The organism is Vibrio sp. 1180_3 (assembly GCF_029478545.1).
Lineage (GTDB): Bacteria > Pseudomonadota > Gammaproteobacteria > Enterobacterales > Vibrionaceae > Vibrio > Vibrio aestuarianus.
Genome location: NZ_SJFM01000009.1, coordinates 1 through 57,671, shown reverse-complemented (window position 1 = coordinate 57,671; position 57,671 = coordinate 1). Strand labels below are relative to the sequence as shown.

General features: G+C 42.3%; 50 protein-coding genes, 1 riboswitch and 1 other annotated feature (1 of these 52 running past the window's edge). Of the genes, 24 read left to right on the top strand and 26 right to left on the bottom strand.

The features are described 5' to 3' along the window. Positions 1-1,877, bottom strand: the 5' portion of a protein-coding gene (gene topA, locus EYW48_RS07765; protein WP_171980021.1) for a type I DNA topoisomerase. 751 nt of this gene lie to the left of the window's left edge; the window shows 1,877 of its 2,628 coding nt (coding positions 1-1,877); it begins with the start codon at positions 1,875-1,877; its stop codon lies beyond the left edge, outside the window. A 644-nt stretch (positions 1,878-2,521) separates the two neighbouring features. Here topA and EYW48_RS07760 point away from each other — a divergent pair. Then, positions 2,522-2,770: a YciN family protein gene (locus EYW48_RS07760; RefSeq protein WP_053309984.1), complete on the top strand. Its 249-nt coding sequence runs from the start codon at positions 2,522-2,524 to the stop codon at positions 2,768-2,770. Between the two features lie 56 nt (positions 2,771-2,826). Here the strand turns inward: EYW48_RS07760 and aroA are convergent, their stop codons facing one another. After that, positions 2,827-4,107 carry a 3-phosphoshikimate 1-carboxyvinyltransferase gene (aroA, locus tag EYW48_RS07755; protein WP_277432224.1) on the bottom strand — a complete coding sequence of 427 codons (1,281 nt, stop codon included), beginning with the start codon at positions 4,105-4,107 and terminating at the stop codon, positions 2,827-2,829. Positions 4,108-4,453: 346 nt separating this feature from the next. Between aroA and aat the strand changes: the two genes are divergently transcribed. The 3 genes from aat (at position 4,454) to infA (ending at position 6,171) form a co-directional block, all read left to right on the top strand. After that, a complete protein-coding gene (gene aat / locus EYW48_RS07750; protein WP_171980019.1) occupies positions 4,454-5,170 on the top strand; it encodes a leucyl/phenylalanyl-tRNA--protein transferase in 717 nt (238 codons plus the stop codon). A 2-nt stretch (positions 5,171-5,172) separates the two neighbouring features. Continuing rightward, positions 5,173-5,871, top strand: a complete 699-nt coding sequence (locus EYW48_RS07745) for an arginyltransferase (RefSeq protein WP_171980018.1) — start codon at positions 5,173-5,175, stop codon at positions 5,869-5,871. Positions 5,872-5,952: 81 nt separating this feature from the next. Beyond that, a complete protein-coding gene (gene infA, locus EYW48_RS07740) occupies positions 5,953-6,171 on the top strand; it encodes a translation initiation factor IF-1 (protein ID WP_001040192.1) in 219 nt (72 codons plus the stop codon). A 100-nt stretch (positions 6,172-6,271) separates the two neighbouring features. Here the strand turns inward: infA and clpA are convergent, their stop codons facing one another. Then, positions 6,272-8,545, bottom strand: coding sequence for an ATP-dependent Clp protease ATP-binding subunit ClpA (gene clpA / locus EYW48_RS07735; protein ID WP_171980017.1), 2,274 nt, complete (start codon positions 8,543-8,545; stop codon positions 6,272-6,274). Positions 8,546-8,587: 42 nt separating this feature from the next. Further along, positions 8,588-8,908: an ATP-dependent Clp protease adapter ClpS gene (gene clpS, locus EYW48_RS07730; RefSeq protein WP_053309989.1), complete on the bottom strand. Its 321-nt coding sequence runs from the start codon at positions 8,906-8,908 to the stop codon at positions 8,588-8,590. A gap of 483 nt (positions 8,909-9,391) precedes the next feature. On the opposite strand from clpS, the gene cspD reads away from it, so the two are divergent. Further along, entirely contained in the window at positions 9,392-9,613 is a 222-nt protein-coding gene (cspD, locus tag EYW48_RS07725) for a cold shock domain-containing protein CspD (RefSeq protein WP_053309990.1), read from the top strand. Between the two features lie 69 nt (positions 9,614-9,682). Here cspD and EYW48_RS07720 read toward each other — a convergent pair whose 3' ends face one another. Next, the gene (locus EYW48_RS07720) at positions 9,683-11,908 is read right to left on the bottom strand and encodes an NADP-dependent isocitrate dehydrogenase (protein WP_053309991.1); all 2,226 of its coding nucleotides are present in this window, start codon (positions 11,906-11,908) and stop codon (positions 9,683-9,685) included. Between the two features lie 359 nt (positions 11,909-12,267). On the opposite strand from EYW48_RS07720, the gene EYW48_RS07715 reads away from it, so the two are divergent. Further along, positions 12,268-12,951, top strand: coding sequence for a pseudouridine synthase (locus EYW48_RS07715; RefSeq protein WP_176313200.1), 684 nt, complete (start codon positions 12,268-12,270; stop codon positions 12,949-12,951). Positions 12,952-13,041: 90 nt separating this feature from the next. On the opposite strand, the gene hisIE is transcribed toward EYW48_RS07715, so the two are convergent. The 9 genes from hisIE to EYW48_RS07670 form a co-directional block, all read right to left on the bottom strand. Beyond that, the gene (hisIE, locus tag EYW48_RS07710; protein ID WP_176246670.1) at positions 13,042-13,677 is read right to left on the bottom strand and encodes a bifunctional phosphoribosyl-AMP cyclohydrolase/phosphoribosyl-ATP diphosphatase HisIE; all 636 of its coding nucleotides are present in this window, start codon (positions 13,675-13,677) and stop codon (positions 13,042-13,044) included. Next, the gene (gene hisF, locus EYW48_RS07705; protein WP_053309994.1) at positions 13,674-14,447 is read right to left on the bottom strand and encodes an imidazole glycerol phosphate synthase subunit HisF; all 774 of its coding nucleotides are present in this window, start codon (positions 14,445-14,447) and stop codon (positions 13,674-13,676) included. Before hisF ends, hisIE begins: the two co-directional genes overlap by 4 nt. Continuing rightward, positions 14,429-15,166 (bottom strand): 1-(5-phosphoribosyl)-5-[(5-phosphoribosylamino)methylideneamino]imidazole-4-carboxamide isomerase, encoded by a 738-nt coding sequence (hisA, locus tag EYW48_RS07700; RefSeq protein WP_168780609.1) that lies wholly within the window; start codon positions 15,164-15,166, stop codon positions 14,429-14,431. The genes hisF and hisA overlap by 19 nt, the downstream gene beginning before the upstream one ends. A gap of 12 nt (positions 15,167-15,178) precedes the next feature. Next, a complete protein-coding gene (gene hisH / locus EYW48_RS07695) occupies positions 15,179-15,805 on the bottom strand; it encodes an imidazole glycerol phosphate synthase subunit HisH (RefSeq protein ID WP_171980012.1) in 627 nt (208 codons plus the stop codon). Then, positions 15,805-16,878: a bifunctional histidinol-phosphatase/imidazoleglycerol-phosphate dehydratase HisB gene (gene hisB, locus EYW48_RS07690; protein ID WP_053309997.1), complete on the bottom strand. Its 1,074-nt coding sequence runs from the start codon at positions 16,876-16,878 to the stop codon at positions 15,805-15,807. The genes hisH and hisB overlap by 1 nt, the downstream gene beginning before the upstream one ends. Before the next feature lie 118 nt (positions 16,879-16,996). Further along, positions 16,997-18,037 carry a histidinol-phosphate transaminase gene (gene hisC / locus EYW48_RS07685; protein WP_053309998.1) on the bottom strand — a complete coding sequence of 347 codons (1,041 nt, stop codon included), beginning with the start codon at positions 18,035-18,037 and terminating at the stop codon, positions 16,997-16,999. 2 nt (positions 18,038-18,039) lie between these two features. Then, positions 18,040-19,335: a histidinol dehydrogenase gene (gene hisD / locus EYW48_RS07680; protein ID WP_277432206.1), complete on the bottom strand. Its 1,296-nt coding sequence runs from the start codon at positions 19,333-19,335 to the stop codon at positions 18,040-18,042. A gap of 5 nt (positions 19,336-19,340) precedes the next feature. Next, the gene (gene hisG, locus EYW48_RS07675; RefSeq protein WP_053310000.1) at positions 19,341-20,237 is read right to left on the bottom strand and encodes an ATP phosphoribosyltransferase; all 897 of its coding nucleotides are present in this window, start codon (positions 20,235-20,237) and stop codon (positions 19,341-19,343) included. Positions 20,238-20,293: 56 nt separating this feature from the next. Then, positions 20,294-20,430, bottom strand: a sequence feature (His leader region). A 189-nt stretch (positions 20,431-20,619) separates the two neighbouring features. After that, complete coding sequence (locus EYW48_RS07670) at positions 20,620-22,215, bottom strand: Na+/H+ antiporter NhaC family protein (RefSeq protein WP_176312076.1); 1,596 nt, start codon at positions 22,213-22,215, stop codon at positions 20,620-20,622. Between the two features lie 116 nt (positions 22,216-22,331). Continuing rightward, a riboswitch (Lysine riboswitch) is annotated at positions 22,332-22,515 on the bottom strand. 417 nt (positions 22,516-22,932) lie between these two features. Here EYW48_RS07670 and EYW48_RS07665 point away from each other — a divergent pair. After that, positions 22,933-23,346 (top strand): H-NS family nucleoid-associated regulatory protein, encoded by a 414-nt coding sequence (locus tag EYW48_RS07665; protein ID WP_053310002.1) that lies wholly within the window; start codon positions 22,933-22,935, stop codon positions 23,344-23,346. A 56-nt stretch (positions 23,347-23,402) separates the two neighbouring features. On the opposite strand, the gene EYW48_RS07660 is transcribed toward EYW48_RS07665, so the two are convergent. Both EYW48_RS07660 and EYW48_RS07655 read right to left on the bottom strand, forming a co-directional pair. Beyond that, positions 23,403-24,707 (bottom strand): inosine/guanosine kinase, encoded by a 1,305-nt coding sequence (locus EYW48_RS07660; RefSeq protein WP_053310003.1) that lies wholly within the window; start codon positions 24,705-24,707, stop codon positions 23,403-23,405. Between the two features lie 102 nt (positions 24,708-24,809). After that, positions 24,810-25,079 (bottom strand): hypothetical protein, encoded by a 270-nt coding sequence (locus EYW48_RS07655; RefSeq protein ID WP_168786740.1) that lies wholly within the window; start codon positions 25,077-25,079, stop codon positions 24,810-24,812. A gap of 289 nt (positions 25,080-25,368) precedes the next feature. Here EYW48_RS07655 and mnmA point away from each other — a divergent pair, with 289 nt between their 5' ends. From mnmA to purB, 3 genes are read left to right on the top strand one after another with little or no spacing between them, the layout of a single operon-like run. Then, entirely contained in the window at positions 25,369-26,490 is a 1,122-nt protein-coding gene (mnmA, locus tag EYW48_RS07650; RefSeq protein ID WP_277432205.1) for a tRNA 2-thiouridine(34) synthase MnmA, read from the top strand. 19 nt (positions 26,491-26,509) lie between these two features. Continuing rightward, on the top strand, positions 26,510-27,127 hold the full coding sequence (hflD, locus tag EYW48_RS07645) for a high frequency lysogenization protein HflD (RefSeq protein ID WP_053310006.1): 618 nt from the start codon (positions 26,510-26,512) through the stop codon (positions 27,125-27,127). A 53-nt stretch (positions 27,128-27,180) separates the two neighbouring features. After that, entirely contained in the window at positions 27,181-28,551 is a 1,371-nt protein-coding gene (gene purB, locus EYW48_RS07640; RefSeq protein WP_053310007.1) for an adenylosuccinate lyase, read from the top strand. Between the two features lie 118 nt (positions 28,552-28,669). On the opposite strand, the gene serC is transcribed toward purB, so the two are convergent. Next, positions 28,670-29,767, bottom strand: coding sequence for a 3-phosphoserine/phosphohydroxythreonine transaminase (serC, locus tag EYW48_RS07635; RefSeq protein ID WP_176246472.1), 1,098 nt, complete (start codon positions 29,765-29,767; stop codon positions 28,670-28,672). A 129-nt stretch (positions 29,768-29,896) separates the two neighbouring features. Beyond that, the gene (locus EYW48_RS07630) at positions 29,897-31,156 is read right to left on the bottom strand and encodes a DUF945 family protein (RefSeq protein ID WP_176313202.1); all 1,260 of its coding nucleotides are present in this window, start codon (positions 31,154-31,156) and stop codon (positions 29,897-29,899) included. Positions 31,157-31,327: 171 nt separating this feature from the next. Between EYW48_RS07630 and EYW48_RS07625 the strand changes: the two genes are divergently transcribed. The 3 genes from EYW48_RS07625 (at position 31,328) to EYW48_RS07615 (ending at position 34,506) form a co-directional block, all read left to right on the top strand. Next, positions 31,328-33,259, top strand: a complete 1,932-nt coding sequence (locus tag EYW48_RS07625) for an ATP-binding protein (RefSeq protein WP_277432223.1) — start codon at positions 31,328-31,330, stop codon at positions 33,257-33,259. A 20-nt stretch (positions 33,260-33,279) separates the two neighbouring features. Further along, positions 33,280-33,777 (top strand): response regulator, encoded by a 498-nt coding sequence (locus tag EYW48_RS07620; protein ID WP_261917851.1) that lies wholly within the window; start codon positions 33,280-33,282, stop codon positions 33,775-33,777. Between the two features lie 183 nt (positions 33,778-33,960). After that, the gene (locus EYW48_RS07615; RefSeq protein ID WP_172533471.1) at positions 33,961-34,506 is read left to right on the top strand and encodes a hypothetical protein; all 546 of its coding nucleotides are present in this window, start codon (positions 33,961-33,963) and stop codon (positions 34,504-34,506) included. Between the two features lie 67 nt (positions 34,507-34,573). Here the strand turns inward: EYW48_RS07615 and EYW48_RS07610 are convergent, their stop codons facing one another. After that, positions 34,574-35,161: a TfoX/Sxy family DNA transformation protein gene (locus EYW48_RS07610; protein WP_192074066.1), complete on the bottom strand. Its 588-nt coding sequence runs from the start codon at positions 35,159-35,161 to the stop codon at positions 34,574-34,576. A gap of 370 nt (positions 35,162-35,531) precedes the next feature. On the opposite strand from EYW48_RS07610, the gene EYW48_RS07605 reads away from it, so the two are divergent. From EYW48_RS07605 to EYW48_RS07585, 5 genes are all read left to right on the top strand, one after another. After that, positions 35,532-36,452, top strand: coding sequence for an HDOD domain-containing protein (locus tag EYW48_RS07605; protein WP_274675277.1), 921 nt, complete (start codon positions 35,532-35,534; stop codon positions 36,450-36,452). Between the two features lie 23 nt (positions 36,453-36,475). Further along, a complete protein-coding gene (locus EYW48_RS07600; RefSeq protein ID WP_053310015.1) occupies positions 36,476-37,381 on the top strand; it encodes a lysine exporter LysO family protein in 906 nt (301 codons plus the stop codon). Between the two features lie 87 nt (positions 37,382-37,468). Continuing rightward, positions 37,469-37,981, top strand: a complete 513-nt coding sequence (locus tag EYW48_RS07595; protein ID WP_168522485.1) for a hypothetical protein — start codon at positions 37,469-37,471, stop codon at positions 37,979-37,981. A 101-nt stretch (positions 37,982-38,082) separates the two neighbouring features. Beyond that, a complete protein-coding gene (gene panP / locus EYW48_RS07590; RefSeq protein WP_171980000.1) occupies positions 38,083-39,732 on the top strand; it encodes a pyridoxal-dependent aspartate 1-decarboxylase PanP in 1,650 nt (549 codons plus the stop codon). A 307-nt stretch (positions 39,733-40,039) separates the two neighbouring features. Next, complete coding sequence (locus tag EYW48_RS07585) at positions 40,040-40,894, top strand: MurR/RpiR family transcriptional regulator (RefSeq protein WP_053310018.1); 855 nt, start codon at positions 40,040-40,042, stop codon at positions 40,892-40,894. A 33-nt stretch (positions 40,895-40,927) separates the two neighbouring features. Here EYW48_RS07585 and EYW48_RS07580 read toward each other — a convergent pair whose 3' ends face one another. Further along, a complete protein-coding gene (locus EYW48_RS07580) occupies positions 40,928-42,169 on the bottom strand; it encodes an iron-containing alcohol dehydrogenase (protein ID WP_277432204.1) in 1,242 nt (413 codons plus the stop codon). A gap of 293 nt (positions 42,170-42,462) precedes the next feature. On the opposite strand from EYW48_RS07580, the gene EYW48_RS07575 reads away from it, so the two are divergent. Continuing rightward, on the top strand, positions 42,463-42,729 hold the full coding sequence (locus tag EYW48_RS07575) for a GrxA family glutaredoxin (protein WP_053310020.1): 267 nt from the start codon (positions 42,463-42,465) through the stop codon (positions 42,727-42,729). A gap of 185 nt (positions 42,730-42,914) precedes the next feature. Beyond that, the gene (locus EYW48_RS07570; RefSeq protein ID WP_053310021.1) at positions 42,915-44,597 is read left to right on the top strand and encodes an aspartate:alanine antiporter; all 1,683 of its coding nucleotides are present in this window, start codon (positions 42,915-42,917) and stop codon (positions 44,595-44,597) included. A 103-nt stretch (positions 44,598-44,700) separates the two neighbouring features. Here EYW48_RS07570 and fabV read toward each other — a convergent pair whose 3' ends face one another. From fabV to EYW48_RS07555, 3 genes are all read right to left on the bottom strand, one after another. Further along, a complete protein-coding gene (gene fabV, locus EYW48_RS07565; RefSeq protein ID WP_053310022.1) occupies positions 44,701-45,903 on the bottom strand; it encodes an enoyl-ACP reductase FabV in 1,203 nt (400 codons plus the stop codon). A gap of 165 nt (positions 45,904-46,068) precedes the next feature. After that, the gene (locus tag EYW48_RS07560; protein ID WP_277432203.1) at positions 46,069-48,351 is read right to left on the bottom strand and encodes an acyl-CoA dehydrogenase; all 2,283 of its coding nucleotides are present in this window, start codon (positions 48,349-48,351) and stop codon (positions 46,069-46,071) included. 61 nt (positions 48,352-48,412) lie between these two features. Beyond that, positions 48,413-49,039, bottom strand: coding sequence for a TetR/AcrR family transcriptional regulator (locus EYW48_RS07555; protein WP_053310024.1), 627 nt, complete (start codon positions 49,037-49,039; stop codon positions 48,413-48,415). Positions 49,040-49,519: 480 nt separating this feature from the next. Here EYW48_RS07555 and EYW48_RS07550 point away from each other — a divergent pair, with 480 nt between their 5' ends. The 4 genes from EYW48_RS07550 to EYW48_RS07535 all read left to right on the top strand — a co-directional run bounded on the left by EYW48_RS07550 (position 49,520) and on the right by EYW48_RS07535 (position 52,788). Beyond that, positions 49,520-50,194: a response regulator transcription factor gene (locus EYW48_RS07550; RefSeq protein ID WP_171979995.1), complete on the top strand. Its 675-nt coding sequence runs from the start codon at positions 49,520-49,522 to the stop codon at positions 50,192-50,194. Beyond that, positions 50,194-51,486 (top strand): HAMP domain-containing sensor histidine kinase, encoded by a 1,293-nt coding sequence (locus EYW48_RS07545; RefSeq protein ID WP_176313205.1) that lies wholly within the window; start codon positions 50,194-50,196, stop codon positions 51,484-51,486. Before EYW48_RS07550 ends, EYW48_RS07545 begins: the two co-directional genes overlap by 1 nt. Positions 51,487-51,561: 75 nt before the next feature. Further along, a complete protein-coding gene (locus tag EYW48_RS07540) occupies positions 51,562-52,461 on the top strand; it encodes a 1-aminocyclopropane-1-carboxylate deaminase/D-cysteine desulfhydrase (RefSeq protein WP_277432202.1) in 900 nt (299 codons plus the stop codon). A gap of 24 nt (positions 52,462-52,485) precedes the next feature. Continuing rightward, on the top strand, positions 52,486-52,788 hold the full coding sequence (locus EYW48_RS07535; RefSeq protein WP_176313218.1) for a DUF1496 domain-containing protein: 303 nt from the start codon (positions 52,486-52,488) through the stop codon (positions 52,786-52,788). A gap of 44 nt (positions 52,789-52,832) precedes the next feature. Here EYW48_RS07535 and EYW48_RS07530 read toward each other — a convergent pair whose 3' ends face one another. From EYW48_RS07530 to EYW48_RS07520, 3 genes are all read right to left on the bottom strand, one after another. Next, entirely contained in the window at positions 52,833-54,086 is a 1,254-nt protein-coding gene (locus tag EYW48_RS07530) for a diguanylate cyclase (protein WP_255199710.1), read from the bottom strand. 86 nt (positions 54,087-54,172) lie between these two features. Next, positions 54,173-55,198, bottom strand: coding sequence for an ABC transporter substrate-binding protein (locus EYW48_RS07525; protein ID WP_274675924.1), 1,026 nt, complete (start codon positions 55,196-55,198; stop codon positions 54,173-54,175). Positions 55,199-55,605: 407 nt separating this feature from the next. Then, positions 55,606-56,787 carry a chemotaxis protein gene (locus tag EYW48_RS07520; protein ID WP_274675925.1) on the bottom strand — a complete coding sequence of 394 codons (1,182 nt, stop codon included), beginning with the start codon at positions 56,785-56,787 and terminating at the stop codon, positions 55,606-55,608. Positions 56,788-57,671: the final 884 nt, after the last annotated feature.

The following is a 57,671-nucleotide window of genomic DNA, read 5'->3' as shown; positions in this document are numbered from 1 at the left end:
CCTGAGCAACCCAAGAATACACCTGTCGAAGCGGTACGAATCCCCATTGGTCGTGAACATGTTGGACACTGAATATCCGTCATCACGATATGGTTAGGTCGCATACCACCTTGCTCTTCATCTAACTCTGCAGCTTCTAAGTCAGTGGTGAAATCATTAAAGAAGTTATCAAGTACATCTTTCCAATTTGCTGAACCTACCGCCACTTGGTCAAGTTTTTCTTCCATACGGGCGGTAAAATCATAGTTCATCAAATCATTAAAGCTGTCATCAAGACGGTCGGTGACAATCTCTCCCATCTTCTCTGCATAGAAACGACGCTGTTCTACTTTCACATAGCCACGATCTTGAATTGTTGAAATGATCGATGCATAAGTCGATGGTCGACCAATACCACGTTTCTCAAGTTCTTTAACCAACGCAGCTTCAGTGTAACGTGCCGGTGGTTTGGTGAAATGTTGTTTTGGATCGAGCACTTGCAATGCTAGTGTATCCCCAACCTTCACTGGTGGTAAGATCTGGTCTTCATTCTTACCCATTGGACGTTGAACACGCGTCCAACCATCAAACTTAAGAATACGTCCTTTCGCTTTAAGCGTAAAATCAGCAGCCTTAACACTCACCGTGGTTGAATCATATTGTGCTGGCGTCATCTGACAAGCCACAAACTGATTCCAAATCAAGGCGTATAATTTATGAGCATCCGCTTCCATGCCTTGTAGATCATCAGTTTTGACATCCACACTGGACGGGCGAATCGCTTCGTGCGCCTCTTGAGCGCCTTGTTTGCTTCCGTAAACCAGTGGATTTTCTGGCAGATAAGCTTGTCCAAATTCATTGCCAATATAACTACGCACAGCCTCTACCGCTTCACCACTCAAATTCGTCGAATCGGTACGCATGTAGGTAATATAACCCCCTTCATACAACCGCTGCGCTAGCATCATGGTTTTCTTAACACCATAACCTAAGCGCGTGCTCGCCGCCTGCTGGAGTGTCGAAGTGATAAAGGGAGCTGAAGGTTTACTGCTTGTTGGACGATCTTCACGCTTACAAACCTCGTAAGCCGCTTTTTCTAAGATAGCGACAGCCGCTTTGGTTTCCGCTTCGTTAACAGGTTTGAAAGCAATGCCGTCTTTCTGGGCAACAATTAAGCGAAAATCTGTTTTGTCTTGTGTCTTTGTGTCAGCGTGAATATCCCAAAATTCTTCAGGGATAAAAGCATTAATTTCGCGTTCACGTTCAACCAGTAGTTTTACTGCAACGGACTGAACTCGACCTGCCGACAAGCCGCGAGCGACCTTTTTCCACAACAACGGAGACACCATAAAGCCCACAACGCGGTCCAAAAATCGTCGAGCTTGTTGTGCGTTGACACCATCCATATTCAACTCACCTGGAGTCTCAAATGCTTGCTGGATAGCGTTTTTTGTGATTTCGTTAAACACCACTCGTTTATATCGCTGTTCATCACCACCGATGATCTCACGAAGGTGCCAAGCGATGGCTTCTCCTTCGCGGTCCAAATCGGTTGCGAGATAAACGTAATCAGCATCTTTGGCTAATTTCTGCAGCTCAGAGACAACTTTTTCTTTCCCTGGCAAAATTTGATAATTAGCTTCCCAACCATTGTAGGGATCGATACCCATCTTCTTAATCAGAGAATTACGATCTTTTTCACTTTTTAAACGTGCTTTTTCTTCAGCACTCAAATTCTTAGTAGAGGTAGGTGCTGCTTTCTTTGCGGTACTTTGACCGGCAGTAGGAAGATCACGGACATGTCCAACGCTCGATTTAACAACAAAATCTTTACCAAGATATTTGTTGATCGTCTTAGCCTTAGCTGGCGACTCCACTATAACGAGTGATTTACCCATAATTGACTCAAATGTCCTTAATCACTATGCGATCAGTAAATCGCATGACGTTCTAAAATATTGCTTCTTTTTTTACTATCGAGCCAGTTAACAAGAAGATCAACATGTTTTTGAAAAAATAAAACTCAACTGTTCGACAATTCACCAAAACGCGTTCACCATTTGTGTGCTGGCGTTGCGCTATTACCACCTACTCATCCAAATGCAAAGCCGTGAAACAACCCTAAATAATTCAGGCCTACTTACCATGGCTATTGCATTGTTTATACCCAAACAACTTGAAGTTGCAGGTAGGCGGCAAGTGAGTTCATCCCCATGAGCATAGACAAACTATGTGATTGGGGTGAGCGAATGTAGCCAACACCGCTGCAACTTCAAGTAGGAAGGGTATAGCTAGTTCAAGATTTCATGCTACAGATTGCGCGCACATACTAAAGTGAGTGCTGCAGGTTCGCGAAATTAAACTGACGAAATATGCAATAAATCACAAATTCTCATGTTTTGAGAAAAAACGATTACTACGCGAGCGCTTTAAGCAAGTAGTAATGTCGATATTTTTCCACGATTTTCTATTTAAGATCATTGAAATTAACTCGCTTTTTGCGGCACTATCCCGTTGCAAATCCACTCATAAGGCATTCAACATGAGCGACAAACAATCTATCACCGAATTTGATTTACTACTTATCGCCAATCAGATAATTCAACAACATGATAGTTACATTGAGGGAATGAGAGCTGAAAGTGTAGAAGAGAAAGATGGGGTACTGGTATTTAAAGGTAATTATTTTTTAGATAACAACGGGCTGCCTACTGCCAATACAACGGCAGTGTTTAATATGTTTAAGTACCTAGCGCTGAATCTATCGAAAGAATTTACACTGGCTAAATAAGCTAGACCATAAAAAATAAATACAAAGCCTCAAAAGAGGCTTTGTGGAAAATACATTTAGTGACTTAAACCCGAAAATTTATCAAAGTAATCAGGGAAGGTTTTAGACGTACACTTAGGATCGTTAATCGTCACTGGCGTATCGCTCAGAGCGACCAACGAAAAACACATTGCCATGCGATGGTCATCATAAGTATCAATCGCGGCATGCGTTAACAACGTTGGTGGTGTGATAATGATGTAGTCCTCACCCTCTTCAACTTCTGCACCAACCTTACGTAATTCAGTGGCCATAGCAGCAAGGCGATCCGTCTCTTTAACACGCCAGTTGTACACATTACGAATTGCGGTTGTACCTTGAGCAAAGAGTGCCGTTGTCGCAATAGTCATTGCTGCGTCAGGAATATGGTTAAAATCCAAATCAACGGCGTTTAATTGGCCGCGACGCGCAATTACATAATCGTCCCCCCACTCGATCTCCGCTCCCATTTTTTCTAAGGCATCAGCGAATTGAATATCGCCTTGAATACTGTTTTTACCAATACCCGTCACCTTGATTTCACCGCCTCGAATCGCAGCTGCGGCAAGAAAATAAGAAGCAGAAGAAGCATCACCTTCCACCAAAAATTGCCCTGGAGATTGATACGTTTGTCCGGCAGGAATGACAAACTGTTGGTAGTTATTATTGACAACTTGAACACCAAATTGCGCCATAATGTGCAGTGTAATATCAATATATGGTTTTGATACTAGCTCACCTACGATATTAATAGTGACTTCACCTTCGGCAAGTGGTGCTGACATCAAAAATGCGGTCAAAAACTGGCTAGAAATAGAGCCATCAATGGCCACGCTACCCGCCTTTAAACCAGTAGCGGTGATTTTAAGTGGAGGAAAGTGCTCGTTCTCTAAATACTCTATTTGTGCGCCAGCTTCCCGTAAGGCATCGACTAAATGACCAATTGGACGCTCTTTCATACGCGGCTCGCCCGTTAAAACAAACTCACCTTGTCCTAAGCATAATGCGGCCGCTAAAGGACGCATTGCCGTTCCCGCATTGCCTAAAAATAGTTCGGTTAACTGAGAAACGCTAAATGGCTTACCTAAGCCTTCCACTTCACAGACGGTTTTATCCTCAGATAATCGATAAACCACCCCTAATTTGGTCAAAGCGTTTAGCATATGTCGAATATCATCACTATCGAGCAAATTCGTTAGTGTGGTGGTGCCTTTGGCAAGAGCGGCCAGTAAGAGCGCTCGGTTTGATACACTTTTAGAACCGGGTAAGTTGACTTCCCCATTCATTTTTTTAATTGGTTTTAAGGTAAGGCTTTCCATTAATGTTGTGTTTCCTTGCATCCCCCAAAGTCTTCCTGCGCACTTTGAGACGATGAAAATTCTTCGTACTTGCAGCCTATCTAAAAATAAAAGTGAACTCCAGCATAAATATGCTCTTTTCGACCTTCTGATAAATCACGATAAGTGGACCAATCAAACTCATGAATAAGCTCAATAGCTAAAGCTAACTGCCAATGATTAATTGGCCAAACGGCAATTTGACGTTGAGGCTAAAACCATCACAAAATCTCCCCCCACCGGCAACCATTGGCAAACTATCAAAAAATCAATACTATTCTGACTAAACATCCCCATTTTACTTCCCTTAACAGGTGTCGGATTTAGCATGACCATTTATCTTCCTCAACTGGAACTTGATGACTTCTCGTTTCCCTCACCTTATGAAGCCTTGCAAGAACCAAACGGCCTACTCGCATTTGGTGGTGACTTACAACCACAACGTATATACAGTGCATATCGACAAGGTATTTTCCCTTGGTATGGACCGGGAGAACCCATTCTTTGGTGGAGCCCCTCACCCCGTGCAGTGTTTGACCCAAAATCCTTTACGCCAGCAAGAAGCGTAAAAAAATTCCAGAAAAAACATAACTATAAAATCAGCATCAATCACGCAACGCAAGACGTCATCACCCAATGTGCCAAGTTGAGACCCGCAGATCAAACATGGTTAAATTCAGACATGAGAAAATCGTATCTTGAGCTGTCGAAATTAGGACTCTGTCATTCGGTTGAGGTATGGGATGACTCAGAATTGATCGGCGGTTTGTATGGAATACAAGTGGGGCGACTATTTTGTGGCGAGTCGATGTTTAGTATCAAAACAAACGCATCGAAAATTGCACTTTGGTATTTTTGCCAACATTTTCAGTCACATGGTGGTCAATTGATAGATTGCCAAGTCATGAATCCCCACTTACTTTCTTTGGGGGCTGTCGAATTACAACGCGACGACTTTCTTAAATCCTTGCTATCTTTTAGAGATGAGTCTTTGGACAAATGCTGCTTTATTCCCCAATGGCTTACCTTATCAAGTGAGGGATAACCATGAGTTCGGAACTACACCAAATACGTATTGGTTTAACCAACAACCACCCTTGTAGTTATTTAAAAGATCGACAAGAACGAGTGGCCGTGGCACTCGACCTAAGTATGCAATCTCCAGATAATTATGAAGTTTTATTGGCTAATGGCTTTCGTCGCAGTGGTGATACCATTTATAAGCCTCATTGTGAAAGCTGCAATTCATGTCAGGCATTGCGTGTATCGGTTAATGAATTTAGTGTTTCAAATAGCCAAAAACGCCTGTTGAAAAAAGCGTACTCTTATCGATGGCAACTCAAAACAGAAATGGATGAAGGCTGGTTCAACCTTTATGCTCGTTATATTGAAGCAAGGCATCGTGATGGCAGCATGTTTCCACCTAAAGACGCCGAATTTCAACAGTTTTCGAGTTGTGAGTGGCTCAATACTCAATATCTGCATATCTACCAAGAAAATAAATTAGTAGCTATTGCAGTGACTGATATTCTCAGGCACAGTGCCAGCGCTTTTTATACCTTTTACGACCCAGAGGCGGATATATCCTTAGGTACACTAGGCGTTCTATTTCAACTTCAATATTGTCAATCAACCGGTAAGCAGTGGTTATATCTGGGTTATCAAATTGATGAATGTCCGGCGATGAACTACAAAGTGCGCTTTCAACGCCATCAAAAGCTAGTAAATCAACGTTGGCAAGGGTAGAATACCGCCCAACTTTACATATTTATATTTTAACGGCAGAATGCGTCCGTTAAAAATCGCCAAGTTTCTAAAGAGGATTAAATGGCTAAAGAAGACGTAATTGAGATGCAAGGCACTGTCCTTGATACTCTTCCAAACACAATGTTCCGTGTTGAGCTAGAAAACGGTCACGTAGTTACAGCTCACATCTCTGGTAAAATGCGTAAGAACTACATTCGTATTCTTACTGGTGACAAAGTAACTGTTGAGATGACTCCATACGACCTATCTAAAGGCCGCATCGTCTTCCGTGCTCGTTAATCGCTGATTTTCGAACACAACAAAAAACGGAGCTAATTGCTCCGTTTTTTGTTGTCTATCAATAGGAAAGCATTGCTACTTTCCTAAAGACTATGCCGCATTAGTGCACCGCTTCCTCACGTGAACCAATGTATTTAAACTTGAGCTCATCACCCTCTAAGTCGACTTTAACGGTACCACCTTCAACCAATGAGCCAAACAACAGCTCATTAGCTAGAGGTTTTTTCAATTTATCTTGAATCACACGCCCCATTGGACGAGCACCCATCTCCTTGTCGTAACCCAAGGTTGCTAACCAATGACGAGCATCTTCTGAAACCTCCAAAGAGACGCCTCTCGCATCGAGTTGTGCTTGCAGCTCAACAATAAACTTATCAACCACCTGGTGAATCACACGCTCATCTAAGCTATTAAACCAGATGATGTTATCTAGACGGTTACGGAATTCTGGGGTAAAGACTTTCTTAATTTCAGCCATGGCATCAAAACTGTTGTCTTGCTGAATCAAGCCAATGGATTTTTTCACCGTTTCCGCTACACCAGCGTTGGTCGTCATCACTAAAATAACATTACGAAAATCTGCTTTGCGTCCATTGTTATCTGTCAGCGTGCCATTATCCATTACTTGTAATAACAAGTTAAAGATATCTGGGTGCGCTTTTTCAATCTCATCCAACAACACCACTGAATGAGGATGTTTAATCACCGCATCCGTTAACAGTCCGCCTTGGTCATAGCCAACGTAACCCGGAGGTGCGCCAATCAATCGGCTAACTGAATGGCGTTCACCATATTCAGACATATCAAAACGCAGTAGTTCGATACCCAACAATTTAGACAACTGAACCGTCACTTCTGTTTTACCAACTCCAGTCGGGCCTGCAAACAGAAACGAACCAACCGGTTTGTTCTCGGCTCCAAGACCTGCACGGGATAGCTTGATCGCTTCGCTCAAAACATCAATAGCAGGATCTTGACCAAAAACCAGCATTTTCATTTTTTGATCAAGGTTTTGCAGAGTATCTTTATCAGAAGAGGATACGGATTTCTCTGGAATACGCGCCATTCTCGCCACCATGGCCTCGATGTCTGCGACACCGACCGTTTTCTTACGACGACTTGCAGGAGCCAGTCTGGAACGTGCACCCGCTTCATCAATAACGTCAATCGCCTTATCTGGTAAATGACGTTCATTAATGTATTTAGCCGAGAGCTCTACCGCTGCGCGTAATGCTTTATTGGTATAACGAACTTCATGGTGTGCTTCGTATTTGGGCTTCAAGCCCATCAAAATTTTAGTGGTATCGTCCAGTGATGGTTCCACCACATCAATTTTTTGGAATCGACGAGACAAAGCACGTTCTTTCTCAAAAATATTGTTGTACTCCTGATACGTCGTTGAACCAATACAGCGCAACTTGCCACTACTGAGTAATGGTTTAATTAAGTTAGCCGCATCAACTTGGCCACCAGAAGCAGCCCCCGCACCAATAATCGTGTGGATTTCATCGATAAAGAGTATTGCATCCTCTTCTTTTTCAAGCTGTTTTAATATGGTTTTGAAACGCTTTTCAAAATCACCGCGATATTTTGTTCCCGCTAAAAGTGAACCGATATCCAAAGAGTAAATAATACTATTTTGAATAATCTCAGGCACCTGCCCTTCAACTATTCTCCAAGCAAGACCTTCAGCAATCGCCGTTTTACCGACACCGGCTTCACCCACTAGCAATGGGTTATTTTTGCGACGACGACAAAGCACTTGAATGGTACGTTCAAGTTCTTTATCACGACCAATCAGTGGGTCAATCAAACCTTGTTTTGCAAGCTGGTTTAAATTACTGGCAAAACTTTCTAAACGTTCATCAGAACCAACCTCTTCAGCAGCTTCACTGCCAAATGATTCTGAAGATGCCGAATCTTCACCATTGGCACCAGACGTTTTTGTAATGCCATGTGAAATGTAATTCACAATATCTAACCGGCTGATATCGTTTTTCTTCAATAGGTAAGCAGCGTGAGATTCTTGCTCGCTAAAAATCGCGACTAATACATTCGCTCCGGTGACTTCATTGCGACCAGATGATTGGACATGAAACACAGCTCGCTGAAGAACACGTTGAAAACTGAGTGTTGGTTGAGTTTCTCGACTTTCGTCGCTTTCGGGAATAAGAGGAGTCGTTTGATCGATAAAAATATCAAGCTCTTGGCGCAACGCATCCAAATCCGCTTGACAGGCTAATAATGCCTCTCTGGCTGCATCATTTTCTAATAATGCGAGTAGGAGGTGCTCGACGGTCATGAATTCATGTCTTTTGTCTCGCGCTCGAGCGAACGCGCCGTTTAGACTCGACTCTAGTTCTTTATTAAGCATAAGTACCTCCTTAAGGATCTACTTTGTCGTGCAAGCAAATGATTAAGCTTGCTCCATAGTACAAAGTAGTGGATGCTCATTTTCCTTTGAGTACAAAGTAACTTGCGCTACCTTGGTCTCTGCAATTTCAGCACTGTATGTGCCACAAACTGCTTTCCCTTCATAATGTACCTTGAGCATGACTTGCGTTGCTTTTTCAATATCTAGTGAGAAGAATCGCTCAAGGATTTCAATCACAAAGTCCATTGGCGTGTAATCGTCATTGTTAAGGATTACGTTGTACATTGCCGGTGGCTTAATGGCTGTCTTCTCACGCTCCAGAAGATCTGAGTCTGGAGTCACCCATTCAAAATTTTTACTCATGATGACCGCATTTAGAGTGTTTCTCTACTTAGAGTGTTCTCTGCATAGTGTAACCGTTGTGCCTCTCAGTAACTGTTTTGCCGTTCACATCAGTAAATGTTTTCGACACAGTTGAAAAACAACCCTTAGTTAAAGACTAATGCAGCAATTGTATCGCTGCAAATAAAACATTGCTATTCAGATCGAGCCTAGATGTAATTGGCTAAAATTACAGCAGAAATACAGCATCTATATTAAAAATTTATGGACTTACCCTGCTTTTGTTCGTTACGGAAATGTAATGCTTAAAAGTGATTTGTTTGCAAATATGTCGAATATTATACATTTTGCCTATTGACTGAGCGAAATCATTGGCTACATTGGTCAATTAGTGACTAAAAATTTGGCAGCGTCTGAATTGATATTCACTGATAGAGTCACATTTTTTGGATAGGTGTCTCGTCAATAACATCAGTAACTAAAATGCAATTAAGGATGTAAAGCATGGCTACAGGTACAGTTAAATGGTTTAACAACGCAAAAGGATTTGGGTTTATCTGCCCAGAAGGTGAAGATTCCGATATTTTTGCTCATTACTCAACAATTCAAATGGAAGGCTATCGCACGCTTAAAGCGGGGCAACAAGTTTCTTATGAAGTTGAAGAAGGCCCTAAAGGATATCACGCTAGCGCTGTTGTTCCCATTGAAGGTCAACTCGCAAAATAATCGCTGCCAATACGTGTATTTGATTAAAAAACCCGCCAACTGGCGGGTTTTGTTGATTGTGGATTCGCGTTATGCACCAATAATGTCATTCAACGTTTTACTTGGACGCATTAAGGCCGACGCTTTTTCAAACACTGGCAAATAATAACCACCAAGGTCACCCGCGATACCCTGAGCTTCGTTTAGCTCAGCAATAATCGCTTGTTCGTTTGCCACCAGCTTCTCCGCAACTGGAGCAAATTCTGCTGCTAATTCAGCATCATCGCTTTGCTGAGCCAAAGCCTCCGCCCAGTAAGTCGCCAAATAATAGTGGCTACCGCGGTTATCTAACTCGCGCACTCTGCGAGAAGGCGACTTATTCATATCTAGAAATTTACCTGTCGCTTTATCTAGAGCGTCAGCAAGAACTTTTGCTTTTGCATTACCAGTTACGATACCCAAATGCTCTAAAGAAGCCGCTAATGCTAAGAACTCACCCAAGGAATCCCAGCGTAAATGGTTCTCTTTTTCCACTTGCTGTACGTGTTTTGGAGCAGAACCACCAGCGCCTGTTTCAAATAAGCCACCACCGTTCATTAAAGGAACGATAGACAACATTTTTGCTGATGTTCCTAACTCTAGAATCGGGAAAAGATCCGTTAAGTAATCGCGCAACACATTACCGGTTACAGAGATGGTATCCTTGCCCTCTTTAAGGCGCACAAGCGTAAACTGTGTTGCTTCTACAGGTGACAAAATTTGAATATCTAAGCCTGATGTATCGTGGTCAGCTAGGTAAAGTTTTACTTTTTTAATTAGCTCACGATCGTGTGCACGCTGCTCATCAAGCCAGAAAATAGCTGGAACTCCCGTCGCACGGGCACGAGTCACTGCCAATTTCACCCAATCTTGAATCGGTGCATCTTTAACCTGACACATGCGGAAGATATCACCCTCTTCTACACTTTGTTCAAGTAAAACCTTACCTGAAGTATCCACTACGCGTACAGAACCTGCGGCATCAAGAATAAAGGTCTTATCATGAGAACCGTATTCTTCTGCTTTTTGAGCCATCAAACCAACGTTTGGCACACTGCCCATGGTCGTTGGATCAAACGCGCCATGCTGCTTACAAAAATCAATGACGGTTTGATAAACACCTGCATAGCAGCGGTCTGGAATCATCGCTTTAGTATCTTTTTGCTTACCGTCTGGTCCCCACATTTGACCTGAAGAACGCAACATAGCAGGCATAGAAGCATCGACAATAATATCGCTTGGTACGTGCAAGTTGGTAATACCACGATCAGAATCTACCATCGCAAGCGGTGGCTGTGTTGCGTAAACGGCCTCAATTGCCGCTTCAATTTCTTCTTTCTGTGCTTGAGGAAGGGATTGGATTTTCGCGTAAACATCACCTAAACCATTGTTTACATCCACGCCTAAGCTGTCAAAAAGATCACCATATTTTGCAAATACGTCTTGGTAGTAAACTTTAACCGCATGACCAAAAATAACCGGATCAGACACTTTCATCATGGTTGCTTTCATATGCAAAGAAAGCAATACATCTTGCTGTTTAGCTGTTGCAATTTCTTTCTCAAAAAACTCAACCAAGGCGGTTTTGCTTAACACTGAAGCATCAATAATTTCTTTATCTAACAGTGCAAAGTCTTTCTTTAGAACTTTAGTTGTACCATCATTACCAACAAACTCGATCTTAACTTGCGTATCACCCTTGATGGTGACCGACTTCTCTGTACCAAAGAAATCTTTTTCTTCCATGCTTGAAACATGCGACTTAGATTGCGCAGACCAAGCTCCCATCGAATGTGGGTTTTTCTTAGCGTAATTTTTTACTGAAAGTGGCGCACGACGGTCTGAGTTGCCTTCACGCAACACTGGGTTTACTGCACTGCCTTTAATTTTATCGTAAGTTGCTTTAATGGCTTCTTCTTCGTAAGTACTTGGCTCTTCAGGATAATTTGGCAGAGCGTACCCTTTCGCCTGCAGTTCTTTAATCGCCGCTTTGAGTTGAGGTACTGATGCTGAAATGTTTGGCAACTTAATAATATTTGCTTCTGGCTTGGTCGCCAGTTCGCCTAGCTCAGCCAATGCATCGCCAATACGCTGTTCTTCTTTTAAATGCTCAGGGAAGCTAGCAATGATACGCCCTGCCAGTGAGATATCTCGAGTATCAACATTGATGCCTGACGATGCGGTAAAAGATTGAATAATCGGCAATAATGAATACGTTGCTAATGCTGGTGCTTCGTCAGTAATGGTATAGATAATTGTAGGCTTTTCTGTAGGCATGAAATTTCCCTATTTTTTACTCACAGCGTTACTGGATAAAATAACGCTGTATGAATGTCTGCGTCTAACTGGTAGTGCATCCACACAGCTAGATCACGATCGTGTTACTCTTTTGAATATTGCATCGAATTTCGTTGAGCATGATTCGATTTGCTCGCTGAGTGAAAGTCTCCGCTTCACTCATTGACAATAATAACCAAATGAAAATCGAGTGACTTCAGTATAATTAAACAAAACGGAGATAATAGTCTATTATCTTGTGCATCAATCCGCTTTTTTGGCGCGCAAATGATAGCCTAAATCCAAAGTTCAGAAAACTTTCAAACACAGTTCATTTACATTTTTGCAAGGTAGTTAACATGTCATCCCGCTTGCGCAGTGATTTCGCCTCTTCATCTCGATCTTCTCGTTCTTCTAATTTAAAACAGCGTGGCCAGCAAAAAAGGCGTCCAACGGCTGCAAAAGCACCCGCAGATCACACTAAAAAACGTGTTTCAATTTCCGAACGCAAAATCATTATCTTCAACAAACCTTACGATACCTTGAGCCAGTTTACCGATGGCGAAGGTCGAAAAACACTCGCTGATTTCATCCCAGTTAAAGATGTCTATGCCGCCGGGCGATTAGATAGAGACAGCGAGGGATTAATGGTTTTAACCAATGATGGGATCTTGCAGGCTAAATTAACCCAGCCGCAATCGAAATCGCCAAAGACATACTGGGTACAAGTGGAAGGAGAGCCTCTGCAAGCTGACTTAGATAAACTGCGCAATGGTGTAGAGCTAAAAGATGGGATGACCCTCCCCGCTGTTGTGGAAGTCATAGAACAGCCGCAGCTTTGGGAGCGTAATCCTCCAGTTCGTTTTCGCGCTAATATCCCTACTACATGGCTTGCTATCACCATAATTGAAGGCAGAAACCGTCAAGTAAGGCGAATGACCGCCAATATTGGCTTTCCGACTTTGCGGCTCATTCGCTATTCACTGGGAGAAATGACCTTGGGCGATTTACAGCCCGGCGAATGGAAAGAAATTACTCTATAAAACTTTTCAAATGATAACCACCTACTGAAGTAGGTGGTTTAGGACTAACAACAAAAAATGAAGCCTCTTATCATAAGAGGCTTTAATTCGTTATTTATGGCGTTCTTTAAGCTTATTTATCACATCACTGAGCGATAATCCTTGGTCTTGCAGTAGTACTAACAAGTGATAGAGCAAATCTGCTGATTCACACACTAATTCCGCCTTATCGCCCGACGTCGCCGCAAGCGCAACTTCAACACCTTCTTCGCCCACTTTCTGCGAAATACGCTTGGTTCCACGAGCGTAAAGGCTGGCAGTATAAGAGGAGTCTGGGTCAGCACTCCTGCGGGCAGCCAATAGCTGCTCAAGTTGATGAAGCCACACCATTTGTGACTCTTCTTGTGTGTCCGCATCCCAGCAGGTTGTCGTACCGGTGTGGCACGTTGGCCCAATAGGATCCACTTTCACCAGCAGCGTATCGTTATCGCAATCAAGAGCCATATTCTTCAGTTGCAATACATTGCCTGAAGTTTCACCTTTGGTCCAAAGGCGCTGTTTAGTTCGTGAGAAGAAGGTCACCTGCCCTGTTTGCGCGGTTTTTTGCAGCGCCTCCTGGTTCATGTAACCCATCATCAATACTTGGCTAGACTGAAAGTCTTGCACTATAGCCGGTACTAAGCCTTCGACTTTGTCCCAATCAATACGTTCAGAAAGTGCTACTGCACTCGATACTTCAAAACTCATCGTCTTACCTCTACACCTTCTGCTTTCAAATACTGCTTCAATTCACCAATGTTGATGATCTGCTTATGGAATACTGATGCCGCGAGCGCACCGTCGACATTGGTTTGCTGATAAGCTTGCGCAAAATGCTCCATAGCACCAGCACCACCCGATGCTATCAAAGGTACGCGACACACTTCACGCACCATCTGTAATTGCTCTAAATCATAGCCATTACGCACACCATCTTGGTTCATCATGTTCAACACGATTTCACCTGCACCACGGTTTTGTACTTCTTGTACCCAATCTCGGGTTTCCCACTTTGTTGCTTTGGTGCGAGCTTCATCGCCAGTAAATTGGTAAACCTGGTACTTACCAGTTTCTTTATCGAAGTAAGAATCGATGCCGACTACAATGCACTGCACGCCAAATTTATCAGCTAAATCGGTGATAAGCTGTGGGTTAGCTAATGCTGGGGAATTGATGGAAACCTTATCAGCACCAAACTCTAAAATACGAGCGGCATCTTCAGCCGACTTAATACCACCAGCCACACAAAATGGAATATCAATCACTTCAGCAACGCGTGCAACCCAACTTTTATCAACGACTCGACCATCACTTGAGGCGGTAATATCATAAAATACCAACTCGTCTGCGCCTTCTTCGGCATACCGTTTAGCTAGCGGTACGATATCACCAATAATTTCGTGGTTGCGAAACTGAACCCCTTTCACCACTTGTCCATCACGAACATCCAAACAAGGGATTATGCGTTTTGCCAACATGCGAATGCCTCCTCTGCGGTGAACTTGCCATCGAGTAAGGCTCTACCGACGATCACACCAGCAACGCCGCTACCTTTTAGCGCTTCAATATCGGCCAAACTGCCGATACCACCCGATGATTGGAATTGCACTTGTGGGTATTGCTTGCACAAATCTACATACAACTCAACATTTGAGCCAGTTAACGTGCCATCACGGGAGATATCGGTACACAATACGTGTGTCAAACCCACCGTCAGATAATCATCGATCAGGGCTTCAATCGTTACACCTGAATCTTCTTGCCAACCTGAAATGGCCACTTTACGTGTACCGTTTTGATCAATGTTGATATCAAGCGCTAGCACAATTTTTTCTGCGCCATATTTTTCCATCCAACCTTTGACCAATTCAGGTTGTTTTACTGCGGTGGAACCAACCACGACGCGTTGCGCTCCCGCGGCTAATAAATCAACCACATCTTGCTCATTTCTTACTCCACCACCAATTTGGATATTGGCAGGAGTGCTTGCAAGTAATTTGGCAATCAGATCAAGCTGACGTGCTGACGTGTCTTTTGCTCCAGTCAAATCGACAAGGTGCAGCCAGTTGGCTCCAGCTTGGTGGTAGAGGTTAAATTGCTCTGCGGGGTCGACCTTATATTCGGTGACTTGACCATAATCGCCTTGAAACAAGCGAACGACTTGGCCTTCAATTAAATCTAATGCTGGAATAATCATGTGTAATTCCCTTTATAATTCCAAGAAGTTCTTAATCAACGTTGAACCTGCTTTTGATGAGCGTTCTGGATGAAATTGCACGCCATAATAGTTACCGCTTTGCAGTGCGGCAGTAAAAGGCTTGCCGTATTCACATGCTGCAATGGTGTACTCACCAACTGGCATAGCAAAACTGTGTACGAAGTAGAAATACTCATCCTCTTCGATACCTTTAAACAGCGGGTGCCCAGCTTTGGCGCTGACCGTATTCCACCCCATATGTGGCAGCGGTAAATCTCCGGTATCCATTAAGCGAACTTCACCATCACACAAACCTAAGCATTCCACTATCTCATTGGCTTTTTGACCTTTTTCTTCGGATAATTTGCCTAACAGTTGCATCCCCAAACAGATGCCGAGTAACGGCTTGTCAACTTGCTTAACCAAAGCGATCAAGTCTCGCTCTTGCAAGTTTTTCATCGCTTCGCTTGCTGTTCCCACCCCTGGCAAAAAGAGTTTGTCTGCGGCTAGCACTACACTTGGTTGCTTTGATATGGTGACAGGGTAACCTAAACGTTCAATAGCAAACTTAACCGAAGAGACATTGGCGCATCCCGTATCGATGATAACAACTTTTTGTTTTTCACTGGCTAACGACATTAAAGCACCCCTTTACTGCTAGGAAGTTCATTGCCTTCTACTCTAATCGCTTGGCGTAACGTACGGCCAAAGGCTTTAAACAAGCTTTCAATAATGTGGTGGTCATTCTCACCAGTTGAAGAGAGATGCAGTGTGCACGCTAAAGTGTCCGTCAGTGAGCGGAAAAAGTGATACACCATTTCTGTAGATAGGTCCCCGACTTGTTCACGACTAAATGTTGCATCAAATTTAAGGTAAGGACGCCCTGACAGATCGAGCGCACACTGTGCCAAACATTCATCCATCGGTAATGAGAAACCAAAACGACCAATTCCACGTTTGTCACCTAGCGCATCTTTTAAGGCTTGTCCTAGCGCCAAAGCGGTATCTTCAACCGTGTGGTGATCATCGATGTGTAGATCACCATTAACACTCAACTTAAGTTGGAAGCCACCGTGAGTTGCTATTTGATCAAGCATATGGTCAAAAAAGCCCAATCCGGTTTCAATTTTGTTGTTACCACTTTCATCCAAATTCACCGCGACCTTAATGTCAGTTTCCTTGGTAGTACGTACTACTTCCGCAGTGCGAGCGTTGACCGTTAACGCTTTTAGAATCTCACGCCAGCCCATGGTTTGCGGGTGATATTGAATGCCACGAATCGCCATATTTTCAGCAAGTTGAAGATCCGTGGTGCGGTCGCCAATCACAACTGATTGTTGAAAATCTACCTTACCCGCTTGCAGGTATTCTTTCACCATACCCAATTTAGGCTTACGACAAGTGCAGTTATCTTTTTCGAAATGTGGACAGATCAACACATCATCAAATTTAACGCCTTGTGATTCAAACACATCCATCATCATATTATGTGGTGCATCAAAATCATCCTGCGGGTAGCTATCGGTACCTAACCCGTCTTGGTTTGTCACCATTACCAGTCTATACCCTGCCTCTTGCAGAGCCAGTAGACTTGGGATGACATAAGGTTCGAATTTGAGTTTGTCTAAGCGATCCACTTGAAAGTCGACCGGCGGCTCAACAATTAAGGTGCCATCTCGATCAATGAAGAGAATTTTTTGCTGCTTGCTCACGGGAATATCCTTTTCTATTGACCTATAACGTTTTATTCATCGCCATAGGCTTATTGTTTATTATTTCTCTGTCGCAACGTGTTTTTATACAAAGTGGCGACTAGTTATACCCAATAGGTTATTGGTAATAATTACGAATAAACGCGAGCGTTTTTTCACACTCTTCTCGATTACCCACACTGATTCTGACGCAGTCTTGGATCGGCGAATTTCGCAAGATAATCCCGTGTTCCCAGGCGGCTTTAAATAGCGCATCACCGTCTGGGAATTTCACCAGTAAATAGTTGCCCCAACCTTCATAGACGGTCAAATTAGGCACCATATACAAACCAGCCTGTAGATATGCACGATTCGCATTGAGATCCAATACTTGGAATTTAGCGCGAGCAAGACCAGCTTCAGACAGTGCCTGAATCGCTATTTCAGCGACAGGAACTGGCACAGGGTAAGGAGCAATCACTTTTTGTAATACGTCGATCAATTCTTTATTGGCTAAGGTAAAACCACAACGCAATCCAGCCAGTGCAAATGCTTTAGATAAGGTGCGCAAAATTGCCAAATTCGGATATTTCGCTAATAGATCAACGGTCGATGCCTCTGGACAAAAATCAATATATGCTTCATCCATCACCACAATGGCGCGATCTTTTGTCATCTCCAATAGCGAAATGATGTCGTTACGCTCAACCAAATTACCAGTTGGGTTATTTGGACTACAAACAAAAACGAGCTTCACATTATCCAAATTGGCAGTAATCGCATCCAAGTCAAGCTGCCACTCGTCTGTCAAAGGGACAACTTTACGCTCGACACCAATGGTCTCTGCGCTGATAGCATACATACCGTAAGTCGGTGGACAGTATAAAATCGCGTCTTCGTTAGGTTCACAAAAAGCGCGGATCAACAGCTCGATACCTTCATCAGCACCACGTGAAGTGAGTACTTGTTCAGGTTTTACTCCCGCATAAGCCGCATAAGCGTCAATCATTGCTTTAGGTTGGCAATCGCTATAACGATTCAAGCGTGCGAAGTCTGTTTTGTATTCATTATTGAATGGAGATTCATTAGCGTTAAGCCAAACATCTCCTGTGCCACCAATACGGCGAGCTGACAGGTAAGGTTTTAATGCCTGAATCTGTTTACGAGCCAGTTTTTCCATGATCATTTCACCTTCTGCAATTTTTCAACTCGAATGGTTACCGCACGTTTATGGGCATCCAAACCTTCAGCTTCAGCCATCGTTACAACCGTTGGTGCAAGCAGTTGAAGCCCATCAGCGCTAAGTTCTTGCACTGTCATTCGCTTACTAAAGTCGGCCAAACCAAGGCTAGAATAAGTGCGTGTATAGCCGTAGGTTGGCAGCACATGGTTTGTACCTGAGGCGTAATCACCTGCCGATTCTGGCGACCAATCACCTAAGAAAATTGAGCCGGCATTATCAAGTAATGGCAACAACTCACGCGGGTTACGTGTTTGAACAATTAAGTGCTCAGGACCGTAATAGTTAGAGATAGAAACCGCTTGAGTTAATGATTCGGCAATTATGATCAAACTTGAAGCAAGCGCCTTTTCTGCGATAGCAGCACGTGACAGCTCTTTTAGCTGCTTTTGTACCGCATCGGTGACTTGGTCTGCGATTACTGGCGATGGCGTTACCAGTACCACTTGAGAGTCGGGACCATGCTCGGCTTGGCTAAGTAAATCTGCGGCAATAAAATCGGCATCGGCCGTTTCATCAGCAATTACAAGCACTTCTGAAGGACCCGCAGGCATATCAATGGCTGCACCACGAAGATCATTACTCACTTGGCGCTTTGCTTCTGTCACGTAAGCATTACCGGGGCCGAATATTTTGTCTACTTTAGAGACCGACTCCGTTCCATAGGCCATTGCTGCAATCGCTTGACCGCCACCAACGTTATACACTTCATCGATATTGCATAACTTAGCAACATAGAGGATCTCATCCGCAATCGGTGGCGGTGAACAAAGCACGACTTTTCGACAACCTGCGATTTGAGCAGGAACGCCCAGCATCAAAACCGTAGAAGGAAGTGGTGCGCTGCCACCTGGAATGTATAATCCGACAGTATTGATAGGACGCGTTACTTGCTCACAGACAACACCGGGTTGCGTTTCGACTTTGATGGGCTGTGGGCGCTGCGCTTTGTGAAACTTAGCAATATTGGCATAAGCCTGCTCTAATGCTTGCTTCATTTTGTCAGACAAGCGCTCTGAAGCCGCGTCTATCTCTTCGCTCGACACTCGAATTGAGCTCGGTTTTACACGGTCAAACTTCTCTGTTAGCTCCAATAATGCCGCATCCCCGTCGGCTTTCACTTTAGCGATCACCTCATTCACTGCAGCGGTAATGTTTACACCTTCGGCAATGGCTGGACGCTCCAAAATCGAATCTTGTTGAGTTTCACTCAATGATTGCCAAACAACTGTTCTCATCGTGGTTACTCCATCATCTTATCGATAGGTAGCACTAGAATGGAGCTTGCACCTAGCGCTTTAAGACGCTCCATCGTTTCCCAAAATAAATTCTCAGTGCTCACGACATGAACTGCCACGCGATTTTTCTCAGCAGACAGAGGAAGAACCGTCGGGTCCTCAGCGCCAGGAAGAAGATCTTTGATTGCTTCTAATTGATCAACAGGAGCATGTAGCATGATGTATTTCGATTCTTTGGCTTGAATCACGCCTTGCATACGCGTCAGTAAACGTGCGATCAGTGCTTGTTTGTCTTCCGTGAATTCACCTTGACGTTGAATAAGTGTCGCTTTGGATTGGAAAATCACCTCGGCTTCTTTAAGACCATTAGCTTCTAATGTTGCACCAGTTGAAACCAAGTCTGCAATCGCGTCAGCCAAACCAGCACGAGGGGCAACTTCAACTGAGCCTGTTAGCACACAGGTACTGAAATCAATGCCCTGCTTGTCCATATAGGCTTTCAGAAGCTGCGGGTAAGTCGTGGCAATGCGTTTGCCGGCTAAATCTTGAGGACCGTTATATTGCTCATCTTTGTTAATCGCAATAGATAAACGACAACCACCAAAATCAAGGCGACGTAGTGGTACAAATTCGCTTGGCTTGTTTTGTGATAGACGCTCTAAACGAACCTCTTCTAATTCGTTTTCACCGATAAAACCCAGATCAACGACACCGTCCATTACCAATCCTGGAATATCGTCATCACGTACAAGTAACAAATCAATTGGCATATTCATTGAGTGAACCACTAAACGCTCACCCATGATGTTAAATTTCACACCACATTTTTTCAGTAAGTCTTGGCACTCTTTACTCAAGCGACCTTTTTTCTGGATTGCGATTCTTAAGCGTTGTGTTTGCATGACGATTTCCCTATGTACAATTTATTGAATTTATTTGAATTTTAATTAAGCCGAAAATGAAAAAACCCTCGGGAGATTTGTGGTCTCCCGAGGGTTTTAATCTAAATGCTTTGACTTAACCACCGAGAGTTTCCTTCCTCCCGGGTATGCGTACACCTCCCCGAAAGATTATTTAGGGTGATGATGGTGATGAATGTTCATTACAAAATTACGCATACTTATGAGCCCTTGTTTGGCTTACTGTCTTGCATCCACACTAACTAAGCCAGTCTGTTTTTTCAACCAAAAATTTGGTTTTTTTTCATCTTTCGTAAAAATACTAGTTAACACATTAAAAAAGGGAAGTTTTACCTTCCCCTTTATTAATTTTTCATATTAAAAACTATGCATTTTCATAATTCGTAATTTTTGAACGAGATAAAGATGCAAGCACTAAACATACAATCACAAAGGCAACCGAAGCGGCACTAAAGGAGATCAGTACCGACGCCGTCATACCTAACACGACAAAACCGACACAAGAAACCAAGGCAGTTGCTAAAGCGTAAGGAAGCTGTGTGGATACATGGTCAATATGATTACAACGAGCACCTGTGGATGACAAAATTGTGGTGTCAGAAATCGGTGAACAGTGGTCACCAAACACAGAACCCGCAAGTACAGCACTTAGCATAGGTAGCATAAGCGCAATATCTGTAGCTCCCGCCATGTCACCCGCTATCGGTAACATAATACCAAACGTACCCCAAGAGGTACCTGTAGAGAATGCCATCAGACCTGAAAGCAAAAACAAAATAACAGGCAACCAGTGAGGATTGATGTTGCCTTGAACAAGTGAAGACATGTAAGCGCCAGTCTTCATATCACCAATTACAGAACCGATCGTCCAAGCGAAAACCAAAATTAGAATGGCACCAAACATAGACTTAGCACCAATCCACAATGTTTTCACAACATCAATCATTGGTAACTGTTGCTTAAATACAGTAAAGAGTGCCATTGCCAAGCCGACTAAACCGCCATAAATAAGCGAAGTGCCTACATCTGTATTTTCAAATGCACCAAACAAGTCAAAGGCTTTGCCATCGGCAGCCAATGATTGACCACCTGTGTATAACATCGCTGAAATAGTGGCAATAATAAGAAGTACAATTGGCAAAATAAGGTCAGAAACTTTGCCGTGTTCGCTTTCTTTGATGTCTAGCTCTTCATTTAAATCATGAGCTTGCTGGCTATCATTGTCATCATCAAAGCCACGACCTTGGGAAGCTTCCATTTCGTGTTTGCGCATTTGGCCAACATCCAACTGGAACCAAACCACAGCAAACACCATCAGCAAAGCGAAAATAGCGTAAAAATTCATTGGCACTAGACGGATGTATGCACCCAGCGCTGAATATTCAGTGATACCATGAGAAACGAGAATGCCACCAATGATAGTCATGATATAAGCACCCCAACTCGAAGCTGGCATCACAACACACATCGGTGCTGCAGTTGAATCTAGAATATAAGCAAGCTTGGCACGAGAGACATAAAAACGGTCAGTAACAGGGCGAGAAATTGAGCCTACTGCCAAGCTATTAAAATAGTCGTCAACGAAAATAAACACACCCAAAAATGCAGCAAGCAATTTTGAACCGCGTTTGCTTTTGACTCGTACCTGCGCCCATTCAGCGAAAGCACGGGTACCACCAGACAATGTCAGCAACGCTGTCATCATGCCTAATAAGAGTAAAAATCCGACAATACTCATATTCCAAGTATTGAGACCACCATCTTCCACAAACACACTAGCTACTTTAGTTACAACGTAGCTGCTACCATCGACTACCGAGTAATTGGTGAGTAGTAACGCGCCTAGCAAAATGCCGACACCAAGCGACACCAGAACACGGCGGGTAATAACGGCTAAACTCAACGCCACTAATGGCGGTAATAGCGATAAGGGAGATGATGCAAAATCGATTAAATTCATGATCTTCAAAAACCAGTAAGTAAATGGTCAGAGATCTACTGCAGACAAATTACGAGAAATCATTTCAACGCAATTAATGTTGAACTAAGCGAAAGGGAAGCGAACACTTCACCCAACCCTACAGTAGCGCTCCATAGTTTAACAAAATAATAGACTATGGCAGTGTTGTTCCTATTCGAATACAACCCCAGCGAGTAGTTTTAATATACACACTCACTTCGGCGACAAAACCTTTCACTTCTGCTCATTGGTATCACCCCAGCAAAAGTTACTAATTCCTATCGCGCCTCTACGTCAAAGAAAGTACAAAAAACCATTGTTAAGTCATTTTAACAACGATTCATTCCTTACTTCGCTTTAGGTGGTTGTCATTGTACTTAACAACAAACTCATTGCAACAGATGATCCAGTTTAAATTGGATCATTTCAGATCACACTGATAAGCAAGTGTTGACACTATTTTCATAAGTCGATGCAAGGTATATCACGAAGATATAATAAGAAAACAAATTTATCAGCGACTGAAAATAACATTGATAATCTTGTAATACCTGCTACTTAAGTATGAAACTGAAGAATCATTGGTTAGTTTCATATTTTTTGTAAAAAACAATTTCCAATAAGTTTTTTATTAATATTCTGAACTTAATATTGTAAGAAAAATTTCCTCAGTTTATTATTACCTTGTCGACTAAATTAAATCTTATAGGAATAGTCATGTCTGAATTAACAAAAACTCTACTAAATATCCGTAGCCTACGCGCTTTCTCTCGTGAACTAACTCTTGAGCAACTTGAAGAAGCTCTAGATAAATTAACGATTGTTGTACAAGAGCGTAGAGAATCAGAAGAGGAAGAACGTTCAGCTCGCGCTGAACAAGAAGCCAAACTTGCAGCTATTGCAGAACAAATTGCAAAAGATGGTATTGATGTTAGCGCATTAATTTCAGCACTTTCTGGTGAAACAAAAGGCAAAGTAAAAGCTCAAGGTAAACGCGCACCTCGCCCTGCAAAATATAAATATGTTGATAATAACGGCAATGAAAAAACGTGGACTGGTCAAGGCCGTACACCTTCTGCAATTCAAGAGCAACTTGATGCAGGTAAGTCTCTAGAAGAATTTGAGATTTAATTATCAATTAAATAAAAAGGCTCCCTATCGGAGCCTTTTTATTATCTGTAAGAACATTAGCGTTCCCAATATGCTTCTTCTAAACTGTCTTCGCGTTCAGGCAAACCACGAGATAAACGTGGAGAATGTTGCACTAACACTTCATAGCTCGCACGATTAGAATATTTACAGACTTGAGAAAATGATGAATAGGTTAAAAAGTCGTTCTGGTGCTTACTTGAATTAGGTACATTCTCTTTGTGATATTTATTGGCGGCCATATCATGCAATAAGGCCGATAAAGCCGCATCACCGGCGCCATTCGTGTTTTTAATTTTTTCAGGGCCACCCATATAAGGTGCAATATGAGAATAAATACGGATTGGGTTTTCACAGCTTATTTTTGATGCTGGGCGGCTAAACTCGTAACGGTTAAATTCAGGAATCGAACCTGGCAATAGCGGCAATGACGTCTCTCGTTTTGCTGAATCTTCTGTATAACCGGCCATAAACAGCCCAACAGGACCTGCGGTACACAATACTAAATCAACCCAATCTAACGCTTTATTCGATGCAGCAAGCGGATCACTTTCACCAGTTAAAGCCTCTGCTTCATCTTCGTTCATGGCAACGACAGTGACATTATCACGCAAAAATTCTTGCCAATATTGAGGGTCGTCTTGAATAACAAATTTTGTCCCTAGTGTTAATACCACTGGTACATCGTATTTTTTGGCGTACTCAATCGCCTTCATTGTTGCATCAGGCATCGGATCGCCCTTTTTACAACGCACAAGATACGCCGTGATAACTAATGCCGAAGCACTACGAAATATTTTTTCAGGCACATTATCCGGGGTAAGTTGATTCATCTGCCCTTCGCTAATGGCAAAAGTACGCTCTCCATCTTCAGTAATTAGCGCAAAACAACGACCAATAGCGCCATCCACACCTTGTAAATAATTCAAATCCATACGACTTGATGTATTACATAGATAACGGTATCCATAACTGCCTATTTTTATATCCTGGCTCATGACCCCTAATAAGGTAGATCGATCATCGGCCAACACCGAATAATTGTGTAATGTATTACCTATAGTGCCACCGGCATACTCATTCGTAATTAAGTTATTTTCTTTTAGCTCGACATAAAGCGCTTCGGCTTTTTGATCATCAATAACTAATGAGTGCCCTTTACTAAGCCCATATTTATCAATTAGGTCTGTTGTTACTTTCGCTTCTATATCGACCAAGGTTTGGTCAATACCAATAATATGTGTACGCGACATCTTCTTATTTTCTTGTGATTGAATGACAAGAGGATCGCGAGCGTGAACAGGAAAGTAATGCTTGGATTTGCGTTGACCAGGAAATTTCATAACGTAAGTCTGAGTAAAGGGGTGAAGGATGCGCGATTCTACCGCGCACCCAATTGCGCGGCAACTAAGTCGATTATAGCAAACGTTTGCTGATGGTTATTTTTATTCACCTTCCATGAAGCTGAGATCTGGTAGCATATCCAAATGCTCAGAATAACGTTTCAAATTGAATTCACCTTCATTTTTCATCACATCGAAAACTTCAATCGCTAGCGCACACGCTATCGATGCCACCGCATCTTCTCGGCTACTCCCTGTCATCATCAGACGCATTAATGTCTCTTTTACTTTGATTGGATTTCCTTCTGCGAGTTGATTTTCAACCGTTTCAATCAGAATCGCGTCATCCATTATTTGGTTTTCATCTTGCATGTTGCTGCCTTATATAAATCTAACTAATAGGTTGAAATTATTGGCAAACCATATGTGCCATTTCAAGTGATGTAAGTCATCACAGAAAACCCAACCCTATAAGAGAATATCGAGAATTTCATGCACTATGCCATAGGCAATTAGAGAACTCTAAAATTAATTTATCTTTAATACTGGTGGAAACTACAGCAATTAAGCGTAATAGAAGTGTGATTGCAGTCTCGGATCTGTCCCCACTAAAATCTTTCTGATAGAATCTGCATCCAAGTCAATTTAGTGGTATTTAGTAATGTCAGATAACCGCTGCGCAAACAGCCAAAAGAAAGTCATTGTCGGCATGTCCGGTGGTGTTGATTCCTCAGTTTCCGCGTATCTTCTTAAAGAGCAAGGTTACCAAGTTGAAGGCCTGTTCATGAAGAACTGGGAAGAAGACGACAATGAGGAATATTGTACGGCAGCAGAAGATCTCGCTGACGCACAGGCAGTTTGTGACAAACTAGGTATCCACCTGCACACGATTAACTTTGCCGCAGAATACTGGGATAACGTATTTGAGTATTTCCTCGCTGAATACAAAGCTGGGCGTACGCCTAACCCAGACATTCTTTGTAACAAAGAAATCAAGTTTAAAGCCTTCCTAGAATTTGCCGACGAAGTGCTTGATGCCGATTACATTGCTATGGGTCACTACGTGCGTCGCACCTTCCCTGAAGGCAATGAAAAACCACAAATGTTACGTGGGTTGGACAACAATAAAGACCAGAGCTATTTCCTTTATACGTTAAGTCACGAACAAGTTGCACGCAGCCTATTCCCTGTTGGTGATTTAGAAAAACCTGAAGTTCGCCGTATTGCTGAAGGACAAGATCTAATTACTGCGAAGAAAAAAGATTCAACTGGCATTTGTTTTATTGGCGAACGCAAATTTACTGATTTCTTATCTCGCTATTTACCTGCCCAGCCGGGTAAAATTGAAACGCCAGAAGGTAAAGTGATTGGTGAGCACCAAGGTTTGATGTATCACACTTTAGGTCAGCGTAAAGGGTTGCACATCGGTGGCCAAAAAGGCGGCGGTGGTAATGAAGACCCATGGTATGTCGCAGAGAAAGATCTGCAACGTAATGTTCTTATCGCGGTGCAAGGTGCTGATCACCCATTGCTTAAGTCTCAAGGTTTGATCGCATCACAATTACACTGGGTTGATCGTACGCCAATTACGGAACCATTGAGCTGCACAGTGAAAACACGTTATCGTCAAACGGATATTGCATGTACTATCATCCCTATTGATGATGACACTATAAAAGTTATTTTTGACGAGCCTCAAGTCGCCGTCACCCCGGGTCAATCTGCCGTTTTCTATAAAGACGATGTTTGTCTTGGTGGTGGAATTATTGAACAGCGCATTTAATTGATTTAGGAGTAATTACGTGGCTAACACCATTTATGACCGTACCATCGCATTTGCCGGTATCTGCCAAGCGGTTGCCTTAGTGCAACAAGTCGCGAAAAATGGTCACTGTGATTCAGACGCGTTTGAAACTTCTCTAACGGCTATTTTAAGCACTAACCCAAGTAATACTCTCGATGTTTTTGGCTCTGAGGCTAACCTTAAGGTTGGCCTTGAGTGCTTAGTAAAAGGTATCGATAGCACGCCTTCTGGCAGTGAGCTTACTCGTTACATCATTAGTCTAATGGCATTAGAACGTAAATTAGATGGTCGCCGAGATGCAATGTCACAACTTGGCGATCGGATCCAAACCGCCGAACGTCAAATCGAACATTTTGATTTGTTAGACGATCAGATGGTCAGCAATATAGCCAGTATTTATCTTGATGTCATTAGCCCTATTGGGCCGCGTATCCAAGTCACCGGCACCCCTACAGTATTACAACAAACTTCAACTCAGCACAAAGTACGAGCACTGCTCCTTTCGGGGATCCGCTGCGCGGTATTGTGGCGCCAAGTTGGAGGAAAACGTCGCCATTTGATTTTCGGTCGTAAGAAAATGATCGAACAAGCACAAATACTTTTGGCGCGTATCTAGCTTCAATGCAAAGAATTCACTCTCATACTTAACCTCAAATTCAGGAGAAAAACATGGAACTGTCAGCCTTGACTGCTGTTTCACCGGTAGACGGCCGCTACGGAAGTAAAACGATTGCGTTACGCAGTATCTTTAGTGAGTTTGGTCTCCTCAAATATCGCACCATCGTTGAAGTACGTTGGCTACAGAAGCTTTCAGCAACCGCTGAAATCGCTGAAGTACCAGCATTCAGCGCAGAAGCGAATCAATTCCTCGATAATATTGCTGCAAACTTCTGTGAAGAAGACGCTGCTCGTATTAAAGAAATTGAACGCACGACGAACCATGATGTTAAGGCTGTAGAGTACTTCTTAAAAGAAAAAGTGGCAGAGATGCCTGAGCTGCACGCCGTCAACGAATTCATTCATTTTGCTTGTACCTCTGAAGACATTAACAATACTTCTCACGCGTTAATGCTAAAAGAAGCACGTGACACCGTTATTCTTCCTGAAATTCGTAACATCATTGATGCAATCCGTAAGCTAGCAGAAGAGTACCGAGATATTCCGTTACTTTCTCGTACCCACGGCCAGCCAGCTTCTCCTAGTACAATGGGGAAAGAGATGGCTAACGTAGCGTACCGTATGGAGCGCCAATATAAGCAAATTGCTAATGTTGAGATCTTAGCCAAAGTGAATGGCGCAGTGGGGAACTATAACGCTCACCTATCAGCTTATCCTGAAGTTGATTGGCATCATTTCAGTGAACAATTTATTACTGAATGCTTGGGCGTAACGTGGAACCCTTATACAACACAAATCGAACCTCATGATTACATTGCAGAATTGTTCGATGCCGTTGCTCGTTTCAATACCATTCTGATTGATTTCGATCGTGATATTTGGGGCTATATTGCACTGGGTCATTTCAAGCAAAAAACCATCGCTGGCGAAATCGGTTCTTCAACCATGCCGCATAAAGTAAACCCAATCGATTTTGAAAACTCCGAAGGTAACCTTGGTCTAGCTAACGCGGTATTCGGTCATTTGGCTCAAAAACTGCCTATCTCACGCTGGCAGCGTGACCTAACTGATTCGACTGTATTACGTAACCTAGGTGTGGGTGTTGGCTATGCAATTATCGCCTACACATCAACACTAAAAGGCATTAGTAAACTCGAAGTTAACCGTGATGCACTATTGGCAGAACTGGATAAAAACTGGGAAGTATTAGCAGAACCAGTCCAAACTGTGATGCGCCGCTATGGTATTGAAAAGCCATACGAGAAGCTTAAAGAACTTACACGTGGTAAGCGTGTTGATGGTGAAGCAATGCGTAATTTCATTGACGGCTTAGAGCTACCAGAAGCTGAAAAAGCACGCTTGAAAGAGATGACGCCAGCAAACTATATTGGTCAAGCTATCGAACTCACAGATAAGCTGTAAGACTTAGCTTCGACTCTCTATGACAAAGCCCACGATATTCGTGGGCTTTCGTTTATCAACACAACAGCCTTTGCTCACACAGCAGATGATGTGCTCTTGGTGTGATATCAATTATTTTTTATGCATATTGCTTTTCAAATTCGTGCATAAAATCAACCAGCGCTTGGACCCCTTCCAATGACATTGCATTGTAGATAGAAGCACGCATACCACCAACCGCACGGTGACCTTTTAGTGAAGCTAAACCGCGTGCCTCTGCTTGCTCTAAAAATACGCTATCCAGCTCTGGTTTTGCTAATTGGAAAGGGACATTCATTAGAGAACGGTTATCTGGGTGGATCTCATTACGATAAAATGGAGACTCATCAATACAGTTATATAATAAGGCTGCTTTTTCATGGTTAATCAATTCAATGGCTTGAACACCACCCTGCTCTTTCAACCATTTGAATACCAAGCCTGACAAATACCAAGCAAATGTCGGTGGTGTATTGAACATGGAGTCTTGTTCTGCCTGAACTTTATAGTTCAAAATCGTCGGTAAAACATCGCTAGCCAATCCCAGAAGATCATCACGCACAATCACAATACAGATGCCTGCCGGGCCTATATTCTTTTGTGCACCCGCATAAATCACACCGTATTTTGACACATCAATTTGACGAGAAAGAATAGTTGAAGACATATCGGCCACAATCGGCTTATCCGTTTGAGGAAGATCATTGATTTCAATACCATCTATCGTTTCGTTCGGACAAAAATGAACATACGCGGATTCAGGGTCAATTTCCCAATCACAGGCAGGGATAACAGCAGCCTTACCATCTTTAGTGATTTTGGCATTAAACACATCAGGTTCGCAGTATTTGCTCGCTTCGTTAATCGCACTTTCTGCCCAATAACCAGCATCTATATAGGTTGCTTTAGTTGCGTCACCAAGTAAATTAAGAGGCACGGCGGCAAACTGAGCTCGTGCACCACCTTGGCAAAATAAGACTTTATAATTATCAGGAATATTCAATAAATCGCGTAGATCTTGTTCCGCATCTTGAGCGACTTTGATAAATGGTTTGCTACGGTGGCTAATTTCCATCACGGACGTGCCAAGTTCATTCCAATTCACAAACTCAGCTTGTGCTTTTTCCATTACCGCTTTTGGCAAACCCGCAGGGCCCGCACTAAAATTATAAACAGTGTCCGTTTGATTTGGTTCCATGAAGTCCTTGCTCCTACTATCGACAATTAGTGTGATTAATAACACTTTTTGCACAGGATAAAAAGCGAGAAAAGAGGTCATGTGACCTCTTTTTTTTATTGATAGGGAAAAAGCATTACTTTACTGACATTAACCAAGCATTACTGGCATCAACAAGGCAACCAGTGGAAGTTGCTTGCCGTTTTTAAACTCCAGATTTCCTTGTTTAATTTCAGCTTGAAGTCGATATCCATCAGCCTCTTGAACCATCATTTCCATGATAACAAGTTCATCGATGCCTTGTTTAATGAATGGAAAATCTTCGACCAATTGATTCGAAATAAAAGTATCAACATTACCCACTAACGCTGGCAAAATAATACTTGGGTCTTGCAATATATCATTGGTTCCTTCCGGTACAGCGATTTTCCATTTTGATTCAAACTCACCACTAGCGATTTTTAGCGCCATTTTATTCATAGAAAGGTAGAAACCTTTCGCAAATAAAGACTCGATATAAGGTAAGGCCTGCTGAATATCTTGTTCCGACAATGCAGGGTTATTTTGGTATAGTGTGGTGAGTTTTTCCAATGATTCACTGTCTAAGTCACCCAAGGTGAAATCAATATTTAAATCATTCACTTCACCGTCATTTGAAAGCAGTTTTTCCAACACGACAACATGATTACTGCTAAAGCGGGCAAGTTCGCCATTGATTGAAGAGTCGAATTTATAGGTGGCATTAGTCACATCAAGCACACTGTTTTCGAACCCATCAACAACACTCAAACGTGATAAAGCCAGTGACTGGTCTCCCAACCAAAAACCTTTGTCTTGTTTACCTGCACCTTGACCAGACACTTGAGAAAGCGCCATTTTCTCACCACTCGCAAAGTCAAGTTCGACTGATGGAACATCAAGTTGGTAGGATATTTCACCTAGCACAGTGACCTCCCCTTCTAATGTTGCAGGTGAAGTCGACACCACCATTTGGCCATCTTGTGTCGCATAATGCCAGCTATCTAATACAAAGGAATATTGCGTATTACCATTAAGTTGCGTTGTACTGGTTAAGCTTAACGGAAAATCAGGTGTATCCACTAATGATGAATGAGCCGTTAAGCTCATAAGACCATGCTCAACCTTGCTATTAACTAGGAACTCAGTTGGCAAGCCGTCAGCTACCAATTGTTGCTTTAGTCCCTCATCGATTATCTGATAACGTGTTTGAACGTTAGAGGAAAGGTAACCGCGATCATAGTTAACAATCTCGGCCTGAAAAGCCGAGGAAGAGAGCTTTGCTATCCCATCGCTGATGACATTATGCCCAATTTGACCCACAGCAAGCGGCCAACATAGCGCGAGAGAGATTGCGCCACCTACGGCACCAATCATTTTTAATTGTTTCATAGTTTTCTATCCTAAACAGTTTCACTCAGTCTACCGTAAAGAAATGAAAACCAAAACATAGAGTTAAGTCAGAGTATTACTAGAGGATGAGAAATTCTAAAACCTAGCTCTCAAACCCAATTTTAGATAATTGCTACAGTAGAATAAATCGCCATGACTCTAGAGGCTCGAGTGAATCATTACGCACTACTTTGTTTAGATAACAACCCTATCAGTGTTGATCAACTGCGCTTTGAACTGGCGCCATTTGCGCTTAAATTTGATTTACATACTGCCGAATCCATCGAAGAAGCAGAACAAACACTTGAGTATTTACAGGAGCAGCAGCAAACCATTGCTTTGGTTATCGCCAGTCACCACGAAGCATTTAATGGCGCAGATTTTTTAACTCACCTCGATAAGTCTGAGCACACTCGCTCAGCTCGTAAGGTATTGATCAGTTGCGGACAAGATATTCAAGCCATTCTCAGCGCCGTCAATGAAGGACGTCTTGATCATTGTTTAACAAAACCAGTCCCCGACCAAATATTATACAAAACCGTTCACAAAGAGCTCACCACTTATATTTTAGAGAACGATAAAGAGAACATTCTCAATTACAGCACTGTACTTGATCAACAGCGTATTTTACGTGCACATATTGACAATAAAATGCGCAGCTACAGAGATGGCTTCATCTCTGACTACCACAAGCTTTCTGACAGTGAATTAGCCGAGCAAGTAATCGGCGCTCTTCATCAATTTTTTGAAAATGAAGATGAAACTCATGCTTGTAGAACCTATTCAGCAGAGCACCTACTGACTAAAGAGGGCGAAGACAACCGCTTCTTATGGTTCATTACCGAAGGAGAGGTCGCTTTATATAAAAAGGATGAGCTTGGTCAACAGCGAGAAGTGGTTCGACATAAAAAAGGGAATATTGTCGGTGGAATGTCTTTCGTTACCGGAGAAAAATCCTTTTCCACCGCCATTACTTTGACCAAAACTGATGTAATTAAGTTAGACCGAGATGTCTTTTCCAAGGTAATGCATTCTGACACACGGTTACTGCCCCTTTTTACCAACTTATTATTGCGCCACTTCAATCGCCGTCTGCAACGCAGTATTAACACAAAGCTAGAACTACAAAAGACGCTTGAATCATTGGAGTCGGCTCATCAACAGCTTATCGAACGAGAAAAGATGGCGATGTTAGGGCAACTTGTCGCTGGCGTTGCTCACGAGTTGAATAATCCGATTGCCGCCATCTTGCGAGGGACTGAAACATTATCCAATAAAATTGAGCTGATAGTGAATGCGACGAGCAACCAATCACTACAAAATAAGGGCAGTCAATTACTTCAAGCCGCTTTACAGGCAAAACCGACATCAACGGCCGAAGAGCGAACCCGAGCCAAAACTCTTGAAGTGGAAATAAAAAACCGTTTGGTTGCCAAAAAGCTAGTCAAGTTGAATCTCGATGATGATGCCGAACTCAAACAATTAGCCAAAAACTCGCCAGATAACGCATTGGAAAGGTTAGAGCATTTAGAAAGTTACTTCTTAACTGGTAGCACGTTACGATCCATAAATGTTTGTGCACAACGCATTGCCGATATGGTCAAAAGCTTAAAAGGTTATGCGCGACCAGACGATGAAACCCTTCATAGAGTCGATATTCATGAAGGTATCGAAGACACTTTAGTGATCTTTGAAAACCGCCTTAAACGGCATAGCGTAGAAAAAGAGTATGCGCAATTACCCCTTGTTTCCTGCCAGCCCATCGCATTACAACAAGTATGGACCAACCTAATATCCAATGCCATTGATGCGTTTCCTGAACATGGGGTGTTACATATTACAACCAAACAAACGAGACACGATGATCGCCCTTTTGTCACTATTAGCTTCACAGATAACGGCAGTGGCATAGATGACGAGCAAAAAGCCAATATTTTCACATTGAACTACACCACCAAAAAAGAGGGCAACTTTGGTCTTGGGATCGGTTTATCTGTATGTCAACAAATTGTCCAGCAACATAAAGGCTGGCTTGAGGTTCAATCGAAAAAAAACACCTACACCACAATGACAGTTTGGCTACCAATTAATCCGCCTCAGTAGCTTTGATAAAGGAGAAAATCATGAACAAATTCTTGATTCTATGTGTCGACGACGAACGAGAAGTTTTAGATAGTGTGATGCAAGACTTAGACTGCTTCGAAGAATATTTCATCGTAGAAGCTGCGGAATCGGTTACTGAAGCAAAAGACGTTATTGCAGAAAACCAAGCTCAACATATAAAACTCGCCTTGATACTGTGTGACCACATCATGCCAGAGCAAACTGGGATTAGTTTTTTGATAGAATTAAGTCAAAACGAAGAGACAGCGCAGACTCGAAAAGTGTTGCTCACAGGCCAAGCAGGTTTAGAAGATACGGTTGAAGCTGTCAATCACTCTAGCCTGCATTTTTACGTTGCCAAGCCTTGGAATGGCGATAAGCTGCGAGAAATAATAAAAGATCAATTAACGCAGTATATGATTGCCAATGAATCCGAGTTAATGCCATGGGCGCGAGTTTTAGATGCCGAAAAAATATTTAATGCCATCGCAGAAAACCGCATTAACTTTGGCGAATAACCCTATTTTTTATGAAAATGGCACTTTCTTTGCTTATTTTTTGCCAAGACGACAAAAGAATGACATTTTTTTGGTGGTGGCAATAGCTCACTATGCACTATGATGTCTTAATTGATTAATGTCACAGTGGATTTTCCACTACTGACCATGGAAATAAACTAAAAATATAGGTTTATAGTGACTATGCGTAAAACAATCATTGCGGCAGCACTACTGCTTGCCTCTGGGCAAACATTGGCTGAATCCGACCGAAACAGCCCAACGGTCATGAGCAACTTTAATTATGACTATATCGAAGCTCGCATTGGAGTCAGTCCAGTAACATTTGGTGCAGCAATAAGTAAGTCTATCCACCCAAATGCTCATATTATTGGCCGTATTGACTCTGAATTTGAAAGTGATTTTGATGCTGCTGCAGGTTTTGGTTTCCACGCCCCCATCAACAACTGGGCAGACTTTACTGGTGAAATGTTGCTTCGCATCGTCGATAGTGAAAATAGCAGTACCGATACCGGAATAGAGTTAAATCTAGGTGTTCGTCAGTGGCTTGGCCCACAACTTGAAATAGGTGGTAAAGGCGGTTATGTCTCAATTGATGACAATGATGACTGGATTGCGTCTTTCTATGCTCGCTTCCACTCCACAGAACTATTCTCCGTCGGGGCTGAAGCTCGTATTAACGATGCGTACGGTGAGCAGTTGATGTTCACCACTCGCTTTAAGTTCTAACGAACTGTTATACAAAAAGCCAAGATAAGTGTCTTGGCTTTTTGTGACCGTCAATTATCCTCATTGTTTACGAACAACGATTCAATAACTGGCGCTTACGAGGTTCTTGTAACAGTTTCCAGTGAATACCTTCGATTGCGCCCGCAAATTTCCAAAGTAATTTAACATCCACGTCGCTGCCATAGATTTTTCTCACCTTAGAAAAAACCTCTGATGCCCCTAATTCTATAAATGTCTCGACATCAGCAACACCAGCTTTTTTGACCATGCGCTCGAGTGTTAACTGCATATTTGGTAAATCACGCAAACGCCGACTAGCAGAAGATTTTTGGAAACTTCTTTGCTTTACGGAGTGCCGTATTGAGTGGGCAACGATAGCATCAAGCTCTTCACTTTCACTAACAAAAAGGTCAGTAATATCATAGTAGTTCACCGTTGCTGTGGTTTGCTTTTTGACGTGTTTATACTTTTCACAGCCTAAGCGAGTCAACATGCTATCAAGATGGCCACCACCGCGGATAAAAATACGCTCCTCGCTGATAAGAGAGTACATCGCCTCATTTTGAAACAACCCCACTCCACCAAACATAGAACGCTTTTGGAAAGCGCCAAACTTAATTACATAATCGAAAAATGCTTGCTCAGTCATATCCATTGATCCTTAATCAAATTCCCCGATTAAACGTGATCACCAGATAGCAGCAGATTTTTTAGCGAAAAAATGAATAATTCAACGGCAAGTTATTTAATTATGTAATATTAGCTTGCCTTTATATACTCATATCATAGTTAACGATACGAAATAAGTCTGGGCATATCTCACATCCATTACTATATTTAATCTGTTTTATATGACCAGCATCACAGTATCAATTTGTGAGTGTACTTTCTTTGACACCTACAGCCTCACTTGAGGCACTTAATTTTGACCAAATAGGAACAAATTGACGTAGGCTGATGTAATTGGTTGCTTATTTAGATTAGCAAACGGTAAAATGCCCCTAATACAAATTGAGCACATTACTATGAATCACTTATCTTTTTATTGGCTTCCCGAACATCGCCAAATGCTTATCCAAGGACTAGAAAGCGAATTTGCTCAGTTAGTTGAACATTCAATTAGCACCGGGAAAATTTCGCTACCGCCAATTCCGGATGTCGTTCTTAAAATTCAGAAGCTTTGCACGTTAGAATCGTCAGGAATATCGGATGTGGCCGATTGTCTATTGGAAGACCCCGGACTTGCAGCCATCGTTATACGTGTAGCAAACTCCGTTGTTTTTAATCGCCGCAATATTACCTGCACTGACTTAATTACTGCGGTATCCCGCCTGGGTATTCTAAGAGTTCGCGATATTGTGACAGCACAAGCTATTGAACAACTAAAACACTCCGTAAACCTGAGCAAAGCATGCAATAAAATACTAGTTAACAGTGCATCGATATCAAAAGAGCTCGGTGCGACAATGGTTTTAGTCACTCAAGCCTTTAAACTACTTGAACCGGCTAAATATCAACATTTAGAGCAAGAAAAAGCACTATTAGTTGGCCTATTGGCTGATATTGGACTGTTCTGTTTAGTCAGTGAATATCACTTATATCTACAGAACGGAAATTATCTAGATCAAGAGATTGCGCTACAAATCTTCCAGTCTCGCTGCTCGAAGACCAGTCAATTGGTTTTACGAAATTGGGGTTTTGACTCAGATTTCCTAGAAGTGGCCGGAAATCAATCTTTAGTCGCATCTTCTCATGAAGTCAGTTACCTTGATGTGGCACGCATTGCACACCACTTGCTCTTATTTCGCCGACAAGACGACGATATTGATGAGCATGAAGTTGAAATTAATGCGACAGGTGCTGAAGTACTGTACAACCTCAGTAATTTAAGCGAGATTGAATTCAAATCAAAGCTGAGCGATGTCATTAGCGCGAGCGGTTTTTAAATAAAAGATAATCAGAGGATTAGATGCTCTCAGGGATGTTATTTATTTTTGCTCCATTAGTCGTGGGGTATCTATTTTCTATAACCAATCAGCAATGGTTGTCAGCGTTGAACAAAACGACCTCTTGGTTAGTCTATGTCATTCTGTTCCTTATGGGGCTCAGTTTAGCCGCACTTGATAACCTCGGCGATAACCTACAGCTGATCCTCAAATTCACTGCCGTATTTTTCTTAGCGATCGGTTTATGCAACCTGTTGGTTTTGCCGTTTGTTGACAAGTTTTGGCCGATCAAAACCGATGCAAATCACACCAAACTTCCACTTTCGAATATGGCCTTAGAGTCCATTAAACTGATTTTAGTTGTTGGGGGTGGACTAACCATCGGTGTCGTTTTAGCGTTAGATCTCAATTGGGTAGATACTGCCAGTGAATGGATTCTATTTATTTTACTCTTTTTCATTGGTATCCAATTAAGAAATAGTGGATTAACACTCAGACAAATCCTACTTAATAAACATGGCATGATCATCGCCTCAGTTATCATTGTCAGCTCATGGATTGGCGGTATCATCTCAGCGATGATTTTAGAGATCCCAGTATATAGAGGGCTCGCAATGGCATCAGGATTTGGCTGGTATTCACTGGCTGGAATTTTAATGGGTGATGCCTTCGGCCCTGTTTATGGCGGGGCTTCTTTTATGATTGAGCTATTAAGAGAACTCATTGCCTTAGTCATGATCCCCATGTTGATTCGCTCTAAACCCTGTACATCTATTGGCTATGCTGGCGCAACCGCGATGGATTTTACATTGCCAGTGATTCAAACAACAGGTGGTGTGCGTTGTGTCCCTATCGCTATCGTCAGTGGCTTTATTCTCAGCTTACTCGTGCCCATTCTGATGCTGTTCTTTGTATCACTTGCAGGCTAGGTCTCAGGAATCACCTTAATCATTATTTACACTCATAATTAGGGAGTAAACTCCCACACAATAACAAAAGCTCAAAAAGGAAGATTTATGAAACGTGTCATTGTTGCCCTACTACTTGCAGCATCTACGAATATGGCAATGGCTGCTGATAATCAATGTCTGAATAAAAAGTACGATGCCTATATTGATGCATCATTAACTTGGTACAGCGATTTAACAGATCTAGTTACTAAGCAATATCCAGATCTTGAAGAAGTAAGCCAATGGTTCTTACAAGGGCGTCAACATCACTTCGAACTCAGTCGAGCAGCCGTACATTATTATCTTCAAAACGATCCATCCAAAGTCGCCACCTCTCAACCTGTTGAAGCTTGGCTGAAACTGGAACAGCATGACGTTAAAGTACTCGCCTCACGCAGCGATGAACTTGGCCAAATAGCAAAAACCACGTTTGAAGATCGACAAACTGCACCGAACGAAAAGAATTATGAACTACGCTCAGCACTTGCAGAATTACTCAGCCATCCCAAGCAAATCGATGCGGCACTCAATCGCTACAACGATGCAATTTCAACGCTAGAAAAGAACAAGTGCCAATAAACTAAGCCCACCGCCCAACCGAATTAAGACGGGACATCTGTCCCGTTTTCGTTTAGATTGTGCCGATCGCTTTCCATAACAAATAAAAATTACGACGCTGTATGGTATCCGAACAGAAAACTGCAGATGTGAGTTTCGAGAGCTTACTACGAATCTTCACCGTGCCTGAAGGCCCTGACTCTACACTGACAAAAATTGAAGCAGAGCTTTCACGCAACCTTAATCTTTTCCTGCGTGAACACATTGTTGCCGAAGAAAAACCACTCAAAGAAATCGAGAAAGATTTCTCTAATGCGCACATCCCTGAAGCGCCTGAATTTGTGTCTGAACACACGCAGCACCTACTTGATACGCTCGTTTCTCATTCAGTTCACACTGCTGCGCCAAGTTTTATTGGTCATATGACCTCGGCATTGCCTTATTTCTTAATGCCGTTGTCAAAAATCATGATTGCCTTGAATCAAAACTTGGTAAAAATCGAAACATCCAAAGCATTTACCCCCTTAGAACGTCAAGTGCTGGGTATGCTGCACCGTTTGATTTATCAGCAAAATGACCTTTTTTATTCACAATGGATGCACAGTGCAGAGCACTCGCTTGGCGCATTTTGCTCGGGTGGTACTATCGCGAACATTACTGCTCTTTGGGTGGCACGCAATAATGCACTTAAAGCACAAGGTGATTTTAAAGGTGTTGAAAAAGAAGGCCTATTTAAGGCAATGCAACATTATGGATATAATGGACTGGCGATATTAGTGTCTGAACGCGGCCATTATTCTCTGAAAAAAGCAGCGGATGTACTGGGGATTGGTCAAGACAGCCTGATTTCAGTAAAAACTGATAATAATAATCGACTGTGTCCTGATGACTTACAAGCGAAAATCACCCAGCTAAAAATAGATAAGATCAAACCGTTTGCTGTCATTGGCGTTGCTGGTACAACTGAAACTGGCACAATCGATCCGTTAAAAGATATCGCGGCTATTTGCCAGCAAGAAAACTGCCATTTCCATGTTGATGCAGCTTGGGGCGGCGCAACGTTAATGTCGAATAACTACCGCCACTTACTTGATGGTATTGAACTCGCCGACTCAGTAACAATTGACGCACATAAGCAGTTATATATCCCGATGGGGGCAGGAATGGTGTTATTCAAAAACCCAGACGCAATGCATTCCATTGAACATCACGCGCAGTATATTTTGCGCAAAGGGTCGAAAGATCTCGGTAGCCACACATTGGAAGGATCTCGCTCTGGTATGGCTATGCTGGTGTATGCCAGTATGCATATCATCAGTCGGCCGGGTTATGAGCTATTGATCGATCAAAGTATTAATAAAGCACGCTATTTTGCCGACTTGATTAAACAACAAAACGATTTTGAGTTAATCTCTGAACCCGAGCTTTGTTTGCTAACCTATCGTTACCTTCCTCCAATAACGCAAAAAGCTCTCAAGTTGTCGACCGCTGAACAAAAAGCAAAACTGAACGAACTACTCAACGAGCTCACTCAATTTGTACAGAAAAAACAAAGAGAAACGGGTCGTTCATTTGTTTCTCGTACCCGCTTAAACCCAGAGCACTGGGACAAATTGGATACTATAGTTTTTCGTGTTGTATTGGCTAACCCACTGACTACCAATGAAATATTAGGCTCCGTTTTAGAAGAACAACGCCAGATCGTCAAATTAGCCCCTAACCTTATGCTTAAAATTGACCAGCTATCACAGCAGATCCTTGGCCAAATTTAACGTGATCAGTTACAGCAAATTGAAAATTTATTTCTTTTTGCTGTAACTAATTAATCATTAATTAGCCAAAAAATTCATTTTCCCTCTATTTAAACCTCAAATATGTAGTTTTCATGAAATTTTGTTTGAGGCTTGTCATATTCTCATCAATTGATGAGCTGAATTGTTACAGAATTCTACAGCCTAGGTTTATACTCCCTTCATGGCGTTGGTTTAGTCCCCCTTTTTTGGAAATGCATTATTTCCACTCCCCCAAGAGGATCATTGGCAAAATCAACGAGTTGTTCTCTTCGCCCGCGTGAACACTATGAATACATTAGAAAAAATTCAAAAAAACTTGGAAAATTTTAGCAAGTCGGAACGTAAAGTTGCTGAGGTCATTATGGCTTCACCACAAACGGCGATTCATTCAAGTATCGCGACACTGGCTAAAATGGCTGATGTCAGCGAACCCACAGTGAACCGTTTCTGTCGCCGTTTAGACACCAAAGGTTTTCCTGATTTCAAGCTTCACTTAGCACAAAGCCTTGCTAACGGAACTCCGTATGTAAACCGTAATGTTGAAGAGGAAGATGGCCCTGATGCTTATACGCATAAGATTTTCGAATCAACAATGGCGTGTTTGGACGTAGCCAAAAATAGCTTAGACCCAATGCAAATCAACCGTGCAGTGGATCTGCTTACTCAGGCTAAGCGCATCTCTTTCTTTGGATTAGGAGCCTCTTCTGCAGTTGCAAAAGATGCCCAGAACAAGTTTATCCGATTCAACATTCCGATCACTTGTTTTGAAGATATCGTTATGCAGCGTATGAGCTGCATTAACTGTACTGATAACGACGTGATCGTCTTAATTTCTCATACTGGTAGAACAAAAAGCCAAGTTGAGATAGCGAATCTTGCTCGTGAAAATGGCGCAACGGTTATCGCTATCACGGCGAAAGACTCGCCATTGGATAAAGCCAGTTCACTTTCGATCTCACTTGATGTACCAGAAGATACGGATGTTTATATGCCAATGGCCAGCCGTGTCGTACAAATGACCGTCATTGATGTACTAGCCACTGGGTTTACTCTGCGTAGAGGCTCAGGCTTCCGTGAAAATTTAAAGCGTGTAAAAGATGCTTTGAAAGATTCACGTTACGATAAGCTATCACAATTTTAATCTTGAACGGAGCCGATACTACCGGCTCCGTTTTTAATTTTGCTTACTGCTCTGCTGAAGCATAGGATCATGCACAATCTCTACACGATTTGCTGCATTAGCATCTAGTTCTTTACACCCACTCTGACAATCACAAACTTGATTCAAAATATACACCAATCGCTCTTGCGTTAACGGTAAAGGATTACCCTTGATAGCAACCGACCGTAAAGCATCATCAGCAACCTTTTCGAACGAGGTGCTACAAACACCAAATTGACTCAAGTTTGGTAGTTGCAGTTTATCGAGCATCATTTTTACCCACAAAATACCATCTTCCACATGTACGTTATTTCGACCAGTCACGATTTGTGCAATTTTCTCATAACGACTCAGTAGATCTTTACGTTTAGCTTTTCGCGCAGAGCGGATATTTTCATACATCACATGCGGAGCTAAACGTGCAGTAATAACGCTATGCGGTGCATCTAATTTGCCACCTAATGCTGAAGCTAATCCGTGCGCGGCACCTAATTTAGCATTAGTGATCGCCATACCACCCAACATGGCAGCAAATGATAGATCTGCGCGTGCTTTTTTATCATCTTTGCGACAAGCGGGTAAAATCGAACGACTTAAACGCCGCAACCCTTCTTCACAAACCATATCAGTCAATGGGTTTGGCTCTCCGCACACATAAGCTTCCATTAGATGGGTAAATGCATCCATCGCACCTCTCCCGGAAGTGTACATATCAGTCCCGTAGGTGAGCGTTGGGTCGACAATGGCCACATCAGCCAACATTTCAGGACTACGCAAACTCACTTTGACTTTATCTTGCCCTGATTTCAGTACCGCATTACGCGTTACTTCAGCCCCAGTGCTAGCGGTGGTAGGAATTGCAATAAAAGGTATCGGTTTAGTTTTAAGCGGGACACTTCTGCCAACCACTTCAACATAATCGTACACGTTTCCTTGATTGGGAATAATTGCCGCAAGCGCTTTGCCCATGTCAATCACACTACCACCACCGATAGCCACCACCATGTCAGGCTTAAACCTGCGACCAAGAATAGCGGTTTCTTCGACCATAGTGATATTGGGCTCACCGGTGATAGCCACATGTTGATAACGCATATTTTGAGTATTGAGGTATTGAGTGATGATACGTGATCGTTCTCGTTCTTTACCTGAGACCAGTAACACGCTGTAACCATATTGATTTAAGATTGAGAGCGAATTTGGCAACGCCCCTTCTCCAAAAATGATCCGAGTTGCTGTCATAAATTGAAACATGAATGCGTTCCTTTTCTCTAATCCTAATTAGCTAGTTTTAGAGTGCACTTATCCTCGTTATTTTTTCTTGATGCAGTACAACTTGAAGATAATAACCATGTAAAATGTATAAGTTTATGCGTGGTATCACAGCGAAGAATACTCGTATACATTGGTAACATCTGAAAATATCTCGCTTGCATCGTTTAAGAATTCAGCAATAGATTTTACCTATTGAAACAACAGGTGATTGCCACTTTATTTCCTTTCTTGAATCGTGCATAGTTGCACGAAACAGAATAAAGGAGAAAGCTATGTTCGTTGTTATTTTCGGCCGTCCTGGTTGCCCTTACTGTGTTCGCGCTAAAGAACACGCAGACACATTGAAACTGAAGCGTGATGACTTCAACTACCGTTATGTTGATATCCATGCTGAAGGTATCAGCAAAGCCGATTTGGAAAAGACGGTCGGTAAACCAGTAGAAACTGTGCCACAAATCTTTGTTGACCAAGAGCACATTGGCGGCTGCACCGAATTTGAAGCTTACGCGAAAGAGCATTTAGGTCTATTCGACGAGTAAAAGATGAAAACATTAGAACCCGCTGATATATAGCGGGTTTTTACCATTTAATATCAATAAATTCTCTCCTTGTTCGATCGAATCAATGAATTGTCAAATATCAAAAATTTCACTTATCTTTTTGCAATATTAAGATACAATTCCCACACTTAACCCACCTCTTGGCACACATAACGAGTTGAGCCGTGAATATCGACGTCGTACTTTTGCTTGAACAGAACCCCATTCTTCTTATTTTTGTTGTCTTAGCGATTGGCCTAGCATTTGGCAAAATTCGTTTTGGTAGCTTACAACTGGGTAATTCCATCGGTGTATTAATCACATCGTTAATTATGGGACACCTCGGTTTCTCCTTTAATGCCGAAGCGTTAACCATTGGTTTTATGCTGTTTATCTATTGTGTCGGTATCGAAGCAGGCCCGAACTTCTTCGGTATTTTCTTCCGAGATGGGAAGCACTACCTTATTTTAAGTTTGGTGGTTTTAGTCACTGCAACGTGGATTACCTATTTTGGTAGCTACTATCTCAATCTCGATTTTGGTTTAGCGGCTGGTATGATGGCTGGCGCGCTAACCTCAACGCCCGTTCTAGTGGGGGCGCAAGATGCCCTAAATTCAGGGCTAGCAACACTACCAAGGTCGATGGATCTTTCTCTTATTTTAGATAATGTCTCTGTCGGTTATGCGATGGCCTATTTAATTGGCCTTATTAGCATGATCATGTTCGCTAAATTATTGCCTAAGTTACAGAAACAAAATTTATCTGACTCTGCTCAGCAGATTGCCCAAGAGCGTGGCTTAGGCGGCAGCGGCCAACGTAAAGTGTATCTGCCCATTATTCGTGCTTACCGTGTTGGACAGGAACTGATTAATTGGGTCGATGGCCGTAACTTACGTGAGCTTGGTATTTATCGCCAAACCGGCTGCTATATTGAACGTATTCGCCGCAACGGTATTCTCGCCCACCCAGATGGTGACGCCATATTGCAAGAAGGTGATGAAATCGCACTTGTTGGTTTCCCTGACAGCCATGCTCGGCTTGACCCAAGTTTTCGAAATGGGAAAGAGGTTTTTGACCGTAACCTGCTTGACCTGCGTATCTCTGAAGAAGAAATCGTTGTTAAAAGTGACAGCATCGCAGGAAAACGCTTATCAGACCTTAATTTGTCAGAATACGGTTGTTTCCTTAACCGAGTGATTCGCGCTCAGATTGAGATGCCAATGGACTTAGACATTGTACTCGCTAAAGGGGATGTGTTGCAGGTCAGTGGGGAAAAAAGCCGTGTACAAGGGTTAGCGGACAAAATTGGTTTCATTTCGATTCACAGTCAAATGGCCGATTTATTAGCGTTTTGTAGCTTCTTCATTATTGGTATTTTATTTGGTTTAATTACCATGACTTTTGGTCAGGTTTCATTCGGTCTTGGTAATGCAGTTGGGCTTTTGCTTTCAGGTATTATGCTCGGTTTTTTAAGAGCTAATCACCCAACCTTTGGCTATGTTCCTCAAGGAGCACTAAATATGGTCAAAGATCTTGGCTTGATGTTCTTCATGGTCGGTATCGGCTTAAGCGCAGGTGGCAAAATGTTTGAGCACCTTGCAGACGTTGGTATTCAGGTTATCGGCTTAGCTTTCTTAGTCAGTGTGGTACCGGTCGTTTTTGCTTACTTAGTGGGGGCGCATATTTTAAAAATGAACCGTGCTCTACTGTTTGGTGCGATCATCGGTGCTCGCACCTGCGCTCCAGCGATGGATATTGTTAATGACTATGCTAAATCTACCATTCCTGCTCTAGGCTATGCTGGTACCTACGCGATAGCCAATATATTGATGACTTTAACTGGTACGATCTTGATTCTGCTCAGCTAGATAATACCTCTTTCCAAAGAAGAGAGGTTAGGGTTGCAAAACTAAAAGAGGCACTCATTTCTGAGTGCCTCTTTGCATTTGACGTACGATTAAATAAATATGATTAGATATCAATCACATCAAATTTAACTGCTGTCTCAACATCGGCTTCATAATCGACGCCTTCCACACCAAAACCAAACAGTTTCAAGAACTCTTCTTTATACTCAACGTAATCCGTCAGTTCTTTGAGGTTTTCAGTGGTAATTTGTGGCCACAATTCACGACAATGTTGTTGGATATCCTCACGCAATTCCCAGTCATCTAGGCGCAGACGATTTTTCTCATCAACTTCTGCGGCACTGCCGTCTTCTTTATAAAGGCGTTGACTGAACATGCGGTAGATTTGTTCCATACAACCCTCATGTACGCCTTGCTCTCGCATCTTCTTGAACACCATGGCGATATATAAAGGCATAACAGGAATCGCCGAACTCGCTTGAGTCACAACCGATTTAAGAACAGCAACATTTGCCGTACCACCAATTGCCGATAGTTTCTCATTGAGTTCAGCGGCTGCACGGTCTAGATCCATCTTGGCTTTACCAAGTGCGCCATCCCAATAGATCGGCCATGTCAATTCTGTACCAATGTAGCTATACGCTACAGTCTTACAACCTTGCGCAAGCACACCTGCATCAGATAGAGCCTTAATCCATAACTCCCAATCCTGACCACCCATTACTGTGATTGTGTCTTCAATCTCCTGCTCAGTCGCAGGTTCAACACTGGCTTCAATAATAGTGTCTTTATTGGTATCAACCGCCGTTGATGTGTAAGTTTGACCAATAGGCTTTAGCGATGAACGAACCAATTCACCAGTATCTGGTAACTTACGCACTGGAGAAGCTAACGAATAAACCACCATATCAACTTGACCTAGGTCTTGTTTAATCAGTTCAATCGTCTTTTCTTTAGCTTCGTTAGAGAATGCATCACCATTTAGGCTTTTCGCATATAAACCCGCTTCATGAGCAAGTTTGTCAAACGCAGCCGCATTGTAGAAACCGGCAGTTCCTGGTTTCTTCTCTGTCGCTGGTTTTTCAAAGAAAACCCCGATAGTCGCAGCATTACCGCCAAAGGCTGCTGCAATACGAGAAGACAGGCCATAACCACTTGATGAGCCCACAACAAGTACACGCTTAGGTGCATTTTTAATTGGACCTTGCGCTTTAGTGTAAGCAATTTGTTCTTTTACATTAGCTTCACAACCCACTGGGTGCGTTGTCGTACAGATAAATCCGCGAATTTTAGGTTTGATGATCATATTCAACTTCCTTCAAAAATCTCAGCTAGGATAAAAGTTTCGCCCACAAATCTCACCTTATTTCTTTCAAAATAAGCAGAAATTGCAAGTGGTTGGATCACTGCTTCCCAAAAAACAAAGGCACCCTTGATAGGTGCCTTAATTAATTAGTGTTCTTTTTACTCGCTACGCGACGTTATTTAGCTTTGGCTTTCCCGGCTTATTGGTCATTACCTCGCTAAAATCATGACTAAAATGGTCAACTTGTATTGCCTTATAACGCAATTTATCTGCTTCTAAAATTTGATCAACTTCAGTTTGAGTCAGAACGTTGGCTTGTAAAGCCTGAGCAAGCCTATCAGCCAGTGCGCCTTTGCGGGCAACTTTACCCTCTTTGGCTGCGCGGAACAGCTTACGCTCAAGGCTATTAATACCGTACATAGCTAAAAAAGCTTGTTCCATTAATCCAACACTGTCATTTTCTTCTTCTCCGATGTAACAGAGATGTGTAAGACGATCACGGTGAGCACCTGGTGTCATTAGGCTTTCTGCTAATTTAACTGACAATTCATCGCTCGGTTTTGCAAAATGATTCCCCAATGGGAATACCAATATTTTTAATAAACGTCCAACAACTTTAGTTGGAAAGTTTGTATAGGCTTCTTGCAATGACTGAGCCGCATGATGCAAACAGTGTTGAACTGCGTAGTGCACGTAATCGAGGTCAGCCTGTTGACGTCCTTCATCTTCGTATTTTTTCAGCGTCGCTGATGCCATGTACAGGTAACTTAGACCATCGCCCAAGCGCGCGGAAATCATTTCTTTACGTTTAAGCTCACCACCTAGAGTCAACATGGCAAAATCTGCACTCACCGCTAGAGCACGACTCATACGGGTTAACTGCTGATAATAAGTTTTAGTTGGTCCACTCATATCTGCTTTAATAAAGCGTGAACCTGTCAACGCAGCGCCCACAGCACCGAACGTGTTCTTGGTAGCATGAGCGATATGTTTAAACAGCAGTTTGTCGAAATCTTTAGCGCCTTGCTTAACATCTGGGTTGGCCGCAGCTTCCATTTCCTTTAGTACATAAGGGTGGCAACGCGTTGCGCCTTGACCAAAAATCATTAAGTTACGAGTCAGAATATTCGCCCCTTCCACCGTAATCGCAACGGGAATACCTAGATAATGCGTACCTAAATAATTCATTGGACCATCTTGAATCGCACGCCCAGAATGAATATCCATCGAATCATTTAAGATCGTACGGGCAATTTCCGTCATGTGATATTTAGCAATCGCGGTCACAATACCCGGCTTTTCTTTAAGGTCTAGTGAGGTCGTTGTCAGCGTGCGCGTCGCTTCCAATAAATAAGTTAGCCCACCAATACGTCCTAATGCTTCAGCAACACCTTCAAATTTACCTATCGACATTCCGAACTGTTTGCGAACATAAGCGTAAGCACCCGTCGTGCGAGAAGTCAGATGACCAATTGCCGTTCCCAATGCAGGTAGAGAAATACCACGCCCAGCAGATAAGCATTCAACCAACATTCGCCAACCTTTACCGGCATAATCCGCACCGCCAATCAGCCAATCCATTGGTATGAAAACATCTTGTCCACGAGTCGGGCCATTCATAAAAGCAAGGCCAAGTGGGTCATGACGTTCGCCAATTTCAACCCCTTTATGATTGGCAGGAATGAGAGCACAGGTAATGCCAATATCTTCTTTGTCACCCAATAACTTGTCAGGATCACTCAGCTTAAATGCCAGACCTAATACGGTTGCCACCGGAGCGAGCGTTATATAGCGCTTGTTCCAGCTCAGCTTGATACCAAGCACTTCTTTACCTTCATACTTACCATAGCAAACCACGCCTTGATCAGGAATACCACCAGCATCAGAGCCCGCTTCAGGGCCTGTCAAAGCAAAACAAGGGATATCGGTACCATCAGCAAGACGCGGTAACCAATAATCTTTTTGCTCTTGTGTACCGTAGTGAGAAAGCAGTTCACCAGGCCCAAGCGAGTTTGGTACCATAACGGTAACAGCGGTACTGATACTACGAGTCGCAATACGTGACACAATTGTAGAGTTCGCTAATGCTGAAAATTCTCGGCCACCATAAGCTTTAGAAATGATAAGAGAAAAGAAACGCTCCTTACGTAAGAATTCCCATACCTCTTTAGGTAAATCACGATCTTCTTTTACGATCTTGTGATCATCTAGCATTGATAGCAGGGTTTCTAACTCGTTATCAATGAAAGATTGCTCTTCACTTGATAACGTTGGTTTAGGGTAATGATGCAGCTTTTTGAAATCTGGCTTGCCAGAAAATAGCTCCCCATCCCACCAAACACTCCCGGCTTCCATCGCTTCTTTTTCCGTATCAGATAACGGTGGCAATACCTGTTTAAACAGTTTAAAAGCTGGGTCGCTTATCCATTTTCTTCGTAGAGAGCTCATAGTTCAGATCCTTTTGTTCACTTGGATTTTTACTGCTTTATTATAATAAATAGTTGGGTAGTTACTCAGCAGCCACACCGGCAGCCAAATAGGGAATTATCATGTCAACTACGGTTTTTACATCCACTTGTGTGCCAAAATCATTCTCGGCAATATCGGCCAAGGCTTGGCTTGAAGCCATAGTAAAAACACAAGTACCTAACGTGAAATGCAAGCGCCAGAAAAGTGTTTCAGGCGTTAAACTTGGGTTGGCTTTCAACACTGACTGTGTGAAAAGTGACAACACCTCACTATAACGAGTGGTGATAAACCAACGTAAATGACCTTGCACATCGGTATAACCTCTTCCTATCAACAACATAAAACGACTCGTACCATTAGGCCTTAAATCATTTAAGGACCTAAGTGGGGCACGTAAAGATTCAAAAACATCGGCCATGCTGTATTGTTCTTGGGTATTCAATGTCATTAAGGCTTCGTTAACGGCAGGCATGAAAGCCTCTAAATAACGATTCAGTACCGCACGAACTAATGTTTTTTTGTCACCAAAGTGATAATTAACAGAGGCCAAGTTCACGCCAGCTTTACTGGTAATAGCTCTTAACGAAGTATCGTTGAAGCCATGCTCAGCAAACAATCCTTCGGCTACATCTAGGATTTTATCTTTGGTGCTACTTCTTGATGCCATTTCAATCACTCGTATCAAACACGTGTTTGAAATATACTATTGCCACATTTAATTAACAAGCAATTAACATCACACTTTTGAAAGATGGTCTGACCAGAACTGTGGGGAACTTAGACAACTGATTGAATTTATTTAATTTAAAAAATCGATGGAAAATTTTTAATAAAAAAGTGAACTCATTGAGAAAAGCTTAGTCTGAATAGGTGTAGTTAACAGAGCATCAAGAGTTTTACAGGCCGTCAAATTTTTCTTCTTACTGATAACTACGCCACTGCTTTTTCTTATTTAACTCCTATGTTTATTTGTATCCGCCCAGTGCCTTTTGCTCTGGGCTTTTTTTTATGTCTCATAACGCGGTTTTTCTGCTGAGATTTGACAACGAAAATCAACTTAAAAGACAAAGCTCACCTCACCAATCACTCCTTTTCATTTCGTAGTTCACGATGCACTATAGGTAAGTAAGAAAAAGAAGGTAGCGTCATGAAAAAAATACTCCTTATTGAAGATAACCGCGAAGTCGCAGGCATTTTGTTTGATTATTTCGAAAGCCTCGGCATGGAGCTCGATTATGCCGATAACGGTGAGCTAGGACTAACCTTGGCGACAAGCCAATCATTTGACATCATTATTTTAGACTTGATGCTGCCACGTATGAATGGCCTGACTATTTGTGAAAAGTTACGTGAAATGGGCAATATCACGCCTATTTTGATGTTAACTGCATTAGACAGCCGTGAGGATATGCTCGAAGGATTTAAGTATGGTGCTGATGATTATCTAACCAAGCCTTTTGACCTCGCAATTTTAGAAGCAAGAATGCGCGCATTGACCAACCGCTACCGAGGAAATGTCGCCAATAGCATGCTCTGTTATGGCTCGCTCTCTATCGACCAACACACGCGCCGAGCACTTCGGGAGGGAAAAGCCTTAGCGCTCAACCCAACCACTTATACCATTTTGGAAATGCTCTGTTCACGAGCACCTAATGTGGTATCACGAGAAGAGATAGCTCGACAATTATGGCCGGAATGCGAACCTGAAAATGATGTATTACGAAGCCATATTTACCAACTTAGAAATCAACTAGATAAACCCTTTACCCAACCTATGTTGATTACTGTACCTAAGGTTGGGTTTCGGTTAGAGGAAGCGTAATGCGCCGTTCTATAATCAATAATACGCGGACATTGACAGGCCGTTTAGCTCTGTTTTTCACAGGCTTATCCTTGGTCTTAGGCTTTGTGATTTATGCAATTTTTTATACCACATTACATTGGTCAGAAGACCGTGTTGGCGAGCGCCGTATCCTGATAGACAAAGAAGAGGCAATCTATCGTTTTAATCACGGCGAGTCTGGATATGTAAAAATTGATATCTTAACTGATGCCTATAATGATCTGGAATTGGTTCCTAGCTACTACAAACAGAAATACATTGATCATGACACTTTTTTAGGAGAAATAGGAGAAGGAGAAAGCTCACGCATGGTTCTATTCGGTTCGTATTACCATGAAGGTGAAAAAAAACCGTTAATTCTATTAAGTAAAATTGACGAATTAGAATTCCGAACGGGTGAACTATTTTTCTCTGGCATTATTGTTTTGTCGTGCGTTGCGGCGCTGATGCTCATATTTGGCGGGTTGTTATACCGCCTCTCACGCCACCTAATCGAACCAATTAATAATTTAATTGATCAATTGAACAATCATAAAGGTAACGCACAGCATACCTTTACGATTTCTGACGGGGCTGCAACCGAATTTGAATTACTCACGAAAAAAATGAACCAATATCGCCGTGACATTCAGTTATTAATAAAACGAGAGCAATCCTTTGGCCGATACGCTAGTCATGAACTAAGAACGCCGCTCACCATCATTAAGGGAGCCAATGCATTACTTGCATTAAACCCTGTATCCGAGTTTCAAAAGCGCCAATTAGTTAGAATTGAAGATGCAACATCACAAATGAGCACTATTGTCGACGCTCTACTTGGCTTGGTTCGCTATGAACGCAACCCACCAAGCGCTCCTAATCGTCTGTTACTACAGCATGAAGTCATTGCAACAATTAACAATAGCAGAATGCAAGCTGGTGATAAAAACATTGATATTGAGTTTATTTTTCACAGTTCACCTTCCATTAAAGCGACCGCTCCGGTCATTGAAATGATTGTCGGTAATCTACTACGAAATGCTATTGCCGCGACGCGCCAAGGTAAAATAACTATCACACTTAGCCAAGCTGAACTCATTATCCAAGACCAAGGTATGGGGCTGTCCGATCAATCGAGCGAGGATGGACATGGTTTGGGGCTACTGATTGTTAGCGACCTCTGCCAACGTTATGGTTGGTTTTTTAGCCTCAGTAATCATGAGCAAGGCGGATGCATTGCTCGTATCTGCTTTCAAGAAGAACATGCTGACGAGAAACCATTAAACGAATAATGACCTTACCCTGTGAAGCTGCACTAAAGGAAAGATAGGTATATACTGCCGCACTGTTTTATGTAGGCTCTGATAATGAAACTATCCGACACTCCTATCACGCAGCACATTTTTGCTAATAAGCATTTTTATTTAAAACGTGATGACCAGTTGCACAGCCATTTCTCTGGTAATAAGGCCAGAAAATTTATGGCGCTGTTAGATACTAAAGATGAGATCACAACAACGTTAATCAGCTATGGGTCCGTACAAGCCAATTCATTATACTCAATGGCTGCGCTGGCCAATATAAAGGGATGGTCCTTTGAGTTTTATGTCGACCGCATCCCGTCATGGCTCAAGCAAAAACCGATTGGCAATTACCGTGGAGCACTTGATCTCGGCGCAAAAATCGTTGAAGTGAGTGGCGTTTCCCCAGTGCCTATCCACCCTGAAGAATATATTCGCACGCAGCGGCAGCCTGATGCTCATTGCTTGGTGATGCCTGAAGGTGGGCGCTCACCGATCGCTAAAGTGGGTATTAAACAGCTCGCGATGGAAATTCTTAATTGGGCACGGTTTGAGAACAAACAATCTTTTGTGGTTGCACTTCCCTCTGGTACTGGAACAACCGCGTTATTTCTCCACAAATATTTAAAGCCACATGGTATTGAGGTGCTCACTTGCTCATGTGTCGGGGGTAATGACTATCTGACCAAGCAGTTTGATGACTTAGGAGAAAGCGACCACCCAGTCATATTATCTCCAAACAAAAAACATCACTTTGGGCAATTGTATGCCGCTGACTACCACGTTTGGCAGCAACTCCTAGAACAAACACATGTTGAGTTTGATCTACTCTACGACCCATTAATGTGGCAATGCTTGCTGCCTTGGATGCAAGATAACCCACAGCAATCTATTATTTATATTCACCAAGGTGGGCTGCTAGGAAACGAAAGCATGCTACCTCGCTACCAACGCAAATTCGATTAAGCTAACAAAACGAGGAACATGATGATGCTGAGAACTTGTTTATCTGGACTTAGAAACTGCTCGTGGAGCTGCTATCTTCTTTCTACATTGCTTATTGCGCCGTTGACCGTCACTGCAAAAGTAATCTCAACACCATCTAACCCGTTGGTAGTGACTGGTACAGGGAAATCGCAGCAGCGAGTCTGCTACTACAATGACAAAGCGTATTCAATTGGTGCGGTATTGCAAGTGGGTGAAGTATACATGCTATGCAAAGAAGCAAACGATTTCGAAAAAAATGGCGCATTACGCTGGGTAATATTAGAAAAAACCAAGCAAGAAGAATAAACGTGAGCCTGCAAACATCACGATTCTATTTTTCGGCCTATTTATTAGCTAACCTTATCTTCCATAGTGAATACGCCGCTATGATGTTCAAGGTTCTGACAATAGGTATTTCCCGGCACCTGTTTAGCCTCATACATCGCTTCGTCGGCAAGCTTCATCAACTTGTGGCTATTTTCCGATTGTAGTGGAAAGTAACTAATGCCAATACTGACACCAACGTACAACACCTCATCGTTAAACTCGATCGGTTGCCCTATCGCTTGGATCACTTGTCTAACTTTTCGATAAACAAACTCATAGTCATCGATAAGATCTAAACAGATCACAAATTCATCGCCCCCCAGCCTACCAGAGAAATCCGAGCGGCGAATACTTGCATCTATCCTAATCGCAACCTGTTTCAAGATTTCGTCGCCAGCGCTATGTCCTTTACTATCGTTAATCTCTTTAAAATTATCTAAATCCATGAAAAGAAGAGCAAGTTTTACCCCCGTCCTGTTCGCTTTGATAATCGCACTCTCCAGCGATTTTTCAAACGCTCGGCGGTTACGCAGACCAGTTAACGGATCATGTTCAGATAAAAATAGTAATTGCTTTTTCTGTTTTTGCAGTTCAGAGGTTTGACGGTCCACTTCCAACTGCAGTTCATCTTTGGTAATGGTCGTTATCTTTAACGACTCTTTCATACGGTTAAAGAAATCAGCTAAAGCCTCAAACTCAGCATCTAAGCTTGCCGATACAATTTTACTGTTCAAGTCTCCTTGAGCTAATTCAAAAATACCTTGTTTGAGTGAGGCAAATCCGGCTTTGAAACGTTTCAATATAAGCCAAGCGATCCCACTAACTAATATTGAAAAAAACAATAATTTCAAGGCACTCGCAACCACAGTAGCACGCTGGCTGTCGGTGCTTCGAATCAAAACAGATTTTTGTAGATAAAACAATTCTTCAGTCATGCTTTGTACCAACATGTTGTAGCGAGAATGCAAAAGCCCTTTCGCATTGATATATGAATTTGATACTGTCTGTGAGATTTGATTTGAGGCGAGAGTTTTTTCTTGCTGTAGCAATACCGCTAAACTGGTATTCATCCGTTGTAAATTGGTAATGTGTTTTTCCATCATATGGTGGTTTGATAATTTCTCTGACAAATTTTGTTGGGCAATCTCCACTTGCTCCAAGCTCGCGTCATCAGAATACTGCAAAAATATCCACAACTGGCTACGCAATAAATCCACACTCTGTTGAATTTGTATAATATCTTCTAACTCTTTTTTAGTGTGTTCCTGCTCTGTCAATACACTCCATAACGAAAAAACAATTAGTAGCACAAGGAAGAAAGTGGAGACGAACAACAATGTCAGCTTTCGAGAAAGTGAACTTATCATTTGATCGATACCTCACTATGCAATACTTCTTCTAGCGGTTTAGAATATAACACTGATCTAAAATCGGGCTTATTACCCGCAACTAAACGTGCATCAATAGCCCACCGAGCCTGCAGTTGAATATTTGATAATAATGCATTGCCTAAAGACAAACGAAAGACATAATCATCCCACGACCACTTTAGCTGATGTAACCGTATGCCAAGAGCCTTAGAAACAATCAGCATCGACTGCCCAGTATTTAGGCTGATCCATTCATTGGCATCTTTTAACGCGAGTAAAATTGAAACAATTTCATCATGTGAGCTGTAAGCGGTTTCTTTCATCGAAAGCAAATTAAATGACAAATGATAGATCCCAAGTAAACCTAAATTGAGTACATCAGATGACGCAGTCACTTCCGTTTTATAACCGTAAGGTTCCCAAGCTGAAATGGCATCCACCTCAAATGCAAACAGAGCTGAGTTAAGCTCTTGAGCTGGTAAATACACTTTTTCAACGGGCATATCTTTCAGATCATTGGCAATCAAAAGAGAGTCAAAATAAAATTCACTCGCACTGGCTTTAACTATCCCAACACGCTTTCCTTTCAGATCACTTAACTTGCCTATTTCCAACGACTCTAAGGTCAATAATTTTAAATCGTTGTCCGACTCAACAAAGCTCGTCAACAATGCAAAATCATCTCGCTTAAACAGTTCAAACACGACTACAGATTCTGAAGCCGTAGCATAATCAACCTGACCTTCAAATAATGCTTGAGAACATGCAACCCCGCCCATACAAGGAATCAACTCAACATTAACTCCATGTTTAGCAAAAAAACCTTGCTGAAAAGCAATAAAAAATGGTGAAGATAGCGGTGTTTGAGACACCCCAATTTTGATTATTCTATTATTCGTCAGCGTCTGTTTTTCATGTCCCTTAACAGCCCACAACAGTGTGATGACCAACAATACAACAATCGATATGACGACCTTGCCAACAACGCTTGCCTTTCTCTTCATAGTGCCCACAGCCAACTTATAAAATGAGTTTTATATAGGATAGTTTAGCCATGAATTGAAATAATTCTAAAGCAAAGCGCAATATAATAATGTTTGAATATACCCTTCCTATTTGAAGCTGCAGCGGTGTTGGCTACATTCGCTCACCCCAATCACATAGCTTATCTATGCTCATGGGGATGAACTCACTGGCCGCCTACCTGCAACTTCAAATGGTTTGGGTATAAATTATGAAGATGAGACAATAGGCCAAAGTATCTAGGCTAATGCTCACTAAAGATATGCCTGAAGGTTAGCAATGCGCATAAACGCAAGCTTTAAGGAGAGAAGTACACAAACTCTTGCTGAGCGGAGCTCCGGCACTTCTCATATATTCACTACAGCAATGGAAAAACCTTTAAATTTTAAAACCATTGATAGAATTATTGCGACGCCTTTCCTCTTGCCGAGCGTTTACCAAAATGATAACCAAGCCCAAGAGGAGCAAAGAAAATAGCGATAATAAATAACACAAAATAGACAATGGTACTTTTGATTAATTCGATCAACTTATCCATGGCTAAAGTCAGTATATCTTGCGATATCACCTCTAGATCTTGAGCGAATTTCTCTCTCTCATCCGATACAATAACAGCTAGTGCTTTACGCTCTCGTTCGACCATATTGATCAACTCAATGCGCTCTCTTGCAACCATGTCATCCAATGCTTGCCTTTGCACACTCAGTTGTGCCAGTTTTTCGTCTGTTTTAGTGTCAATATCATTCACTAATGGTTGTAATTCAATCGCCATTTGTTCCGCTAAGTTACGCATGTAATCAGGATTATTTTCAATAAAATTTTGAAAAGCATCAGAACTTTTTCTAAGGCTATCTAATGTTATCGTCAGCTCTTCAACGCTCGCATTACTATTGAGAGCAAGCAGTTTTGCTTTCCACGACATCAGCTTAAATGTTTGATCTGAAGCCAAGCTGACACGGTCAGAGATATCACCAAGCGCTTCTGGCATCGACCCTAACGTAGTGACCACTTCATCTGCGTCGATATTGTTTGCTACTAACCACGCTCTATAAGCAGGAGTGCGCGGAAAAGTTAAGTCAGTAAAAGGATGTGCTTGCGAGAATTGAGTAACAAACGCTTGGCTTTGTCGGTAAGCATCGCCTTTGAGTAAAGATTTTGCCAGTTCATCGATACTGTTTTTCAACTGAATGGATAGATTTTGTGCATGCTCAGTTTTAAACAGTGAATCCCCAGCTTGTGATTGGAAAAATTGCTCCATTTGATAAGTAAATACCCAGCTATCTATCAGGGCTGCCATAGGCGAAACCTGATAGGCAGAGCGCTGCATACCTTCTTCAGCGTTAATCTTCCACAGTAATACGTAAGACTGATTCACTTGATCATTACTGTCGTATGTTGCCGCAATGTCATCTGCAGACTGTTCAACCAGAGAGAAAAACTGTTGTGCATACTCTCTAGTCAAAATTCTCGTATTCAGTTCTTGCTTGGTTAACGGTGTTGGGCCATCAAGTTTTACTTCCAATAATGAACAGGCACTAAGCCCCATGGCGATGATGAGCGAAATAAAAACGCGATAAAAGAACATGATGACCTCAAACCTAACTGATTGTTGCTATTGATATATACCCAAACAACTTGAAGTTGCAGGTAGGCGGCAAGTGAGTTCATCCCCAGAGCATAGATAAACTATGTGATTGGGATGAGTGAACGTAGCCAACACCGCTGCAATTTCAAGTCGGAGGGTATAATGAATTTCCAGCACAGTATAGCGTTTGGGTTATGGAAGTCAGTATATTTTCTGCCACAGAAGCGCGTAGCCAATGGCTGCAAGCACGTTATGAGTGTTAGCTATTCCTCAGGCTTTGCTGTTATGCACGGAAAAACACGCCGAGTAGCACGCGATCTTTGATAATGAACTCGATTCAGATTACTAGATAAGCATTTGCCGTTCTTGGTTGGTGCGTTGTTTTGCCATTTTAAATCTCCTTTGGGTTGGAGAGTTGATCTTATTATTCGTGCTGAAAGATCAGAATGTAGGGGTTTATGACGTGCTTGCTAAACATCGGTAATCGACCCAATATAAAGTTTCACAAATATTCTCGTGATTATTCCTATTTGAAAAATAACAATAAGAATACTTAACAATAAGAATTAGGCAGTCTAAATGAATATAATCGGATGCAAGCATGAGAGTGATTCTCTACATGTCAAAAGCAAGGATATAAAAAAGTTAAAATTGGATGTCATACGGATTACTTCCCAAAAAGATTTTATATCTAGTAAGGCATCTGGTAAAGCGCTGATTCAAGATCTGCGTAACATAAAGAATACCTGGAACCGTATATACCCGTGATCATTGAAGATGCTTGATTTTCAATAGAATCAGGATCATGCTACAAACCATGAAAATCACACTGACTCCTCAACAGAAACTGCAACTCGAACAGATGCACGACATTGAGCGTGATA

Bases quoted from the DNA above. Each gene is read 5' to 3' on its own strand.
- hisC (WP_053309998.1), bottom strand. From the start codon at position 18,037: ATGGAAAAACTGGCTCGTAAACAGATTCAGGCATTAAAACCTTACCTG.
- EYW48_RS07555 (WP_053310024.1), bottom strand. From the start codon at position 49,039: ATGGCATCAAGAAGTAGCACCAAAGATAAAATCCTAGATGTAGCCGAA.
- panP (WP_171980000.1), top strand. From the start codon at position 38,083: ATGGTATCCGAACAGAAAACTGCAGATGTGAGTTTCGAGAGCTTACTA.
- EYW48_RS07575 (WP_053310020.1), top strand. From the start codon at position 42,463: ATGTTCGTTGTTATTTTCGGCCGTCCTGGTTGCCCTTACTGTGTTCGC.
- EYW48_RS07745 (WP_171980018.1), top strand. From the start codon at position 5,173: ATGAGTTCGGAACTACACCAAATACGTATTGGTTTAACCAACAACCAC.
- hisG (WP_053310000.1), bottom strand. From the start codon at position 20,237: ATGCAAACACAACGCTTAAGAATCGCAATCCAGAAAAAAGGTCGCTTG.
- EYW48_RS07615 (WP_172533471.1), top strand. From the start codon at position 33,961: ATGCGTAAAACAATCATTGCGGCAGCACTACTGCTTGCCTCTGGGCAA.
- EYW48_RS07715 (WP_176313200.1), top strand. From the start codon at position 12,268: ATGTCATCCCGCTTGCGCAGTGATTTCGCCTCTTCATCTCGATCTTCT.
- serC (WP_176246472.1), bottom strand. From the start codon at position 29,767: ATGGAACCAAATCAAACGGACACTGTTTATAATTTTAGTGCGGGCCCT.
- EYW48_RS07605 (WP_274675277.1), top strand. From the start codon at position 35,532: ATGAATCACTTATCTTTTTATTGGCTTCCCGAACATCGCCAAATGCTT.
- EYW48_RS07620 (WP_261917851.1), top strand. From the start codon at position 33,280: ATGAACAAATTCTTGATTCTATGTGTCGACGACGAACGAGAAGTTTTA.
- hisIE (WP_176246670.1), bottom strand. From the start codon at position 13,677: ATGAGTTTTGAAGTATCGAGTGCAGTAGCACTTTCTGAACGTATTGAT.
- EYW48_RS07520 (WP_274675925.1), bottom strand. From the start codon at position 56,787: ATGTTCTTTTATCGCGTTTTTATTTCGCTCATCATCGCCATGGGGCTT.
- EYW48_RS07660 (WP_053310003.1), bottom strand. From the start codon at position 24,707: ATGAAATTTCCTGGTCAACGCAAATCCAAGCATTACTTTCCTGTTCAC.
- aat (WP_171980019.1), top strand. From the start codon at position 4,454: ATGACCATTTATCTTCCTCAACTGGAACTTGATGACTTCTCGTTTCCC.
- hisA (WP_168780609.1), bottom strand. From the start codon at position 15,166: ATGATTATTCCAGCATTAGATTTAATTGAAGGCCAAGTCGTTCGCTTG.
- EYW48_RS07540 (WP_277432202.1), top strand. From the start codon at position 51,562: ATGAAACTATCCGACACTCCTATCACGCAGCACATTTTTGCTAATAAG.
- hisD (WP_277432206.1), bottom strand. From the start codon at position 19,335: ATGAGAACAGTTGTTTGGCAATCATTGAGTGAAACTCAACAAGATTCG.
- hisH (WP_171980012.1), bottom strand. From the start codon at position 15,805: ATGTCGTTAGCCAGTGAAAAACAAAAAGTTGTTATCATCGATACGGGA.
- EYW48_RS07585 (WP_053310018.1), top strand. From the start codon at position 40,040: ATGAATACATTAGAAAAAATTCAAAAAAACTTGGAAAATTTTAGCAAG.
- EYW48_RS07760 (WP_053309984.1), top strand. From the start codon at position 2,522: ATGAGCGACAAACAATCTATCACCGAATTTGATTTACTACTTATCGCC.
- EYW48_RS07535 (WP_176313218.1), top strand. From the start codon at position 52,486: ATGCTGAGAACTTGTTTATCTGGACTTAGAAACTGCTCGTGGAGCTGC.
- clpA (WP_171980017.1), bottom strand. From the start codon at position 8,545: ATGCTTAATAAAGAACTAGAGTCGAGTCTAAACGGCGCGTTCGCTCGA.
- EYW48_RS07720 (WP_053309991.1), bottom strand. From the start codon at position 11,908: ATGCCTACAGAAAAGCCTACAATTATCTATACCATTACTGACGAAGCA.
- aroA (WP_277432224.1), bottom strand. From the start codon at position 4,107: ATGGAAAGCCTTACCTTAAAACCAATTAAAAAAATGAATGGGGAAGTC.
- EYW48_RS07670 (WP_176312076.1), bottom strand. From the start codon at position 22,215: ATGAATTTAATCGATTTTGCATCATCTCCCTTATCGCTATTACCGCCA.
- infA (WP_001040192.1), top strand. From the start codon at position 5,953: ATGGCTAAAGAAGACGTAATTGAGATGCAAGGCACTGTCCTTGATACT.
- EYW48_RS07665 (WP_053310002.1), top strand. From the start codon at position 22,933: ATGTCTGAATTAACAAAAACTCTACTAAATATCCGTAGCCTACGCGCT.
- EYW48_RS07550 (WP_171979995.1), top strand. From the start codon at position 49,520: ATGAAAAAAATACTCCTTATTGAAGATAACCGCGAAGTCGCAGGCATT.
- EYW48_RS07595 (WP_168522485.1), top strand. From the start codon at position 37,469: ATGAAACGTGTCATTGTTGCCCTACTACTTGCAGCATCTACGAATATG.
- EYW48_RS07600 (WP_053310015.1), top strand. From the start codon at position 36,476: ATGCTCTCAGGGATGTTATTTATTTTTGCTCCATTAGTCGTGGGGTAT.
- cspD (WP_053309990.1), top strand. From the start codon at position 9,392: ATGGCTACAGGTACAGTTAAATGGTTTAACAACGCAAAAGGATTTGGG.
- clpS (WP_053309989.1), bottom strand. From the start codon at position 8,908: ATGAGTAAAAATTTTGAATGGGTGACTCCAGACTCAGATCTTCTGGAG.
- EYW48_RS07580 (WP_277432204.1), bottom strand. From the start codon at position 42,169: ATGTTTCAATTTATGACAGCAACTCGGATCATTTTTGGAGAAGGGGCG.
- EYW48_RS07610 (WP_192074066.1), bottom strand. From the start codon at position 35,161: ATGGATATGACTGAGCAAGCATTTTTCGATTATGTAATTAAGTTTGGC.
- purB (WP_053310007.1), top strand. From the start codon at position 27,181: ATGGAACTGTCAGCCTTGACTGCTGTTTCACCGGTAGACGGCCGCTAC.
- hisF (WP_053309994.1), bottom strand. From the start codon at position 14,447: ATGTTGGCAAAACGCATAATCCCTTGTTTGGATGTTCGTGATGGACAA.
- EYW48_RS07560 (WP_277432203.1), bottom strand. From the start codon at position 48,351: ATGAGCTCTCTACGAAGAAAATGGATAAGCGACCCAGCTTTTAAACTG.
- fabV (WP_053310022.1), bottom strand. From the start codon at position 45,903: ATGATCATCAAACCTAAAATTCGCGGATTTATCTGTACGACAACGCAC.
- mnmA (WP_277432205.1), top strand. From the start codon at position 25,369: ATGTCAGATAACCGCTGCGCAAACAGCCAAAAGAAAGTCATTGTCGGC.
- EYW48_RS07545 (WP_176313205.1), top strand. From the start codon at position 50,194: ATGCGCCGTTCTATAATCAATAATACGCGGACATTGACAGGCCGTTTA.
- EYW48_RS07655 (WP_168786740.1), bottom strand. From the start codon at position 25,079: ATGCAAGATGAAAACCAAATAATGGATGACGCGATTCTGATTGAAACG.
- EYW48_RS07630 (WP_176313202.1), bottom strand. From the start codon at position 31,156: ATGAAACAATTAAAAATGATTGGTGCCGTAGGTGGCGCAATCTCTCTC.